The sequence below is a fragment of the Kitasatospora sp. NPDC088783 genome (genome assembly GCF_044750705.1).
In the GTDB taxonomy this organism is placed as follows: Bacteria; Actinomycetota; Actinomycetes; order Streptomycetales; family Streptomycetaceae; genus Kitasatospora; species Kitasatospora fiedleri.
In genome coordinates this window covers 230062-286190 of sequence record NZ_JBIVKJ010000001.1, presented here as the reverse complement: position 1 = coordinate 286190, position 56129 = coordinate 230062, and the positions used below count along the sequence as shown (strand labels likewise).

Below are 56129 nucleotides of genomic sequence, written 5' to 3'. Positions count from 1 at the left end.
AGTGACCCGTACCGGGTGCCGAAACTCCCTGCCGGGCGCGGGCGGAGTGTGGTGTCATTCCGCCGAACGCCCGTGTCAGGACCAAGACCAGGAGACGCCCATGTCCGCGCCCTCCCCGCAGACCCCGGCCGACGCCGACCCCGACTGTCCGACCCCGGGGGCACCCCCCTCCGACGCGCCCCCCGTCCCCGCCTCCGCCACCGGCCCCGCGACCGCGACCAAGGCCGCCGTCCGCCCGGGCGGGCTCGGGGCGGCGGTGTGGGCGGCGCTCGGCATCGTGTACGTGGTGTGGGGATCGACCTACCTGGCGATCCGGGTGGTGGTGGAGACCATGCCGCCGCTGCTGTCGGGCGCGCTGCGCTTCGGCGCGGCGGCGCTGCTGCTCGGGGCGGGCCTGGCGGTCCGTCAGGGGTGGCGGGCACTGCGGGTGACGTGGCCTCAGTTCGGCTCCGCGTTCCTGGTGGGCGCGCTGCTGCTGGTCGGCGGCAACGGGCTGGTGGTGCTGGCCGAGCGCACCGTGCCGTCGGGGCTGGCGGCGCTGATGGTGGCGAGCGTGCCGCTCTGGGTGGTGCTGCTGCGCCGGGTGTTCGGGGTCCGGACCTGCGGGGCCACCCTGGCGGGGGTGCTGCTCGGGCTGGTGGGCCTGGGGGTGCTGACCGCGCCGGGCCTGACCGGCGCGGTCGGGCTGTCGGGGCTGCTACTGGTGGTGGTCGCGGCGGTGGTGTGGGCGCTGGGCTCGGTGCTGGCGGGTCGGCTGCCGATGCCGGCCGACCCGTTCGTGGCGAGCGTGTACGAGATGCTGGCGGGCGCGCTGGGCGCGCTGGCGCTGTCGTTCGTCCGGGGCGAGCCGGGCCGGTTCGACCCGGGGGCGGTGTCCGCCGGATCGTGGGCGGGCCTGGTGTACCTGGTGCTGTTCGGATCCATTGTCGCGTTCACGTCTTACGCCTGGCTTTTGCAGCGCGCGCCGCTGACCCTGGTGGCCACCTATGCGTACGTCAATCCGGTGGTGGCGGTTTTCCTCGGCTGGCTCTTCCTCTCCGAGGCGCTGACCTGGCCGATCATGCTCGGCGGCGCGATCGTGGTCGGCGGCGTGTTCCTGGTGGCGCGTAACGAGCGGTGAACGCTCCGTAGGCAAATCTCCCGGATTGCATTCAAGAAGGTAACGAGTTGGCTGAATCACCCCCACCAATGATTTACTTCTTGACGACACATGATGGGTGGGCTTGACTCCCCTTCACCTCGCCGTAGGGACACGGCGCTGTCAGGGAGGCACCACCCACCATGAACTCGATGACGCGTCGACTCGTCATCGGCACGGCCGCCGTGTCGATGGCGCTGTCGCTCGCCGCCTGCGGGGACGACAAGCCCTCGTCCTCGGGCAACCAGTCCATCGGACTGCTGCTGCCCGAGCGATCCTCGTCCACCCGCTACGAAGCGTTCGACAAGCCGCTGATCCAGGCGTCCGTCGAGGGGCTGTGCACCAAGTGCGCCCTCGACTACGCCAACGCCGACGGCGACGAGAAGGTGCAGAAGGAGCAGTTCGACGCACTGCTCTCGCGCGGGGTCAAGGTGATCCTGCTCGACCCGGTGAACGCCGCCGTCACCGCGCCGTGGGTCGAGGAGGCGAAGAAGAAGGGCACCAAGGTCATCGCGTACGACCGGCTGGCCGCCGGCGACGTGGTCGCCTACATCTCCTTCGACAACCAGCGCACCGGCGAACTCCAGGGCCAGGCCCTGCTGGACGCGATGGGCAAGGCCGGCAAGAAGCCCGCCGACTCCGACATCCTGATGATCAACGGCGCGGAGACCGACCCCAACGCCGCCTCCTTCAAGACCGGCGCGCACCTGGCGCTGGACGGCAAGGTCAAGCGGATCGCCTACGAGCAGTCCGGCGAGTGGAAGCCCGAGGTCGCCTCGGCGAAGATCGACGAAGCGGTCTCCAAGCTCGGCAAGAACGGCTTCCAGGCCGTGTACTCCGCCAACGACGGCATGGCCGGCGCGATCATCGACGCCCTGCACAAGGCCGGGCGCACCGACGTGCCGGTCGGCGGGCAGGACGCCTCGCTGGACGCGATCCGCCGGATCCTCACCGGCGATCAGGCGTACACCATCTACAAGCCGTACCAGCCGGAGGCCGAGGCGGCCGCCAACATGGCGGTCTACCTGGTCAAGGGCATCGACATCACCTCGGTGGCCGCCGCCGTCACCCAGTCCGGCGACAAGCAGATCCCCTCGATGCTGCTCACCCCGGTCGTCGTCACCAAGGACAAGATCACCGAGACGGTGATCGACGGCGGCCTCTACAAGGCCGAGGACATCTGCACCCCGCAGTTCGCCAAGGCCTGCAAGGACGCCGGCATCCCCGGCTCCTACTGACCGGAGCGGGCGGCGCGGCACCTTGTGCGGGGGTGCCGCCCCGCCCGCTCCACCTCGACGGAACCGCCCGTCCCGGCCGGTTCACCCGTCTCGGCCGGTCCGACCGGTTCGTCCGTCCCGGTCGGCGAGCAGCCCGGCGGGGATCCCGAACAGCAGCCACGGCACCGCGCTCACCGCCATCACCAGCGACGAGGCGTTCACGGAGCCGGTCAGGTGCGCCACCACCAGCAGCAGGCCGGTGCGCAGCACGCCGTCGCCGGTGTTGGCCAGCACGGACGCGCCCAGCAGCACCCGCAGCGGACGGTTCGGCTCGGCGCTCACAGGCGGAAGCTAGTGCCGCGTCAGGCCACCTTCGCCCCGTCGCGGCGCCCGGCACGCCCTCTCGCCGCACCGGCCGAAAACCCGAGTACACCCAGTACGAGGGCTTCCGGCCGGCACGCCGAGAGCACGCACCGGACACCGCTCCTTGACGGGCAAAGGTGGCCTGACGCGGCACTAGTACGCGAACCGCCGTGGCGGAACGTCCTCCCGGCGACTGGGAGCGAGATCACAGGACGGCGACGCGGTACCCGCGGCGGTCCGGGCTGTGATGCACTGGGCGCCTTGCCGAACGATGGGGAGCGTCGCGCCATGGACTTGCAGACCGACTACTTCCGGGCCGCCGACGAGGCCGCCGTGCGGAAGGTGATGACGAGCGGGGAGCGCCCGGCCGCCGAGGTGTTCGAGTCGGTGCGGGCCCGGGGGATCGACCCGACCGTGGTCCTGCCCCGCCTGGTGTCCGCGCTGCGCGAGGAGGACGCCCCGGCCCCCGCCGAGGACGGCCCGGACCGCTCGGTGTGGCCGACCGGCCTGCAGCCCTGGCACGAGGAGGCCCCGGCCACCGCCGTCGACTTCGAGGACCCGTGGATGACCGGCCCCTGGGTGGTCGAACTCTCCGACGAGACCCGGGACGCCCTGGCCGGCGTGCAGCGCAAGCGGCTGCCCCAGCTCACCAGCCAGTGGGCTCGCACCGAAGAGGTGAAGAGCGTCGAGCGGATCGAACTCATGAAGCTGATCCACCAGTTGGGCGTCCTGGCCCGTCGCGCGAAGCAGGACGGGCAGCACCTCTACTGCGTCCTGACCGCCTGACCGTCCGCCGCCCGCACCCGCTCCGCCACCTTCTCCTCCGCCCTCTCCTCCGCTTTCCCCTTCCACCAGGCCCGCTTCCGCCCGGTCCACTTCCGTCCGGCCCGCTGGGTGGCCGCGATGCAGGCGACGACGGCGAGGGCGGTCGGGACGGCAGTGGCCGGCAGTGTCTCGGCGAGCAGCAGGACGGCCCAGCAGAGCGTCAACAGCGGCTGGGCGAGCTGGAGTTGGCTGGCGCGGGGGACGCCGATGGCGGCCATGCCGCGGTACCAGACGACGAAGCCGCCGAACTGGGAGACCGCCGCCAGGTAGGCCAGTCCGGTGACGCCGTGCCAGTTCCAGTGCACGGGTTCGACGGTCAGCGCGAGCGCGCCGGTGAGCGCGGTGACGGGCAGCGCGGCGACCACGCCCCAGCCGATCACCTGCCAGCCGGGCATCCGCCGGGCCAGCCGCCCGCCCTCCGCGTAGCCGAACGCGCAGACCAGCAGCGCCCCGAACAGGTACAGGTCGGCGGTGGTCAGGCCCGCACCGCCGCTCTGCTGGACGGTGAAGGCGAGGACGACGGCGGCCCCGGCCAGCGCGGCGGCCCAGAACGCGCGCGGGGGCCGCGCCCCGGCCCGCAGGGCGCCGACGGCGGCGGTGGCCAGCGGCAGCAGGCCGATCACCACGGCGGAGTGCGCGGTGGAGGAGAGCCGCAGGGCGAGCGTGGACAGCAGCGGGAAGCCGACCGCGCAGCCCACCGCGACGGCCGCCAAACCCGGCCAGGCGGACCGGGGCGGGACGCGGGCGCCGGTGGCCAGCAGGCAGGCCCCGGCGAGCAGTCCGGCGAGGATCCCGCGCAGGCCGGTGACCGTCCACGGGCCGAAGCCCTCCAGGGCCCAGGCGGTGGCGGGGAAGCTGAACGAGAAGGCGAACACCCCGAGGGCGGCCTGGGCGGTGCCGCCGACCGCTATCGGGCGAAGTGCGGTAGCGCTATCGTTGTCTGACATACAGGACGGTAGCAGTTGCCGCCCGCCGCTCGGAAGGGCTGTCCCGCCCCCGGAGGAGAAGAGCAGATGACCGTCCAGGAGCTGACCGACGCGCTGCGCGGCACGGTGTTGCGCTACTCCCCGGGGGAGCGGATTCCCAGTAGCAGGGAGCTGGTGGAGCGCTACCGGGTCAGCCCGGTCTCGGTGTCGCGGGCGATCCGGGAGCTGGTCGCGGAGGGCGTAGTGGTGTCGCGTCCGGGCGCGGGGGTGTTCCGGGCCGGTCCGCGGCCGGCGCCCGCCGCGCGGGGCGACTTCTCCTGGCAGGAGGTGGCGCTGAGCGCGCAGGCGGGCGCGCCGCCCGCCCGGGTGGTGGACGCCTCGGGGGTGCTGGCGGCGCTCGCGCTGGCCCCGCCGGAGGTGATCGACCTGAACAGCGGCTACCCGCACGCCTCGCTGCTGCCGGAGCGGGCGCTGGCCGGTGCGCTGGCCCGGGCCGCCCGGCGTCCCGGGGCGTGGGGGCGTCCGCCGCTGGAGGGGCTGCCGGAGCTGCGCGGCTGGTTCGCCCGGGAGGTGGGCGGCGGGGTCACGGCGGCGGAGGTGCTGGTCACCGCGGGCGGGCAGAGCGCGCTGACCTGCGCGCTGCGCTCGCTGGCCCCGCCCGGCGCGCCGGTGCTGGTCGAATCCCCCACCTACCCGGGCCTGTTGGCGATCGCCCGGGCGGCGGGGCTGCGCCCGGTGCCGGTGCCGGTGGACGCGGACGGGGTGCTCCCGGAGCTGCTGGAGGAGGCGTTCGCGGCGTCGGGGGCGCGGCTGTTCGTCTGCCAGCCGCTGTTCCAGAACCCGACCGGCTCCGTTCTGCCCGCGGGGCGGCGGCGGGCCGTGCTGGCGGCGGCGAAGCGGGCGGGGGCGTTCGTGGTGGAGGACGACTTCGCCCGGCTGCTGGCCCACACCGACGCGGGCGAGCTGCCCGCGCCGCTGGCCGCCGACGATCCGGACGGCGTGGTGGTGCACGTCCGCTCGCTGACCAAGGCGGCCTCGCCGAGCCTGCGGGTGGGGGCGCTGGTGGCCCGGGGCCCGGCGCTGGCCCGGTTGCGCTCCGTCCAGGCGGTGGACTCCTTCTTCGTGCCCCGTCCGCTCCAGGAGGCCGCCCTGGAGCTGGTCACCGCCGCCGAGTGGCCGCGCCACCTGCGTTCGCTGGCAAGGGAGTTGACCGAGCGGCGGCAGCTCTTCGCGGCCGCGCTGGCCGCCCGGGTGCCCGCCCTGCTGCCGCCGGGCCTACCGCGCGGGGGCTTCCACCTCTGGCTGCCGCTGCCCGACCGGGTCGAGCCGGCGGCCTTCACCGCCGCCGCCCTGCGCCACGGCGTCGCCCTCTCCCCCGGCCAGAACTACTTCACCGCCGAGCCCGGCCCCCGCGCCCGGGTCAGCCTGGCCGCCGCCGAGCATCCCGCCCAACTCGCCACCGCAGCGGACCGGTTGGCCGCCGCCCTGGAGTCCTTCGACTGACGGCCCGTCAACTCGTCCTCCCACTCCCCTCAGTGGGCGAGTTCCAGCAGCGCGATGCCCGCCAGCACGGTCGCGCTGGCGGCCAGTCGCAGGGTGCCGAGGCGTTCGCGCAGGACCAGGGTGCCGATCAGGGCGGCGATGACGATGGAGGTCTCGCGCAGCGCGGCGATGGTGGGCAGGTCGCCGACGGTCTGCGCCCAGACCACCAGCCCGTACGCGGTGAGCGACATCAGCCCGCCGGCCAGTCCGACGGCGCGGCCCTCGCGCAGCGCGGGCCGCAGGGTGCCGCGGCGGACGGCGGCCACCGCGGCGAGGACGGCCAGGCCCTGGAGGAGGAACATCCAGGCGATGTACCCGGCGGCCGAGTGCGCGGCGCGGACCCCGCCCGCGTCCACCACGGTGTACCCGGCGATCAGCACGCCGTTGCCCAACGCGGCTCCGATCGCCGGGAGTTGGCCCCGGCCGGGGACGCCGCCGACCAGCGCGAGCCCGGCCAGGCCGAGCGAGATCACCACGACGGCGGCGAACTGCCCGGCGGGCAGCGGGCGGTGCAGGACGGTGGCGGAGAGCAGCGCGACCACCGCCGGGGAGGTGCCGCGGGCGATCGGGTACAGCTGGCCGAAGTCGCCGAGCCCGTAGGCGCGGACCAGCAGCAGCTGGTACCCGGTCTGGAGCGCGGCGGAGGCCAGCAGGTACGGCAGGGTGCCCGCGCCGGGCGGCGGGACGAACAGCGCGAGCGCCCCGCCGAAGGCCACGAACACCAGGTTCATCTGCGCGATCCCGGCCATCCGGTCGCGCACCCCGTGCACCAGCGCGTTCCACACGGCGTGCAGCAGCGCGGCGGCGAGCACCACGAACGGGACGGCGCCCTGGCTCACGGGTTCTCCCTCCACAACGGTCCGACCCCAAAAGATGTACAGCCAACTTAGCGCCCCTCGCCGTCCCGCCCACCACCGCCCCCGCTCCGGCCGCACCCCGGCCGCCCCCCACCCGCGGGCCGGACGGCCGAGAATCCCACTTCCCTGCTCGAATCTGCTCGAAAACCGATATGATCACGCAGATTCAGTCATGCACACCACCCGTGCACCTGCCCGACGAACAACCGACCACCACCCTGGGGGCGTCCGCCGTGATCCTCACCGTCACGCCGAATCCGGCGCTGGACGTCACCTACACCGTCCCCGGGTTCCGCCCGCACACCAGCCACCGGGTCACCGAGGTGGCCGCCCAGGCGGGCGGCAAGGGCGTCAACGTGGCCCGGGTGCTCGCCGCGCTGGGCCGCCCCGTCCGCTGCGTGCTGCCGCTCGGCGGCCCCACCGGGGAGGCGGTGCGCGCCGACCTGGCCGCCGCCGGGCTGGACCACGCCGCGGTGCCGATCGGCGGCGACACCCGGCGCACCGTCACCGTCGCGGACGGCGCCGACGCCACCGTGCTCAACGAACCCGGCCCGGCGCTGACCGCCGCCGAGTGGGACGCCCTGCTCGACGAGACCGCCCGGCAGCTGCCGCAGGCCGCCGTCCTGGTGCTCTCCGGCAGCCTGCCGCCCGGTGCCCCCGCCGACGGCTACGGCCAACTCGTCGTGCTGGGGCGGCGTTTCGACCTGCCCGTGGTGCTCGACGCGGACGGCCCGGCGCTGCTCGCCGCGCTCCCGGCCGGCCCCACCGTGATCAAGCCGAACGCCGCCGAACTCACCGCCGCCACCGGCCTGCCCGACCCCCGCGACGCCGCCCGGGTGCTGATCCGGCGCGGCGCCGAGTCCGTCCTCGCCTCGCTCGGCCCGGACGGCCTGCTCGCCGTCGACCGCCAGGGCACCTGGCGCTGCGCCCCGCCCGCCGCCGTCACCGGCAACCCCACCGGCGCGGGCGACTCCGTGGTCGCCGCCCTCGCCGCCGGCCTCTCCGGCAACGCGGGCTGGCCCGCCGTCCTCCCCGACGCCGTCGCCCTCTCCGCCGCCACCGTCCTGCACCCCCGCGCCGGCCACTTCGACACCCCCGCCTACCACCACCTGCGCGCCACCCTCACCGCCACCCGGGTCGACGCCACCGCCTCCCTCACCCCCTGACCGCACCCGGGCGGCGCCGCGCACCGGTGCGTTCCGCCAGCCCGGCCACTCCGACGGGTCGCCCGGAACCGGACGCGTCCGGAGGTGCAGCGGGGCTGCCCGACGGCACCCGGGCTGTCGGGGTTCCTGGCGTCAGAAGCCGCCAGTGGCACGGGCTTTCCGACGGCTCCGGCGTGCAGCGGCCTCGACCCGCTGTTCCCCGGCCGTTCGGCTCCCTAGGCTGGAGGGGTGCAGCCCGTCGAGCCGCTCGCCCTGTGGGAGATCGCGACGCCGTCGCGGGCCTGGCGGCTGCCCGGGGTGGCGATGGCCGGGTTCCGGGCGCGGGGGGCGGCGGATCTGGGGGTGGTGCCGTTCCCGGCGGTGACGCTGGCGATCGACCTGGGGGCGGAGCCGCTGGTGGTCGCGGACGGGGGGCGGCGGGTGGGCGGCAGCGCGGTGGTGGGGCTGGCCCCGGAGGGGTTGCGCGGGGGCGGGCGGGAGGTGGAGTGCCTACAGGTGCGCCTGTCGCCGTTGGTCGCGCACGCGGTGCTGGCGGGTTTCGCGGCGGAGGGCGGCCCGCTGGTCGGGCTGGACGAGGTGTGGGGCCGGGACGCCGTCCGGCTGGAGGAGCGGCTGCGGGCGGCCCCGTCCTGGGAGTCGCGGTTCGCGCTGGTGGCCGGGGCGTTGACCGCCCGGTTCCCGGAGGGCCGCCGGGTGGACCCGGAAGTCGCTTACGCGTGGCGCGAGTTGGCGCGCTCGCACGGGACGGCGCGGGTGGACGGGCTGGCCGCGGCGGCGGGGTGGAGCCGCAAGCGGCTGTGGTCGCGATTCCGGGCGCAGGTGGGGCTGTCGCCGAAGCAGGCGGCCCGGCTGGTGCGGTTCGACCACGCGGCGCACCGGTTGGCGGCGGGCCACCGCCCGGCGGCGGTCGCCGCGGAGGCGGGGTACGCGGACCAGTCGCACCTGCACCGGGAGGTCGCCGACTTCGCCCGGGTGACGCCGTCCGCGGTGGCGCGCGAGCCGTGGCTGTCGGTGGACGAGGTGGCCTGGTCCGCCCCGGGCTACCTGAACGGGTAGCGCCGGAAGGCCGAAACACCGGGACACCGGAACATTCGTCCAAGACCCGTCCCGGTCCGGGCCGCGAGACTGCGGGCATGACCGAGAACCTGTTCACCTCCCTGTCCCGGTACGGCGTCGACGCGCCCGGTTTCGTCTCCTCGACCACCGCCCTCGGCGCGGCCTGCGCGCTCACGGCCGCCGCCCGCCCGTTCCGGGGCCGGGCGGCGGTGGCGGGCCTGGGGGCCGGGCTGCTGGCGCAGGCGGGGGTGTACCTGCACACCACGCTGCGCGGCAAGTTGCGGGTGTGGGAGCGCGAGTGGGACGCGCTGGGGCTGCGCGGCGACGAGCAGCTGCTGGACCTGGGCTGCGGCCGGGGCGCGGTGCTGATCGGCGCGGCCCGGCGGCTGCCGCGCGGGCGGGCGGTGGGGGTGGACCTGTGGGCGTCGAAGGACCAGAGCGGCAACACCCCGGCCGCGACGCTCGCCAACGCCGCCGCGGCCGGGGTCCGGGACCGGGTCGAGGTGCACACCGGCGACGTCACCGCGCTGCCGTTCCCGGACGCGGCCTTCGACCTGGTCACCTCCGCCCTGGTCCTGCACAACGTCCCCGACCCGGCCGCCCGCCTGCGCGCCCTGGACGAGGCGCTGCGGGTGCTGCGCCCGGGCGGCCGGCTGCTGCTCGCCGACTTCTCCCCGATGGTCCGCCGCTACGCCGCCCACCTGGGCGCGGGCACCGTCCGCGGCCTCGGCCCGGCGTACTGGTACGGCGGGCCGTGGCTGCCGGTGTCGATGCTGGAACTGCGCAAGGACGGCTGACGGTTCAGACGCTCAGCGACTCCAGCACCAGCAGCGCGGCCACCGCGAGGTTGGCCCACCGGTAGGTGACCAGCACGGCGACGAACTCGCGGATGGTCGCGCTGGGCCAGAAGTACGCGGCGGTGGGCGAGCCGACCACGTGGCCGTTGACGCCCTCGCGGCGGGCGAACACGGCGGCGCGGAAGGCGTGGAAGTTGTTGGTGACGACGACGCAGCGGTAGTCGGGGTCGGCGGCGGCCATGATCGCGTGGCTGAAGCGGAGGTTCTCCTCGGTGGTGCGGGAGCGGTCCTCGCGGATGATCCGGTCGGCGGGGAAGCCGTGTTCGACCAGGTGGTCGGCCATGGCGTGGGACTCGGGGAGCTGTTCGTCGGAGCCCTTGCCGCCGGAGACGATCATGAACGGGGAGCGCCCGCGCTCGACCTGCCGCTCGTACAGGCGGCGGCCGCGCTCCAGGCGGCTGGCGAGCAGCGGCGGGACGCGGCTGCCGTCGCGCAGGCCGGTGCCGAGGACGACCACGTAGTCGACGTCCTCGCGGGGGGTCAGGCGGCCGTACAGGTAGGCGTAGCCGACGAAGCAGACGAACAGGAAGGAGAGGTAGCAGGCGAGCACGAAGACGGTGCGGGCGATCACGACCAGCACCTCGGAGTCGGCCCCGGTCGCGGCCAGCAGCAGGGCGAACACCGCCAGGATGGCGAGGCCGGCCAGCAGGGCGAGCAGGCTGCCGAGGCTGCGGCCCTCCTTGCGGACCATCTTGAGCCCGTTGGCGATCAGCAGCCCGGCGAGCACCAGGCTGCCCAGCGCGGGGGCCAGCACCACCACGATCAGGACGGCCTCGGCGGCGACCGAGTCGGCCCGGTGGAGGGTGGCGAGCAGGGCGAGGGTGAGCAGGGTGACGGAGAGCCCGAGGCAGACGGCGTTGCCGAAGCGGCGCCGGTCGCGCAGCACGCCGACGCCGAACAGCAACAGGAAGACGAGCGCGAGGGCGTACAGGAGCATGGGGGCAGCCTAGGGCCTGTCCTCGCACCGCCCGACGGCCCCGTCCGCGGGACGGGGCGGGACGGGGCGGGACGGGGCCGGGCGCGGCGCGGCGGGCCGGGGTCGGTGGCGGGGCGTCAGCGGCGGCCGGCGAGGGTGCTGCCGACCACCGGGATGCCCTCGGCGAGGTCCTCGGCGATCATCCGCTTGGCGATGGTGTCGGCGGCGGCGCGCAGTTCGGCGCTGCGCGGGCGGCCGCGGTCCTCCTCCAGGCGGCGGTTGAGCCAGTCGGCCCAGGTGCGGGTGATGGTCGCGGCCTCCTGCGCGCCGGCCGGGGTGTGCTGGTAGAAGCCGCTGTCGCCCTCCAGGTAGCCCTCGGCGACCATCCGGTCGAAGACCGGCTGGAGCACCTCCGGGGGGATGCGGCGGCGGGCGGCGATCAGGTTGAGGCTGGCGTGGCCGACGGTGCGGGTGAACAGTTCGACCTGCATGACGGCCCAGGCGCCGGCCACGTCGAGGCGGGTGCCGGAGACGTGGACGACCTCCCGGGCGGTGTCCAGCCCGGCGCTGCCGAGGAGTTTGGCGACGGCGAGTTCGAGCAGCCGGGAGGAGTCGCCGGAGGAGGGCTGGGCGAAGCCCTCGCCCATGTCGGAGGAGCTGGCCCGGGCGGAGTCGCGGAGCTTGACCTGCTTGAGGAAGAGCGCGACCACGAAGCCGACCAGGGCGACCGGGATGGTCCACAGGAAGACGGTGTGCAGCGAGTCGGCGTACGCCTGGATGATCGGCGCGGCCTGGTCGGGGGGCAGGTCGTGGACGCCGTGCGGGCTCTGCGCGGCGGCGCCGAGCAGCCGCGGGTCGGCGCCGGTGGCCCGGGCGGACCCGGCGACGCCGTCGGCGAGGTTGGTCTTGAGCGTGTTGGCGTAGATGGTGCCGAAGACGGCGGTGCCGAACGAGGAGCCCAGGGTGCGGAAGAAGGTGACGCCCGAGGTGGCGGTGCCCAGGTCCGCGTAGTCGACGGTGTTCTGCACGGCGATGGTGAGCACCTGCATGCACAGGCCGATGCCGGTGCCGAGCACGAACATGTAGAGGCTGGCGAGCCAGGCGCTGGTGCCGACGTCCAGCAGCGAGAGCAGGTACAGGCCGGCGGCCATCACCAGCGAGCCGACGATCGGGAAGAAGCGGTACTGGCCGGTCTTGGAGACCACGTTGCCGGAGAAGATCGAGGCGATCAGCAGGCCGAGCACCATCGGCAGGGTGCGCACGCCGGAGACGGTCGCCGAGTCGCCGTCGACGTACTGCAGGAAGGTCGGCAGGAAGGTCAGCGCCCCGAGCATGGCGAAGCCGACGATGAAGCTGAGGATCGAGCAGACCGTGAACACCTGGTTGCGGAACAGCCGCATCGGCAGGGTCGGTTGGGCGGCCCTGGTCTCGACCCGGCAGAACAGGGCGAGCGCGACCACCCCGGCCACGAACAGGCCGATGATCACGGCCGAGCCCCAGGCGTACTCGTTGCCGCCCCAACTGGTGGCCAGGATCAGGGCGCTGGCGCCGATCGCGACCAGCGTGATGCCCAGGTAGTCGATGACCGGGCGGACGGCGGACTTGACCACGGGGATGTTCCGGGCGGCGGCGATCACCACCACGATCGCGATCGGCACGTTCACGTAGAACGCCCAGCGCCAGGACAGGTGGTCGGTGAACAGGCCGCCGAGCAGCGGGCCGATCACCGTGGCCACGCCGAACACCGCGCCGATCGCGCCCTGGTACTTGCCGCGCTCGCGCAGCGGGATGACGTCGGCGATGAGCGCCATCGAGGTGACCATCAGACCGCCGGCGCCGACGCCCTGGACCGCCCGCCAGACGATCAGCAGCAGCATGTTCGTGGACAGACCGCACAGGAACGAGCCGATGATGAAGACGATCGTGGAGACCTGGAAGACGATCTTGCGGCCGAACAGGTCGCCCATCTTGCCGACCAGCGCCGTGGTGACGGTCTCCGCGAGCAGGTAGGAGGTCACCACCCAGGACATGTGGGCGGCGCCGCCGAGGTCGGCCACGATGGTGGGCAGCGCGGTGCCGACGATGGTCTGGTCGAGGGCGGCCAGCAGCATGCCGAGCACGATGGTGCCGAACACGACGTTCCGCTGCCGCCGGTCGAGGACGGGCGGGGCTGCCTGGCTGACTTGGCTGGAGGTGGTCACCCTCGCATCGTCACACTTCGTCCCGTTCTGTCCGGTCCGACACCCCGCCACTGCGCCGCACGATCGGCCGGTGGTGCGACAAGGACCGGGGGCCGCCGCGCGAGAGGGCCACGGACAGCCCGACGACGACCGGCACCGCCGGCGGCCCCGACCCGACGAGTTCGACCTCACCGTGCTGCCCACCCTGCCGAACGGCCGCCGGGCGCAGGTCCGGGAACGCGCCGGGGACGGCTCCGCCCGGGAAGTCCCGCCGGACGCCGCCGCGTTGACCCGGACCGCGACCGCCGCGCCGCGGCAGCGGGCGTTCGACGGCCTGGACGCCGCCCCCCTCCTGGCGCCGGACCGGCCCGGCTCCGCGGGCGACCGGATGCTCGCCGCCCTGACCCCGCTGCTCGGCGGCGCCCGCCCGGATCCGGCCGGACCGCGACCGACCTGCCCGGCCGGATCCGGGCCGACGTGTCGGGGGACGGCCGCACCAGCGTCCCGCTGCTCACCGCCACCCCCGGCCCGGCGGCGCAGCTACCCGACCGACCCGACCGCCGCCTTCCCCTCCCTGCACCCCCGGCAGCGCCCCGGCCGCGTCCGCCGGCGGCCACCCGGCCGACGCCCTGCTCCCCGACGGCACCCGGGTCGGCCTGCGGCTGTGGAACTCCACCACCGGCCACCCCCGAGAGACGCCCGGCACCGCCGTCCGGGCGGCCACCTGAGCCGCACGGCGGGGCCGGGCGCGGTGGCGGTCAGCGGGCCGCCGTCTCGGTGAGGGCGGTGTCCAGGGGGGTGGCGGGCGGGAGGCCGAGGGCGGTCTCGGTGGCGGTGGAGTCGATCAGGGCCGGGCGGTCGTACAGGTAGAGCATCTCCGGGACCTCGGCCATCACCACGTCCGCGCGGGCGGCCCCGGCGAGCGCCTCGGTGCTCATCCGGTTCAGCTCCGGGGCGGGCGCGCCCGCCAACCGGGCCAGCCGGACGGCGAGTTCGCGGGCCGGGGCGTGCGAGGCGGACGGCACGTGCCAGGCCCGGCCCCAGGAGCGCTCGTCGCGGGCGGCGGCGACCAGCGTGCGGGCGGCGTCCCCGGTGTACGTCCAGCTGTGCGGGGCGTCGGGGTCGCCGGGGTAGGCGACCGGCCGGCCCGCCAGCACCGGCGCGGCCACCAGCAGGGTGAACGGCGAGACGGCGCCCGCGCCGAGGAAGTCCCCGGCCCGCACCTCCGTCGCCCGGACCCGGCCCGCCCGGTGGGCGGCCAGCGCGTCCGCCCAGATCCGGGCCCGCACCTCGCCCTTGACGCTGCTCGGCCGCAGCGGCAGGTCCTCGGTGACCGGGCCGTCCACCGGCCCGTAGCCGTAGACGTTGCCCAGCATCACGTACCCGGCGCCGGTCCGCTCCGCCGCGCCCAGCAGCCCGGCGGCCAGCGCCGGGAACTCCTCCGGCCAGCGGTGGTACGGGGGCATCGCGCAGTTCACCAGCGCGGCGGCGCCGGAGGCGAGTCCGGCCAGCCGGACCGGGTCGGTGGCGTCCGCGGCGATCCGCTCGATCAGCGGGTGGACCGGGCCCGCGCCCCGGCGGGTCACCAGCCGGACCCGCTCACCGGCCCGGGCCAGCAGCAGCGCGGTGGCGGCTCCGGTCGCTCCGGCGCCCACGACGACGTACAGGGAGGACATGCGTGCTCTTCTCTCGCTCCGGGAACGCCGGGGCCTTGCGCGCCCCGGCCCCGCCAGCCTGCTCCCCGGGCCGGGCGCCGGGCAGTGGCCCGGATGCCGTTCCTGCGGAAGTTCGGGCCACCCGCCGCTCCCCCGCCCGGGGCCGCTCCCGACGGCCCGTAGCCTGGCGGCCCGCACACCAGCGCCTCCGGAGGTCCGGGTCATGCACCGCGTCGCCGTCATCGCCGTCCCGCCCGTCACCGCCTTCGACCTGTCGATCCCCGACCTGGTCCTCGGCGAGGCCCGGGTCGACGGCCGGCGCGCCTACCGGGTGCGGGTCTGCGGCAGCGCGCCGGGGCCGGTCGCCTCCGGCGGCAGCCTGCAGGTGGCCGTCCCGCACGGGCTGGAGGCCGTCGACGACGCCGACACCGTGCTGGTCACCGGCACGGGCGCCCGCGACGACGTCGACCCCGCGGTGCTGGCCGCACTGCGCCGGGCGCACGCGAACGGCGCGCGGATCGCCTCGATCTGCACCGGCGCGTTCGTCCTCGCCGAGGCCGGGCTGCTGGACGGCCGCACCGCCACCACGTTCTGGGCCCGGTCGGCGGAGTTCGCCCGCCGCTACCCGGCGGTGACGCTCCGCCCGGACGTGCTGTTCGTCGAGGACGGCACCGTGCTGACCTCGGCCGGGCTGTCCGCCGGCATCGACCTGTGCCTGCACCTGATCCGGCTGGACCACGGCGCCGCCGCCGCGAACGCCGCCGCCCGGCTGATCGTCGCCGCACCCGTCCGGCCGGGCGGGCAGGCCCAGTTCATCCGGTCGCCGCTGCCGCCGGACCGGGCCGGCGCCTCGCTCGCCCCGACCCGCGCCTGGGCGCTGGAACGCCTGCACGAACCGCTCGGCCGCCCCGCCCTCGCGGCGCACGCGAAGGTCAGCGTCCGGACCCTGACCCGCCGCTTCGAGGCCGAGACCGGCCTGACGCCGCTCCAGTGGCTCCTGCACCAGCGGGTCGACCGCGCCCGGGAGCTGCTGGAGACCACCGACCTGCCCGTCCCGCGGGTCGCCGAGCTCAGCGGCCTGGCCACCGCCGACTCGCTGCGCCACCACCTGGCCCGCCGCACCGGCCTCACCCCGACCGCCTACCGGGCCGCGTTCACCCGGCGCGGGTGACCTCGACACCACGGCGCGCCGGTGTCAGGAGTGGCGCGCCAGGTCCCCGGTGAAGCCCTGCTGGACGAAGTGCAGCGAGCCGTCCTTGTTCGGGGTGAGGACGCCGTCGCCGGAGAGCGGGGTGCAGCCGGCGCTGACCGTCTCGGGCAGCGAGCGGGCCACCAGGCGGGTCTTGGTCGCGGAGACCAGGGCCGCCTCGTTGGTGCACACGACCTGGTTGGTGCCCAGGCCGCCGTCGCTCTCCACGAAGGCGATCGTGTCACCGACCGCGCCCTGGTGGACGGTGATCCGGATGACGAGCCGCGGCCCGTTCCCGGACGCGCTGATCGGCCCCTCGAAGATGCCCAGGAACGCGTCCGCGACGGCGTCCCCGTCGTCCGGGGGCGAGGGCGAGGGGGACGCCGACGGGGAGGGCGAGGACGACGGCGAGGGCGCGGGCTCGGCCTTCTTGCTGTCGTGCCCGGCCGGGGTGACCGTCCCGGTCGGCCGGGCGCTCCCGCTGCTGGTGACCGCCGGGCTGCCGGACGGCCCGTCCGCGACGTCGTCCGTCCCGCCCGTCCCGCCCGTCGCGGCCCACACGCCCAGGCCCGCCAGCACCGCCGCGACGACACCGGTGGCGACCAGCGGCGCCACCCGGCGCTTGGCCGGCGGCTGCGGGGCGGGGTGGGGCGCGGGCGTGTGCGGGTGGGGGTACGGGTACTGGCCGGGCGGGGTGGGCGCGGCGGCCGGGTAGCCCGGCGGGGGCGGGCCGAAGCCCGGGGACGGCGGGTACGGGGCGGTGGCCGCCTGGTACGGGGCGGTCGGCGGCGCGGCGGGCGTCGGCGGCGCGGCCAGGACGGTGGCCGGGGGCAGCGGCCGCGACTCCAGGTCGAGCAGGGCGACGGCCATCCGCGCCACCTCCTCGGAGACCGCGCCGGGCAGCCAGCTCCGGTCACCGAGCCCGGTCTGGCCGGCGGCGCTGCGGACCAGCCGCTCCCGGATGGCGGCCGGGGTCGGCCGGCGCTCCGGGTCCTTGTCCAGGCAGTTGCGCACCAGTTCGAGCAACTCGCCGTCCAGGCCGTCGAGTTCCGGTTCCTCGTGGACGATCCGGTAGAGCAGTCCGGCGGCGCTGTCCTGCTCGCCGAACGGGGCCCGCCCGGTGGCGGCGAAGGCGAGCACCGCGCCGAGCCCGAACACGTCGCCGGCCGGTCCGGACGGTCGGCCCCGGGCCTGCTCGGGCGACATGAACCCGGGCGAGCCGACCACGTAGCCGGACCTGGTCAGGGCGGAGGTCGCGTCCAGCGCCCGGGAGATGCCGAAGTCGATCAGCCGCGGCCCGTCCAGCGCCAGCAGCACGTTCGACGGCTTGACGTCCCGGTGGAGCAGCCCCAGCTCGTGCACGGCCGCCAGGGCGTCGGCCAGGCCGGTGCCCAGCGCCCGCACGGTGACCGGCGGCAGCGGCCCGAACTGCCGCACCGCGTCCGACAGCGAGGGCCCGGCGACGTAGCCGGTGGCCACCCACGGCTGCGGCCCCTCGGTGTCGGCGTCCAGCACCGGCGCGGTCCACCGGCCGCCGACCCGCCGGGCCGCGGCCACCTCCTGCCGGAAGCGCTGCCGGAACTCCCGGTCCCCGGCGAACTCCTGGCGGACCGTCTTCACCGCCACCGTCCGGCCGCCCGCCGTCCGCCCGAGGAACACCTCGCCCATGCCGCCGGCCCCCAGCCGCCCCAGCAGCCGGTACGGGCCGACCGTGTGCGGATCGCCCGCCCCGAGAGTCTCCAACGTTCCGTGCTCCTAGGCTGGTTCCGCGCCGCTGTCAGGAGAAGCCCCCGCGACCGATCACAGGACCTTCACGGGGCACCCTAGGGGTCCACCCCCTCCCGACGACACCGCCGGGCCCTTTTCCAGACCGGATCGGAACCTGACGGTGACGCACTGCGGACACTGGCGCCGGTCAGTGCCCCTCCGCACCGGTCAGCGCCGGTCAGTGCCGGTCAGTGCCGGTCGACGCCGCCGCGGACGGCCGCGCGGAAGGCGGTGGGGGTGGTGCCGGTGCGCTGGTGGAAGAACTTGGCGAAGTTGGCGGCGTCGGCGAAGCCCAGGTGGTCGGCGATCCGGGCGGCGGAGCTGTCGCTGTGGGCGAGCAGGCGCTTGGCCTCCAGGACGGCCCGGCGGTCGACGAACTCCTTGGCGCCGACGCCCGCGGCGGCCAGGGTGGCCCGGGAGAGGGTGCGCGGGGAGTAGCCGAGCAGCCGCGCGTAGTCCTCGACCCGGCGGGTGCGGGTGAAGTGGTGCTCGACGGCCTGCCGGAAGCGCCGGTAGGTCTCGCCGGGTTCGCCCGCGGCGCTGCCGCACGGCACCGCGGGGTGGGCCAGCCGCAGCAGCAGCGCGGCCAGCAGGTGGCGCAGCAGGGCGTGGCGGACCTCGGCGGGCAGGTCCGCGCCGGAGGCGTACTCGCGGTGCAGGTGGCGCACCGCGTGGAGCAGGGCCTCCCGGTCGGTGCCGTCGGTGTGCAGGACGGCGGCGGCGAAGGGGTCGTCGAGCCGGGCGGCGGCGACGGTCGCCGGGTCGGGGAAGCCGGGTTCGAAGAGCACCAGGGTGCCGTCCGCGTCGCCGAGTTCGCCCCACTGCTGGACCTGGCCGGGCCGGACCCAGAGCCAACTGCCCGGTTCGACGGTGTGCGCGGTGAAGTCGACGGTGTGGCGCAGCCGGCCGCGTTCCAGGGTGAGCAGGTGGTGGAAGGCGGGGCGCTGCGGGCGGTGGAAGTCCCCGTCGGTGGCGGCGGCCCGGCGGGCGCGCAGGTCGGCGAGCGTCATGACCTCGACGCCGGCCGGTCCGCCGGGTGGCGCGGTGAACGGGACCTCGGGGATCGCCGTCCCGGACGCCTGGGGTTGGTTCGCTCGCATGGTCACCACATCCGCTGCCAGGCTACCTCCGGTCGATCTTCCACCGGGAGGGCGGGAGCGCGGGGGCGCGGGAGGCCGACGGCCCGGCGGCCCGGCGGCCCCGGGGCCCGGTGGCGCGGCCCTTGACCACCGCCCGGCGGCCGGTGGAACGTGGGGCCTCCCCCACCCACCCCCGAGGAGCGCGGATGGCCCCCCAGTTCGGCGACTACCAGAACGAGATCTACTTCGAGGCGCTGTTCGGCGTCGCCCCGAAGTACCCGATGACGTACGCGGGCCTGGCCGAGCGGGCCCGGGCGGCGCTCGCGCCGGAGCTGTGGTCGTACGTCGCGGGCGGGGCGGGCGACGAGCACACCCAGCGGGCGAACGCCGCGGCGTTCGAGCGGTGGGGGCTGGTGCCGCGGATGCTGGTGGGCGCGAAGGAGCGGGACCTGCGGGTGGACCTGTTCGGGCTGGAGCTGGCCTCGCCGCTGTTCCTGGCGCCGGTGGGGGTGGTGGGGCTGTGCGCGCCGGACGGGCACGGGGACGTGGCGACGGCCCGGGCGGCGGCCCGCACGGGGGTGCCGATGGTGGCCTCGACGCTCTCGGTGGACCCGATGGAGGCGGTGGCGGCGGAGCTGGGCGACACCCCGGGCTTCTTCCAGCTGTACACGCCGACCGACCGGGCGCTGGCCGAGTCGCTGGTGCACCGGGCGGAGGCGGCCGGGTTCAAGGCGCTGGTGGTCACCCTGGACACCTGGGTGACCGGCTGGCGGCCGCGCGACCTGGGCAGCGGCAGCTTCCCGCAGCTGCGCGGGCACTGCCTGGCGAAATACACCTCGGACCCGGTGTTCCGGGCCCGGCTCCAGGACCCGGACGGGGACCCGCGCGGCGCGGTGATGGACTGGGTGCAGGTCTTCGGCAACCCGCTGACCTGGGACGACCTGCCGTGGCTGCGTTCGCTGACCGGGCTGCCGATCGTGCTGAAGGGCCTGTGCCACCCGGAGGACGTGCGCCGGGCCGTGGACGCGGGCGTGGACGGGGTCTACTGCTCGAACCACGGCGGTCGGCAGGCGAACGGCGGGCTGCCCGCGCTGGAGTCGCTGGCCGAGGTGGTCGAGGCGGCGGACGGCCGGCCGGTGCTGTTCGACTCGGGCGTGCGCAGCGGCGCGGACGTGGTCAAGGCGCTGGCGCTGGGCGCGACGGCGGTGGGCGTGGGGCGGCCGTACGTGTACGGGCTGGCGCTGGGCGGCGAGGCGGGCGCGGTGCACGTGCTGCGCTCGCTGCTGGCGGAGGCGGACCTGCTGATGGCGGTGGACGGGTACCCGTCGCTGGAGAGCCTGCGCGCGCCGGGCGCGCTGCGGCGCTGCTGAGCGCCGGGTCCGGCGCTCCGGCTTATTGCGACTTACTTGCAATAACAGTTGGCATGCAGCAGAGTGGAGCCGCGGGGTCGTCCGACGATCGTCTTCCCAACCGGCGTCCGCCGGGACGCGGCGCCGGCCCCGCGCCAGACCTCTCCCCCGCGCCCGCCCGGCCCAGCACCCGCCCGCACCCCGCGCGTTCAGCGCCCACCCGCCCCGGCGCGCTCAGCGCCCGACCGGCAGGCGCACCACCATGGTCTTGCCGCCGCCGTCCGGATCGGCGACGGTCTCCGTCACCCCGCCGGCCAGTGCGGCCAGCTCGTGCACCAGGCCCAGGCCCCAGCCGCCGCTGCCGTCCTGGTGCGGGACCTCGGGGCGCTGCGGGCAGTGCGGGTGCCGGTCGTGCACCCGGATCGCCAGTTCGCCCGCGCCGAAGTCGAGTTGGAGCACGGTGCGGGGCGAGCGCGGGGCGGCGTGGCGGACCGCGTTGGTGACCAGTTCGCTGACCACCAGCAGCACGGTGTCGGTCAGCGGATCGTCCGGGCCGATCCCGCGGGCGGCCAGTTCGGCGCGCGCCCCCCGGCGCGCCTCGGGTACGGACGCGGGCACGGTCGCCAGGCTCAGGCAGTAGCGCACGGTCTGGGGTGGGTCCGCGACAGCCATGGTCGGTCCCTTCGCAACGGGGGCGACCGGGGTGGGAGCGGAAGGGCGCCGTCGTCCGGCCGCGTCGGGGCTCGGCAGCCCTGCCCCGTCCGAGCGAACCGGACAGATCACCGATACTCAGTACGGTAAGGCCGAACGGGCCCGACTGCGGCGGCGGATGCTGGACAGTGGCCACAACTCGCCACCATCCCGCGCCTCCTGGGGATCATGTCCGCCGACCTGCCGGAACCCCTCGGCCCCGGTCCGCCGGAGAGCGCCACCGCACCTGCGGGTGCCGAGCCGCGCCGCGCTCCGCCTCCGCCCGTCCCGCGGAGCCGGTGGACGCCCCGCCCTCCGCCGCCGCCGGCCGCCGCCGCCGGCCGCCCCGATGGCCGCCGGACGAGGCCGGCCGCAGGCGGGGCCGACGGGGCGTCAGATCGGTGATCCGGCCCCGGGGATGCGCTCGAAGACCAGGTTGGTGCGGGTCTGCGCGACCGCCGGGTGGGTGGTCAGGTGGTCGACCACGAAGCAGCGCAGCGCCTCCGGGTCGGCCACCGCCACGTGCAGCAGGTAGTCGTCGCTGCCCGCCATGTGGAACACCGCCAGCACGCCCGGCAGCCCGGGCGCGGCGGCCCGGAAGCTGCCGTTCTGCTCCCGGGTGTGCGCCCGCAGCCGCACCGAGATCATCGCCTGCAGCGGCAGCCCGACCGCCGGCAGGTCCACCTCCGCGTGGTACCCGGCGATCACCCCGCGCCCGCGCAGCGCCCGCACCCGTGCCAGGCAGGTGGACGGGGCCACCCCGACCTGCTCGGCCAGCGCGTTGTTGGGCGTGCGGGCGTCGGCCAGCAGCGCCCGCACGATCGCGCGGTCGACCTCGTCGAGCTCCGCCGCGCGGGCCCGTGGAATGTTCGGCACGCCACCAGCGTGGCGGTCCGCGCCGAACATCCGCAAGGGTGCCGCCGCCCCCGCCGAATCATCTGCCGTCACTCTGGCCATTCGACGCCCACCCGTTCACCATCGAGCGCCATGAGCCGACTCGACACCCGAGCCGTGCACGCCGGCCGCGACGACCTCGCCGGACTCGGCACGCACGTCCCCCCGCTCGACCTGTCCACCACCTACCCCGTACCGGACCTCACCACCGGCGGCGACGCCTACCAGGCGCTGGCGACCGGCGGACGCCCGCCCGCCGAGGGCGGCCTGGTCTACCAGCGGCTGTGGAACCCCACCGTCGCCCGCTTCGAACAGGCGCTGGCCGAACTGGAGGGCTGCGCCGAGGCGGTGGCCTTCTCCTCCGGCATGGCCGCGCTCTCCGCCTGCCTGCTCGCCGCCGCCGCGGAGGGCCGCCGGCACGTGGTGGCGCTGCGCCCGCTGTACGGCGGCTCCGACCACCTGCTGGACTCCGGCCTGCTCGGCACCGAGGTGACCTGGGCCGCCCCCGGCACGCTGGCCGCCGCGCTGCGCCCCGACACCGGGCTCGTCCTGGTCGAGACCCCCGGCAACCCCACCCTGGACCTGCTCGACCTGGCCGCGACCGCCGAACGCTGCGGCGGCGTCCCGCTGCTGGTCGACAACACCTTCGCCACCCCGGTCCTGCAGAACCCCGCCGCGTTCGGCGCCACCCTGGTGCTGCACTCGGCGACCAAGTCGATCGGCGGCCACGGCGACGTGCTGGCCGGGGCGGTGGCCTGCACCGCCGCCTGGGCGGAGCGGCTGCGCCGGGTCCGGGCCGTCACCGGCGCCGTCCTGCACCCGCTGGCCGGCTACCTGCTGCACCGCGGCCTGCAGACCCTGCCGCTGCGGGTGCGCGCCGCCTCCGCCTCCGCCGCCCGGATCGCCGACTGGCTGGCCGAACAGCCCGAGGTCGCCGCCGTGCACTACCCGGGCCGCTCCGGCTCGCCGCTGCTCGGACGCCAACTCCGGGGCGGCGGAAGCACCCTGGCCTTCGAGGCGGCCGGCGGTCACCCGCACGCCGCGGCGATCGCCGAGCACTGCGAACTGATCACCCACGCGGTCTCGCTCGGCGGCGTCGACACCCTGATCCAGCACCCCGCCTCGCTCACCCACCGCCCGGTGGCCGCCGCGCACAAGCCCGCCGGGGCCGTCCTGCGGCTCTCCGTCGGCCTGGAGGACCCGGACGACCTGATCGCCGACCTGGCCAAGGCACTGCTGCGCTGAGCGGGCCGTCACCGCACCCCGGAGGCCGCCCGCAGGTGGTCGAGCACCAGCGGGTCTATCCGGCCCTCGGCGAGGCGGCCCTCCAGGTTCTCCACCCCGGCCCAGCGGTCCAGCGAGTCGTACCCGAGCCCGCCCAGCAACCGCCGCACCTCCTCGGCCAGTTCACCCTCCAGCGGGAGCAGCTCGGCCAGGTCGGACACCCCGTGCAGCACCTCGTGGACGGCCAGCAGCCGCCCCAACTCGCCCACCGGGTCCGGGTGGTCGTCCACCCGCAGGTCGTACGCGAGGTCGCCCCACCCGCCGACGCCCTGGCCCGGGTCCACCACGTACAGCGCGGCGCCCTGCCGCCCGCGGGCGTCCCCGCCCGCCGCGTCCCCGGCCGCGAGGGCGGCCACCAGCCGTTCGGCGAACGGCAGTTCGGCGGAGGCCAGCCATGCCGCGGCCATCTCCCGCACCACCTCGGGCCCGGTCAGGATGTTCCCCTGCACCGCGTACCCGTCCCCAGCCAGACCCCCCGCCCAGGGCAGGCACTCCTCCCCCGTGTACGTCTCCGCCCGCCCGTCCGCCCCGACCACGCCCAACTGCCGGTGCGCCCGCCGCTCGTCGGCCGCCAGCAGCGCCGCCACCGCCTCCGCCGGCGAGGCCCCGCTGCGCAGCATCGCCATCCCCTGCGGCCGGTACGCCAGATTGGCCCACGCCTGCGTCGCCAACGCCCCGACCCCCGCCTCGGCCGCGGGCACCAACGCCCCCACCGAGAGGAACTTGCTCGCCACTGCCACACCGAGCGCACTGCCCTGCCGGGCCACGATGGAAAAGGTCACGACCGGCGACGATAGCCCTCCCCGAGCGGTTCGTCCACGCCCCGCAGCCCCCCGGCAAGGCCCGGCACGACGCGTGACAGGGGCGCGGGGACCTGCGCGCCGCGGCAGGAGCACACCGGCCAGGTCGCGCGACCGTGCAGGACACCGTCCTGCGTCGCGATCCGGCTGTGCGTGCCCGCCCTGGCGCGCAGGTCCCCGCGCCCCTGGTTCCGCCGTCAGGCGTGTGCGCTCAGAGGTCGAACGCGGCGCGCTTCTCCTCCGGCACCAGCGTCACGTACTCCGGGTGCTTGGCGATCCAGCCGCGGATGAACGGGCAGTACGGCAGGACGTTCGCGCCGCGGTCGCGGACGGTGTCCAGCGCGGCGCGGGCCAGCTTGCCGCCCAGGCCCTGGCCCTCGAAGGCGGGGTCGATGACGGTGTGGACGAAGGCGAACGTCCGTCCCTCGTCGCGGAGTTGGTACTCGGCGAAACCGGCGGGGCCGGCGTCGGTGCTGATCTCGAAGCGGGACTGCTCGGTGTTGTCGTGGATTCGGGGTTCCATCGGTGTCTGCTCCTCGGGTCAGTGGGCGCGCAGCGCCGCGAGTTGCCGGGCGAAGGGGACGACCTGCTCGGTCGGCCGGGTGCGGGGGGTGGCGGGCCGGCCGGCGAGGCTCTCGGCGAGTTCGCCGGCCGCCCGGGCGATCCGTCCGGCGAGCGAGCCGTCGCCGCCGCCGTCGGCGCCCCAGTCCTCGGAGGCGGCGAAGACGGCGGTGGGGACGACGGCGGCGCGCAGGTAGGAGAACAGCGGGCGCAGGGCGTGTTCGAGGGCGAGGCTGTGCCGGGCGGTGCCGCCGGTGGCGGCGATCAGCACGGGCTTGCCGGTCAGCGCGTCCCTGTCGAGCACGTCCACGAAGGACTTGAACAGCCCGCTGTAGGAGGCGGAGAAGATCGGCGTGACGGCGATCAGCCCGTCCGCCTCCTCGACCGCCCGCACGGCGTCGCGCAGCGCGGGCGGCGGGAAGCCGGTGACCAGGTTGTCGGCGATGTCCCGGGCGAGTCCGCGCAGTTCGACCACCCGGACGTCGACCTCCCGGCCGGCCGCGCGCAGGTCGCGGGCGGTGGCCTCGGCGAGGCGGTCGGCGAGCAGCCGGGTGGAGGACGGGACGCTCAGGCCGGCCGTCACCACGACGAGGTTGAGGGTGTTCACGGGGTGGTCACCTCCTCGCGGGCGGCGACCCGCGCGGCGTGGGTGGGGCCGTCGGGCACCTGCGCCGGGCGGCCGGCGGCGAACTCCTTGCGCAGCACCGGGACGACCTCCTCGCCGAGCAGGTCGAGCTGTTCCAGGACCGTCTTGAGCGGGAGCCCGGCGTGGTCCATCAGGAAGAGCTGGCGCTGGTAGTCGCCGAAGGTCTCGCGGAAGGCGAGCGTCTTCTCGATGACCTCCTGCGGGCTGCCGACGGTGAGCGGGGTCTGCTCGGTGAACTCCTCCAGCGAGGGGCCGTGGCCGTAGACCGGGGCGTTGTCGAAGTAGGGGCGGAACTCGCGGACCGCGTCCTGGGAGTTGGCGCGCATGAAGACCTGCCCGCCGAGGCCGACGATCGCCTGCTCGGGGGTGCCGTGGCCGTAGTGGGCGTAGCGCTCCCGGTAGAGCTCGATCAGGCGCTGGAAGTGCTCCTTGGGCCAGAAGATGTTGTTGGCGAAGAAGCCGTCGCCGTAGTAGGCGGCCTGTTCGGCGATCTCGGGGCTGCGGATGGAGCCGTGCCAGACGAACGGCGGGGTGTCGTCGAGCGGGCGCGGGGTGGAGGTGAAGGACTGCAGCGGGGTGCGGAAGCGGCCCTGCCAGTCGACGTTCTCCTCGCGCCAGAGCTGGTGCAGCAGCGCGTAGTTCTCGATCGCGAGCGGGATGCCCTGGCGGATGTCCTTGCCGAACCACGGGTAGACCGGGCCGGTGTTGCCGCGGCCCATCATCACGTCGACCCGGCCCTCGGCGAGGTGCTGGAGCATCGCGAAGTCCTCGGCGATCTTCACCGGGTCGTTGGTGGTGATCAGCGTGGTGGAGGTGGAGAGGATCAGCTTCTCGGTCCGGGCCGCGACGTAGCCGAGCATGGTGGTCGGCGAGGACGGGACGAACGGCGGGTTGTGGTGCTCGCCGGTGGCGAACACGTCGAGCCCGACCTCCTCGGCCTTGAGCGCGATGGCCACCATGGCCTTGATCCGCTCGTGCTCGGTGGGGGTCCGCCCGGTGGTGGGGTCGGTGGTCACGTCGCCGACGCTGAAGATGCCGAACTGCACCGTTCTCAACTCCTTCGAGGTTGATTCAACATTCAACCACTCGCGACAACGGGACGCCACTCCGACCTATTCCCGCCACCGCGCTCCCGGGGTTGACCGAATCGCCGACACTCTCAGCAGTCGTCCGGACACGCAGAGTTGACCGATCGTCCGCTCGTCCGCTTACCTGATGTGCGGCACCGGACGCGGACGGTCACCCCGCCGCGCCGGAGCCCTCCCGCGTCCCGCCCGACCGTCCCGGAGTGTCCGTGCGCCTGCGCCAGTTCCTCGCCCCGCTCGTCGCCGCCGTCGCCCTGTTCGCCACCGCCGCGCCCGGCGCGTCCGCCGCCCCCGTCGAGGTGCGGATCGGCCTCGGCCTCGGCACCGAGTGCTCCGCCGCCTTCCGGCACGACGACGCCCGCCTCGGCCCCGACCGGCTGCCCGACGCCGGGCCGGTCGGCCGCCAGCTGTTCGGCTACCTGCGCACCGGGCTGCTCGGCGAGCAGCAGTTCCTGAGCACCTACTACGACAGCGCGGCCGGCAGCTGGAAGTACCCGCCCTCCGACGGCTACCTGCTGCTGCCCGACGGCACCCCGATCGAGGGCGAGACCACCCTGCGGCCCGGCCAGGCCGTCGACCGCTACGGCAGCGAGTACGGCGCGTTCCTCGCCCCCGAGGGCCTGCCGTACGCCAACCGCTCGATCCCGCCGTCCAGCCTGGACGGCAGCCCGGCGGCCGGGTGCAACTACCACGACTACCGGGTGCTCAAGCCGTTCGAGGTGCACTCCGGCCCGATCGCGCCCTGGTTCGGCCAGCCCGGCCTGGGCCTCCAGTACCAGCTGGACGGCGCCCTGGTGCCGGGCGCGCCGAGCCGGCTGAACATGGCCTGGCTGGTCGCCAACGGCTACCTCGACCGGATCATCTGACGCCGCCCCCGGCCGGGCCGGCACCGCCCGGGCCCACACCGCCGCCCCCGGCCAGGCCCGCACCGCTCCCGCCCGGACCGACGCCCTCCCCGGACAGGCCCGCACCGCCCCCGCCCGGACCGACGCCCTCCCCGGACAGGCCCGCACCGCCCCCGGCCCGGCCGGCCAGCGCCTCGTCCAGCCAGGCCAGCCAGAACGACTCCAGCTGGATGCCCGCCCGCAGCACCAGGTGCTGCGGGCGGTTCTCCGTCCCGGCCCGCTCCGGCGGGAAGTCCCGCCGCTCGATCTCCAGGTACTCCGCCAACTGCGCCCGGTGCAGCTCGCGGTGCCGGGCCAGCTCCGCCTCAAGCCCGCCCGCCCCGAGCACGGCGGCCGCCCGCAGCCGCAGCAGCAGCGGGTCGCGGACCGGCTTCGGGTCCTGCGCCAGGGCGGTCCACCGGGCCAGTTCCGCCCGTCCCTCCGGCAGCACCTCGTACTCCTTGCGCTGCCCCCGCCCGGCCCCCGGCCCGGACGCCCGCACCAGCCCCTCGCGCTCCAGCCGCCCCAGTTCGCGGTAGATCTGCTGGTGGGTGGCCGACCAGAAGAACCCGATCGACCGGTCGAACCGCCGGGTCAGCTCCAGCCCCGAGGACGGCTTCTCCAGCAGGGCGGTGAGGATCGCGTGCGGCAGTGACATGCGGCGATCGTACGGGTGGGGCCGGTCCGGACCGCGGCGCGGGCCGGGCGGCGCGCGGTGACGGGACGCCAAGTGCGGCCCGTCGCAGTGGCGTTGACGCCGGGCCGCCGGGCGGGAAAACTCTTGCGGGGTCTTGCGCAGCCCCGCCGGCGGTCCGCATACTCCCGGATAGCGCCTGTCAGGAGCACATCAAAAACCGGCCCATGAGGCCGGTCCCGATCGCTCCTGCCCGCGCCTCACGGCCCCTACCCCAGGGCCTCTCCCACTCCCCCAGGAGGAGATCTGTGAGGACCACGCGCACCACCTCCCGCCCGCGCCGCACCGGCGGCCGCCTGCTCGCCGTCGCCGCCGCCCTCGCGGCGGCGACCGCCCTCGCGGTGCCCGCCGCCGGGGCCGCCACCCCGGCGCCGGACGCCGCGACCCTGGCCCGGGTCAGCGACTCGGTCGAGCTCAGCGGCGTCAACGGCATCGCCTGGCACACCGACACCGCCACCGGACGGATCGTGGTGACCGCCGACAGCACCGTCACCCCGGCCGCGCTGGCCCGGCTCACCGCGGCCGCCGGGGCGGACGCCGCCCGCCTCAAGGTCGAGCGCACCTCCGGCACCTTCAGCCCCAAACTGTCCGCGGGCGCCGCGATCTACGGCGGCGGCTACCGCTGCTCGCTGGGCTTCAACGTGGTCAAGGGCAGCACGTACTACTTCCTCACCGCCGGGCACTGCGGCAACATCGCCAGCACCTGGTACACCAACTCCGGCCAGAGCACGGTGGCCGGCACCACCGCCGGCTCCAGCTTCCCGGGCAACGACTACGCCCTGGTCCGCTACACCAACACCTCGCTCAGCCACCCGGGCGGCTTCACCGCCGCCAACGCCGTCGTCGGGGAGTCCGTCAAGCGCACCGGCTCGACCACCGGCACCCACAGCGGCAAGGTCACCGCCCTGAACGCCACCGTCCGCTACTCCGACGGCGGCACCGTCAGCGGCCTGATCCAGACCACCGTGTGCGCCGAGGGCGGCGACTCCGGCGGCCCGCTGTACGACGGCACCAAGGCGCTGGGCCTGACCTCCGGCGGCAGCGGCGACTGCACCTCCGGCGGCACCACGTTCTTCCAGCCCGTCACCGAGGCGCTGTCGGCGTACGGGGTCTCGCTCTACTGACCCCGGCGCGGGCCCGCCCCACCGGGCCCGCCGCACGCCCGGCCCGACGCCCGCCCGACGCCCACCGGAGCCCCGGCCCCGGTGGGCGTCGGCGCGCGCTCAGAGCGCGGCGGCCAGCCGGGTGCCCTGGTCGATGGCGCGCTTGGCGTCGAGTTCGGCGGCCACGTCGGCGCCGCCGATCAGGTGCGGTTCGACGCCGCGCCCGCGCAGCGCGTCGAGCAGCTCGCGGCGGGGCTCCTGGCCCGCGCACAGCACCACGGTGTCGACCGGCAGGACCTGCTCCTCGCCGCCCACGGTGACGTGCAGGCCCGCGTCGTCGATCCGGCGGTACTCGACGCCGGGGACCATCACCACGCCGCGGTGGCGCAGTTCGGTGCGGTGGATCCAGCCGGTGGTCTTGCCCAGGCCCGCGCCGACCTTGCCGTCCTTGCGCTGGAGCAGGAAGACGCTGCGCGGGCTCGCGGCCCGGACGGGGGCGGCCAGGCCGCCGGGGGCGGTGTGCTCGCGGTCGACGCCCCACCGGGCGAGGAAGTCGGCGCCGCTGCCCGGGTCGGTGAGGTACTCGGCGACGTCGAAGCCGATGCCGCCCGCGCCGATCACCGCGACCCGGTCGCCGACCTCGGCGCCGTCGCGCAGCACGTCCAGGTAGCCGAGCACGCTGGGGTGGTCGACGCCGTCGATCTCCGGGACGCGCGGGGTGACGCCGGTGGCCAGCACCACCTCGTCCCAGCCGGTCAGGGTGTCCGCGTCGGCGACCGTCCCGAGCCGCAACTCGACGCCGGTGCGGGCGAGTTCGTGCCGGTAGTAGCGCAGCGTCTCGTCGAACTCCTGCTTGCCGGGCACCCGCCGGGCGACGTTCAGCTGCCCGCCGATCGCGTCGGCGGCGTCGAACAGGGTGACGTGGTGGCCGCGGTCGGCGGCGGAGGTGGCGAAGGCGAGGCCGGCCGGTCCGGCGCCGACCACGGCGATCCGCTTGGCCCGGCGGGTGGGGGCGAGGACGAGTTCGGTCTCGTGGCAGGCGCGCGGGTTGACCAGGCAGGAGGTGATCTTCGCGCTGAAGGTGTGGTCCAGACAGGCCTGGTTGCAGCCGATGCAGGTGTTGATCGCCTCGGGGGCGCCGGCGGCGGCCTTGTTGACGAAGGCGGGGTCGGCGAGCATCGGCCGGGCCAGCGAGACCAGGTCGGCGTGGCCGGTGGCGAGCAGGTGCTCGGCGACCTCGGGGGTGTTGATCCGGTTGGTGGTGACCAGCGGGATGCCGACCTTCCCCATCAGCTTCTTCGTCACCCAGGCGTAGGCGCCGCGCGGCACCGAGGTGGCGATGGTGGGGATGCGGGCCTCGTGCCAGCCGATGCCGGTGTTGATGAGGGTGGCCCCGGCCGCCTCGACCTCCCGGGCCAGGCGGACCACCTCGTCGAAGGTGGAGCCGCCGGGGACGAGGTCGAGCATGGAGAGCCGGTAGATCAGGATGAAGTCCGGCCCGACCCGCTCGCGCACCCGGCGGACGATCTCGACCGGGAAGCGCATCCGGTTCTCGTAGGAGCCGCCCCAGTCGTCGGTGCGGTGGTTGGTCTGGGCGGCGACGAACTCGTTGATCAGGTAGCCCTCGGAGCCCATCACCTCCACGCCGTCGTACCCGGCGGAGCGGGCGAGTTCGGCGCAGCGCGCGAAGTCCTCGACGGTCCGCTCGATCTGCTCCGCGGTCAGCTCGTGCGGGACGTACGGGCTGATCGGGGCCTGGAGGGCGGACGGCGCGACCAGGTCCTCGTGGTAGGCGTACCGGCCGAAGTGCAGGATCTGCAGCGCGATCTTCCCGCCCGCGGCGTGCACGGCGTCGGTGATCGCCCGGTGCTCGGCGGCCTCGGCGGCGGTGGTGAGCTTGGCGCCGCCCGACCAGGGCCGGCCGGCCTCGTTGGGGGCGATGCCGCCGGTGACGATCAGGCCGACGCCGCCGCGGGCGCGCTCCGCGTAGAAGGCCGCCATCCGCGCGAAGCCGTCCTCGGCCTCCTCCAGCCCGACGTGCATGGAGCCCATCACCACCCGGTTCGGCAGGGTGGTGAAGCCCAGGTCGAGCGGGGCCAGCAGGTGGGGGTACGCAGCAGTCATCGACGCCTCCGGTCGGGATTTGTTACCCAACGGTAGGGCGCGGTGGACCAGCTATGCAACTAGTTGCACAAACGCGGGCGGACCGGCGGCTCCCCCCGTCACCGCCGCCGCCCCCGCCGGGTGCCCTCCGCCCACCGGACGGCGGGGACGGCCAGCGCCAGGAAACCCGCCGCGGCCACCGCCACGGCCGCCCAGGCGATCCAGGCCCGCCCGGGGCCGAGCCCCGCGAGCCAGAAGTGGTGGGCCGCGGCGAACGCGGCGCAGAACGCCGACATGCCGGCCGTCACGGCCGTGAGCCGGACCTGGTACGAGGCCATCACCCCTCCTCGGGTTCGACGTGCGGCACGGGTCCGCGGGGCGGCGGCCCGGCGGCCGCGCCCCGCGGACGGTGTCGGTGTCGGTGTCACGCGGCTGCCCGGGCGGGTCACCCGTGCCGGGGGTGGCCCGCGTCGCCCCCCACCACGACCCGGTCGGCGCCGGGTTCCTCGGACCGCTCCACTATGGTCACGTCGACCTCCCCGTCCCCGGTGGTGTCGAACTGGTAGAGGTCGGCCTTGCCGTCGCCGGTGGTGTCGGTCAGCCAGACGTCGGGCCTGCCGTCACCGTTGGTGTCGGCGCTGAGCAGGAGGTGGTCCTCGCCGCCCTGGGTCTCGATCGGCTCTTCGGTGCGCTCAGTGGTGTCCATGGCCCCCGGCTGCCCCCGGGCCACCGGGCGAAACGGCCTGACCCGGCATCAGCCCGCCCCCGCCCCCGTCCCCGCGTCCGGACCGCCCGGGCCGGGCCCGGCGTTAGAGTCGTGGCATGAGTGCGGACGAGACGAGCGCGCGGATCGACAGCTGGATCTGGGCGGTCCGGCTGATCAAGACCCGCTCGGCGGCGGGCGCGGCCTGCCGGGCCGGGCACGTCAAGCTGAACGGGGCCACCGCGAAGCCCGCGCAGCACGTCAAGGCGGGTGACGACGTCCGGGTCCGGATCGAGGGCCGGGAGCGGATCGTCCAGGTGGTGCGCCCGATCGCCAAGCGGGTCGGCGCGCCCGTCGCCGAGACCTGCTACGTCGACCACAGCCCCCCGCCGCCGCCGCGCACCGAGCGCCCGGCCGCCGTCGCCCAGCGCGACCGGGGCGCCGGGCGGCCGACCAAGCGCGAGCGGCGCGACCTCGACAGGCTCAAGGACGGCTACCGGCCGTACTTCTGAGCCCCGCCCGCGCCCCGCCCCCCGGCAGCGGCCCGCTCCACGCGGCTCACTCCCCGTCGGCCGGCTCCCGGTCGGCCCGCTCCTTGGCGACCCGGACCTGCTCGGCGAACTGCTCGGCGGAGATCCGCTCCACCGCGGCCCCGTACTTCGCGGCCAGCGCGTCGGCGGGCCCGGTCTCGTCCTCGACCAGGTCGACCACCAGCAGGGCGCGGCCGTTCTCGACCCGCGAGGAGAGCACGATCAGGCCCGCGCCGCCGTCGGTGATCTCGGCCTGCTCGGCGGCGTTGCCGATCGCCGCGCCCGCGGCGAAGCCCAGCAGCACGCCGATCGGGCCGCCGAGCAGCCCGACCAGGCCGCCGACCAGGCCGGAGCCGACGGTGGGGACGCCCGCGCCGCGGATGTGGCTCTCCGGGACGTCGAGGATGCCCTCCGCGTCGCGCTCCAGCACCGCGACCTGCCGGGCCCCGGGCAGGTGCATCGCGTCCTCGTAGGCCAGGCGGCACCGCGCCCGGTCCTCGAAGCCGAGCAGCAGCACGTTGTGGTGGTGGTCGTGGTGGTCGCTCATCGCGGTTCCCTTCGCCTTGCCGACAGTCGTCCCGCCCCGGCGCGCCGCGCCGGACACAGCACGGGCCCATCCTGCCCGCGCCGCCCGGACCCATGCCCGCGCCGCGCCGCCGGGAGCGGGCCCACGGCGGCGGCCGCACCGCCGGGCCCCCGGGCGGAGCGGCGATAATGGACCCCATGGCCCGCCGACGCACCCCCGCCCCCGCCGCTCCCGCCGCCCCCGCCGACTGCCCGTGCGGCCTGCCCGCCCGGTACGCCGACTGCTGCGGCCGGCTGCACCGCGGCGAGGCCGCCGCGGGCAGCGCCGAGCAGCTGATGCGCTCCCGGTTCAGCGCCTTCGCGGTCCACGACGAGCCGTACCTGCTGCGCTCCTGGCACCCGGACACCCGGCCCGCCGCGGTGGACTTCGACCCCGCGCTGCGCTGGGAGCGGCTGGAGATCCTCGGCTCCGGCGAGGGCGGCCCGTTCCACACCGAGGGCACCGTCGAGTTCCGCGCCCACTACCTGGAGGGCGGCCGGCCCGGCGCGCTGCACGAGCGCAGCCGCTTCGTCCGCCACCGGGGCGAGTGGGTCTACCTGGACGGCGACACCACGCCCTGACGGCCCGTCAACCGCCTTTCACCAGACGGTGCTTGAGGCCGAGCAGCGCCCCGCCCGGGCCGCGCGGGCGCAGCCAGCCGGTGTCCGTGCGGTCAACGGCGCCGAAGCGGTACTTGTACGGTTCGGCGCCGCGCAGGAAGTCGAAGGTGCGCACGCCCTCGGCCGCGCAGGCGCGGATCGCCGCGTCGACCAGCGCGGTGCCCAGCGAGTCGGCGGCGAAGCGCGGGTCCCAGCCGGTCTGGTAGTAGGCGAACCGGTCGGCCCAGCGGAAGCCGTACAGCACGCCCACCACCTCGTCCCCGCGCCGGGCGAGCTGGAAGGCCGGTCCGCGCCCGGGGGCGGAGCCCTGCACCAGCAGCCGGTGCAGCGGCAGCCGGTCGGCCCCGAAGCTGCTGGCCCCGCCCGCGGCGGCCTCCCGGCGCAGCCGGTGCAGGCGCAGCAGTTCGTCCAGCAGCTCGGGCCGGGCGGCGGCGGGCGGCAGCCAGTGGAAGTCGATCCCGGCCGCGGCGAGCCGCCGGTGGGCGCGCCGGTTGGCGGCCCGGAAGTCCCGCGAGCCGAGCCGGTCGGGCCCGGCGGTGAGGTCGGCGCGCGGGCAGGCGGTCCGGGCCACCGGGCGGGCGCCGACGGGCGGCAGGCCGGCGTGCGCGGGGTCCAGGTTGGGCAGCCAGAGCGTCTCGCGCCGGGCCCGGTCGGCCAGCCAGGCGGCCACCTCGGCCCGCCGGTGCGGGCGGGCGGCGGGCCCGCAGTGGTCGGCGGCGCCGGGCCCGGCGCCGAGCAGGGTGAGCACCGGCACCTCGACCGGCGCCCGCCGGTGCACCCGCAGCCGGGCGGCGCCGAGCGGCAGCACCGCCTCGGCCCGCCCGTCCGGGCCCCGCCACACCGCGACCTCCCCGGGCTGCCCGGCCCCCAGCGTGCGCCACCAGGCGAGCACCCAGTCCGGCCCGGCGAACCACGAGCCGTCCGGGTCTGCGGCGACCAACTCCCGCCAGTCGTGCACGAGTTCCCCGCCCAGTTCGGGCGTCCGGTGGATCTCCGGCACCGCCCCGCCCCCTCTCCCGCCCGTCACGTCCCGCCCCTTCCGCCCCGCACCGTCCGCCCCGGCCCCGACTGCTGTCAACCCTCGCTGCCCAAAGGGGAGTTCACCTCCCGCCGCGCAGCCGGTGCACGGCCGGGTGCAGTCCGGACAGGATGGTGTCGAAGCGGTCCCGGCCGGTGTGCGAGTTGACCCGCAGGCGGCTGATCCGCAGCCGGTGGGCCGGGGCGAGTTCGGCGTGCCGGTGGTCGAAGAGGAATCCGGTGCGGTAGCCGAGGGTGCGCAGGACCCGGTCGGCGCGCGGGTCGTAGTTGCCGTTCGGGTAGGCGAAGGTGGTCGGCGGGCGGCCCATCCACCGGGTCAGCCGCTCGTGTGCGCCCCGGAGTTGGGCGTCGACGTCGGCGTCGGCGCAGCGGTCCAGGCAGGGGTGGGAGGCGGTGTGGCTGCCGATCGCCACCCCGGCGTCGGCCAGGGTGTGCAGGTCGGCGCGGCTCAACTGCCGCTGCCGGGGCGCCTGCCGGGTCGCGGTGGCGCGCAACTCGGCGAGGGCGCGCCGCCGTTCGGGGTCGGCCAGGTCCTTGAGGCGGCGGACGGCCGCGGTCGGGCCGAGGCCGTGCAGCGGTTCGGCGCGGGCGCCGTGCCGGACCAGGTGGGCGGCCTCGGTCCACCAGTACGGCTGGTCGGTGCCGATCAGGTCGGTGATCACGTAGGCGGCGGCCGGGATGCCGAGCCGGGCCAGCACCGGCAGCGCCTCGGTGAGCACGGTGCGGTCGCCGTCGTCGAAGGTGACCAGCACGCTGCGGGCGGGCAGCGGGCGGCGGTGCTCGGCGGCCCGGGCGACCTCGTCCGGGCCGACCGGGCGGGCGGTGCGGGCCAGGCGTTCCATCTGGGCGCGGAACGCCGCCGGGTCGTCGACGCCGTGGTAGGCGAGCACGGCGAGGCGGCGGGCGGCGCGGGCCCGGAAGACCGGTTGCAGCGGGGAGCGCCGCAGCAGGGCGTCGATGTTCCGCCGTCCCCCGGTGGCACGGTCCGTCGTCGGCATGGCCGTCTCCCCTCACGGTGGTCACGGTGGCGCGTACGGGTGCCGCGGGCGGTCGGCCCGTCGGTCCGCCGGAGTCGAAGGTCATCAGAGTCCCATGAACGGGTAATGCCTGTCCCAAATTCACCGAAGCCCGCCGGGCGGGCCGGTCGCCACCTGTCCGGATCATCCGCTGAGCGGGACATACCACGCGTTGGCATAGTTCGGGGGGACCGCTGCCCGCCCGCCCAGGGGAGTGCCCGCACGATGACCATGCCCGGCTTCGGCTCCTTCGGTTCCGACGACGCCTTCTCGGAACTGCTCAACCGCTTCTTCGGCCTCAACCCGGCCGCGTCCCCGCCCGCCGTCCAGCGCGTCCCGATCGGGCGGCTGCTGACCGAGTCGTCCCGCGACCTGATCGCCCGCGCCGAGCTGCGCGCCCAGGAGGACGGCAGCACCGACCTGGACACCCCGCACCTGCTCTGGGCCGCCACCCGGGTCGAGCCGTCCCGCGGCCTGCTCGCCCAGTCCGGCGCCGACCCGGACCGGCTGGCCGCCGCGATCGAGCGCGGCCTGCCCGCGGGCGCGGCCGACCCCTCGGTCGACCCCGGCCTCACCCCGGCCGCCAAGCGGGTGCTGATCGGCGCGCACGCCCGCTCGCAGGCCGCCGGCGTCTCCTACATCGGCCCCGAGCACATCCTGGCCGCCCTGCTGGACGACCCCGACTCGGCGGCCGGCCGCCTGCTCGGCGCGCAGGGCGCCGACCCCTCCCGGCTCCAGCGCGGCGCCGAGGCCGCCGCCCGGGGCGAGCGCTCCCCCGCCAAGCCCGAGAGCAGGACGCCGACCCTGGACGAGTACGGCCGCGACCTCACCGAGGACGCCCGGATGGGCCGGCTCGACCCGGTGGTCGGCCGGGCCGAGGAGATCGAGCAGACCGTCGAGATCCTCTCCCGCCGGTCCAAGAACAACCCGGTGCTGATCGGCGAGCCCGGCGTCGGCAAGACCGCCATCGTCGAGGGCCTGGCCCAGCGGATCGTCTCCGGCGACGTCCCCTCCACCCTCAAGGACCGGCGGGTGGTCTCGCTCGACCTGTCCGGACTGGTCGCGGGCTCCAAGTACCGCGGCGAGTTCGAGGAGCGGCTGAAGAACGTCATCGACGAGGTCCGCGAGGCCGCCGACTCCACCGTGCTGTTCATCGACGAGCTGCACACCGTGGTCGGCGCGGGCGCCGGCGGCGAGGGCGCGATGGACGCGGGCAACATGCTCAAGCCCGCGCTGGCCCGCGGCGAGCTGCACGTCATCGGCGCCACCACCATCGACGAGTACCGCAAGCACATCGAGAAGGACCCGGCGCTGGAGCGCCGCTTCCAGCCGGTGCTGATCCCCGAGCCCTCGGTCGAGGAGACCGTGCAGATCCTGGAGGGCCTGCGCGACTCCTACGAGGCGCACCACCAGGTCCGCTTCACCGACGAGGCGCTGCGCGCCGCCGCCGACCTCTCCGACCGGTACGTCTCGGACCGCTTCCTGCCCGACAAGGCGATCGACCTGATCGACCAGGCCGGCGCCCGGGTCCGGCTGCGCGGCCTGGGCCGCTCCACCGAGGTGATCGGCCGCGAGGACGAACTGGCCAAGCTCCGCCGCGAGAAGGACGAGGCGGTCGCCGCCGAGGACTTCTCCCGGGCCTCCGAGCTGAAGGGCCGGATCGCCGACCTGGAGGCGCAGACCGCCGAGGTCGAGGAGCGCCGCGAGGGCGTGGTCTCGGTGACCGTCGACGACGTCGCCGACGTGCTCTCCCGGCAGACCGGCATCCCGGTCTCGCAGCTCACCGAGGACGAGAAGACCCGGCTGCTCAAGCTGGAGGACGAACTGCACGACCGGGTGATCGGCCAGGACCGGGCCGTGGTCGCGGTCTCCGAGGCGGTGCGCCGCAGCCGGGCCGGCATGGCCGACCCGGACCGCCCGGTCGGCTCGTTCCTGTTCCTCGGCCCGACCGGCGTCGGCAAGACCGAACTCGCCAAGGCCCTGGCCGAGTTGATCTTCGGCGACGAGGACCGGCTGGTCCGCTTCGACATGAGCGAGTTCCAGGAGAAGCACACCGTCTCCCGCCTGGTCGGCGCCCCGCCCGGGTACGTCGGCTACGAGGAGGCCGGGCAGCTCACCGAGGCCGTCCGCCGCCGTCCGTACAGCGTGCTGCTGTTCGACGAGGTCGAGAAGGCCCACCCGGACGTCTTCAACGCGCTGCTCCAGGTCCTCGACGACGGGCGCCTCACCGACGCCCAGGGCCGCACCGTCGACTTCCGCAACACCGTGGTCATCATGACCTCCAACATCGGCTCGCAGCTGATCCTCTCCCACCGGGGCGAGACCGAGGAGATCCGCGACCGGCTGATGGAGGAGCTGCGCGGGCGCTTCCTGCCCGAGTTCCTCAACCGGATCGACGACATCATCGTCTTCGACGCGCTGGGCGCCGACGACCTGATGCGGATCGTCGACCTGATGCTGGCCAACTCCGAACGCCGGGTGAGGGCCCAGGGGTTGGAGCTGGAGGTCACCGAGGCCGCCAAGGAGTGGCTGGTCGACAAGGGCCACCAGCCCGAGTTCGGCGCCCGCCCGCTGCGCCGCACCATCCAGACCCAGCTCGACAACCGGCTCGCCACCATGCTGCTCGGCGGCGACCTGCGGCCCGGCGACACCATCGTCGCCGACGCGCGGGACGGCGAACTGGTCTGCTCGATCGGCCGCCCCGAGCCCTCCTGACCCGCGCCGCCCCCCTTCCCGCCGCTCCCGGCTCCCCGGCTCCCCGGCTCCCCCGCTCCTCCGCTCCCCCGCTCCTCCGCGCCCCTGGGCTCGTAGCGGCACGCACCGGCTCGCACGGCGCGCGTGCGCGCGGCCGCACCGGCCGGGACGCCGCACGCCGGTGTGCGAAGGGCCCCCGGACCGGGACAGTGGCCGGGACGTCCGTCGCGTCGTCCCGGTGTGGCCGGGGCGAGCGGAGGGGCGGCACGAAAGGGGTGCGGGATGAGGGGTTACGGACCGAGGGGTGACGTGCCGGGGGCGGCCCGCGGACGGTGGCGGGGCCGGGCGGCGACGGCCCTGCTGGGCGTCGCCGCGCTGGCCGCCGGGACGCTGGCCGGGATCGGGCCGGCCGCGGCGAACGCGCCGGGGAACCCCGGCACGCCGAGCGCGCCGGTCACCGTGTTCACCGAGGACTTCGAGAACGGCCAGGGCCCGGCGGTCACGCTGCTGACCGACTACACCGGCGCCGCACCGGCCGCCGAGCAGTACACCGCCGACCCGGCCTGGCTGACCGCCTGCAACGGGCTGATCGTCTCCGCGCAGGGCCCGGCAGCCCCGCCGCCCGGCGTCTACTGCGGCAGCTACTGGGCCGCCAACAAGCAGATGGCCGCCGCGCTGGGCAGCTGGGCGGGCGGCGACGCCGCCACCAACCACTCGCTGACCGCCTACACCTCGGCCGACCCGGGCGCCGGGCGCACCGAGCTGGAGACCGTCCGGCCGGTCCCGCTGAGCGCGCAGAACCGCTTCCTGACCTTCTCGGTGGACGCGGCGGCCCAGAACTGCTTCGCCAGCCACCCGCTGCTCGCCTTCTACCTGCTCGACGGCGGCACCGCGCGGGCCGCGTTCAGCTCCCCCATCGACCCCTGCCAGGACCCCGGCCAGGTGATCGGCGGCACCTCGGTGGGCACGTACGCCAGCAACGGATCGGTCCTGTTCAGCGGCGACTCGGCCGGCATCCGGCTGGTCAACGAGCAGCCCAGCGGCGGCGGCAACGACGGCGCGATCGACAACATCCGGCTGCTGGACGCCACCCCGCAGCTCGACCAGTCCTTCGCCCCGGCCCAGCTGCCCGTGGGCGCGCCCGCCACGCTGACCTTCACCGTCACCAACACCGCCGAACTGGCCGCCAAGGAGGGCTGGTCGTTCACCGGGCAACTGCCCGCCGGGCTGGTCCTCGACCCCGGCAGCGCCACCACCGACTGCGGCTCCGGCACGGCCGTCGCGGACCCCGGGCCGGGCACCGTGACCGTGCACGGCGACCTGGCCGCCGGACAGCCGTCCTGCACGGCCACCGTCCGGCTCACCTCGCTCACCGGCGGCACCTACCGGGTGTGCGCGGCGGACGTCACCGCCCGGATCGGCCTCGACCCGCCCGGCTGCACCTCGGTGACCTTCACCGCGCCGGTCTTCGACGCCCGGGCGCACGGCGTGCGGCTCACCACCCCGCTGGGCGGCCTCGGCCCGCTGCCCGCCTCCGCCCACTCCTGCACCCCGCTGCCCGGCCAGGACGCGCACGCGGTGCTCAGCGCCGGGCTCGGCACCGTCGGCACCCTCGGCGTGCTCACCACCGACGCCTCCGGCACCGTCGACCCGGACGGCACCCGCACCGCGGCCGCCCACGCCCAGGTCACCGGGGTCAGCCTGCTCGGCGGGCTGGTCACCGCCGACCTGGTCGGCACCTCGGCCCGGGCCCGGCAGCCGCTCACCGCCACCGGCCCGGGAGCGGTCGAACCGAGCGGTACCACCACCCTGGTCAACCTCCGGGTCGCCGGGCTCCCCGTCGCCGCCGACGCCGCGCCGAACACCACCATCGGCCTCCCGCTGGTCGGCTCCCTGGTCGTCAACCAGCGGACCCCGCTCGCCGGGGGCCGGGGCGTCACCGTCACCGCGCTCTCGCTGACCCTGCTCACCGGGACCCGCCTGACCGTCGCCCAGAGCACCGCGGCCCTGCTCACCACGGCCGACACCTGCCCCGCCTCCTGACACCCCGCACGCGGAGCGGCCCCCGGCGCGTGCCGGGGGCCGCTCACGTGCGGGGGGCCTAGCGGGGCGCGGAGCTCCTGCGGCCCATCCGGACGCCCGCCACCAGCAGGGCGCCGACGAACAGCACCGCGCCGATCACCAGCAGCCACAGCAGGCCCTTCACCAGCGCGCCGACGAAGCCGCACACCACGGCGATCAGCACGATCAGCAGCAACCACACCATCTCGGCCTCCTTCGCTCGTCCCGCACCCGGCGCGTCCGGCGGGGCTCAGCCCGAGGGCCGGGCCCCGCCGGAGGGCGTCACCGGCGGCGTCCCCGACCCGGGTCGTCCTTGCCGGTGTTCGGCGGCAACTTCCCTTCGGCATCCGGCAGTTCGGCCTCGATGCGCTCCTTGCGCACCTCGCCCGTGACGGTCTGCTCCTCGACGTGCTCCTCGGTCACCAGCCGCACCCGCTCCACCGGGACGGCCTCGGTGCGCACGACCGGGCGCTCCCCGTGCAGGGTCACGTCGTACTCGGCCTCCGAGATGACCTCGCCGGACAGCGCCTCGCCGCGGTTCGCCTCGGTGATCGGCTCGCGCTCGAGCCGGACCTCCTCGTGCCGCACCGGCACGGTCTGCTGCTCCTCCTCGGTGACGACGTACTTGCGCAGCCGGGCGTGCCCGGTCTCGTACCGCTCGATGCCGACGCGCATCCGCTCCTCGGAGCGGGTCATCGCGTCGTCGTCGCGCTCGGTGCGGCCGGTCCCCCGGACGGCGGGGCCGGGCGCGGCGGCAGCGGCGGAGCGGGCGTCCAGGTCGGAACGGGCGTCCATCCGGCCGCCCGCCGTCGCACCGGCGGCAGTGGTCCCGGCCGCACCGGCGGTTCCGGCGGCCTTGCCGGTTCCGGTGGTTCCGGTGGTTCCGGCGGCGCTGGTGGTCCCGGCGATCCGGGTGTCGGCGGAGCGGCCCGTCTTCGACTTGGCCGCCGCCGCGCCCGCCGCACCGGCCGCGCCCGCGGCGCCCGCCGTACCGGCGGCGGTGCCGGTGGTCGTGCCGGTGCCGCCCTCCCGGTTGGCCCAGCCGCCCTCGCCGGGCTGGTTGGCGGCCTTCCACGCGTCGTCCCAGGCGATGCCGTAGTGCTGGTACAGCCGGCGCTCCTCCTGCTCGGAGAGGTGGCCGCCGTTGTCCACGTCGACGTTCGGCGCGTCCTTGACCTTGTCCTTGGCGTAGGGGACCTGGAGGTGGCCGTCGACCACGTCGGCGTCCCGGATCGGGACGAACGACTCGCTCGAACCGAACCACCCGGTCTTCACGCTGACCCACTCGGGCTTGCCGGTGGCGTCGTCGAGGAAGAGGTGGTCGGCCTTACCGATCTTGTTGCCCTGAGCGTCGTGCACGGGGTGGTTCAGCATGGAACGGATCTGCTGTTCGGTGATCATGTGCTCACGCCTCCTTCACATTCCAGCACTGGGCGCGTGGCCCGCTCCGCCGGACTGAAACCCGCTTCCGGGACACATTCACGCAAAGTGACCGAAATCGGGCGAATTCGCCGTCTCCACTCACGCTGCGTCCCCGGTGCGGACCGTGCCGCACCGGGGACGCCCGGCGGAGTGCGCCCGGCGGGCCGGGCTACACCCCGTCCCCGTCGCCGTCGCCCTCCCCGTCGTCGACGCCGTCCCCGTCGCCGGGGTCCAGGCCGACCTCCTCGCGGTCCTCCTCGGTGCGCTCCTCCAGCTCGGCCTCGTCGGGCCGCCGCGGCAGGCCGCCGCCGTGGCCGGTGTCGGGGTCGCCCTCGACCGCCTTGTTCGACTTGTGGTGGGACACGGTTGCCTCCGGCAGTGGTGCGGACGTTGCTTCCCTCCATCACCCCCCGCCGCCGGACGGTCCGCAAACCGGGGGGCCGGGCCGCGCGGGCCCGGGCGGCCCGGCCCGGCCCCGGTGCGCTCGGCGACCGTCCGGCAGGGGGCGGGGGCGTCCATCGGCGGGCTCCTCACGGCGTCGGGACCGGAGACGCACCGCCCCGGCGCGCCGCCGTACCGTCGGCGGGCACCGGGGCGGCGGTCGCGCACCCGGAGGGCCGCACTACATGTTGATCATGTGCCCGGCCAGGCCGTGGATCGCCTCCTTGACGGCCTCGCCCAGCGTCGGGTGGGCGTGCACGTTGCGGCCGACCTCGTGCACCGTCAGGTCCCACTGCTGGGCCAGCGTCAGTTCGGGCAGCAGCTCGGTGACCTCGGGGCCGATCAGGTGGGCGCCGAGCAGTTCGCCGTGGGTCTCGTCGGCGATGACCTTGACGAAGCCGACCGGCTGGCCGAGGCCGTGCGCCTTGCCGTTGGCGGTGAACGGGAACTTCTGCACCTTGACGGCGTAGCCCTGCTCGCGGGCCTGCGCCTCGGTGTAGCCGAAACTGGCGACCTGCGGCTGGCAGTAGGTGGCGCGCGGGACCATCACGAAGTCGATCTCCATGGTCTCGGCCCCGGCGATGGTCTCGGCGGCGATCACCGCCATCGCCTCGGCGGCGTGCGCGAGCATCAGCTTCGCGGTGACGTCGCCGATCGCGAAGATGTGCTCGACGCTGGTGCGGCCCCGGCCGTCGACGGCGATCGCGCCGCGCTCGGTGAGCTGCACGCCGGTGGCCTCCAGGCCGTAGCCCCGGACGCGCGGCACGAAGCCGATCGCCTGGAGCACCTTGTCGGCCTCCAGCACCTCCTGCTTGCCGTCCCGGGTGACGGTGACCTTCACCGGGCCCGCCGGGTCGGAGTCGTCGATCGCGTCGACCCGGGTGGAGGTGAGCACCTTGATGCCCAACTTGCGGTACTGCTTGGCGAGTTCGGCGGATACGTCGGCGTCCTCCAGCGGCACCATCCGGTCCAGGAACTCGACGACGGTGACCTGGACGCCGTAGTTGTGCAGCACGTACGCGAACTCGACGCCGATCGCGCCGGCGCCCGCGATGACGATCGACTCCGGCAGCCGCTCGGTGAGGATCTGCTCCTCGTAGGTGACGACCCGCTCGCTGAGCGAGGTGCCGGGCAGCAGCCGGGTGGTGGCGCCGGTCGCGATGACGCAGTGGTCGAAGGTGACCATCTCGAAGCCGCCGGCGGCGAGCTTGACCTGGAGGGTGTGGTCGTCGACGAAGGTGCCCCAGCCGTCGTACTCGGTGATGCCGTTCTTCTTCATCAGGTAGTGGACGCCCTTGACCCGGCCGTCGGCGACCTGCCGGGAGCGGCTGAACGCCTTGCCGTAGTCGAAGGAGACCTTGCCGTCGACCTGGATGCCGTACAGCTCGGCCTCGTTCAGCACGGTGTGCGCGAGCTCGGCGTTGCGCAGCAGGGCCTTCGAGGGGATGCAGCCGACGTTGAGGCAGACGCCGCCCCAGTACTTGGCCTCGATCACGGCGGTGCGCAGGCCGAGCTGGGCGGAGCGGACGGCGGCGGTGTAGCCGCCGGGGCCGGCGCCCAGGACGACCACGTCGTAGTGCGTGCTCATGTTCCTCGATCCTTCAGGAAGCGACGGACGGCCTCACGGCCCGTGCCTCCCAGTACACCAGGCCGGGGGGCCGGGGACGGCTCCGGCTCCGGGACGGGCAGGTCGGGCAGCGCGCCCCGGTGCAGCCAGGCGTCCAGCAGCGGGCCGAGCGGGCGGTCGGTGTAGCGGGCGGCGTGCGCGGCGAAGTCGGCGGTGGCGGCCACGGCGTGCCGGTAGGCGGTGGCCCAGTCGCGCAGCAGCCGGAAGAAGGCGGGGTCGCCGAGGGCGCAGCGCAGCGCGTGCACGGTCAGGCCGCCGCGCTCGTAGACCCGGTCGTCGAACATGTGCCGCTTGCCGGGGTCGCCGATCGCCAGGTCCTGCGGCAGGCCGCGCAGTTGGAGGTGGGCGTCGGCGGCCAGGCGCTGGGCGGTGGGGCCGCCGGTGCGCTCGGACCAGAGCCACTCGGCGTACTTGGCCAGGCCCTCGTTGAGCCAGATGTGCCGCCAGTCGGCGACGGTGACGCTGTTGCCGAACCACTGGTGGGCGAGCTCGTGGGCGACCAGCCGCTCCCAGCCGCGCCGCCCGTCGAGGTGGTTGCGGCCGAAGGTGGCCATGCCCTGCGCCTCGACCGGCACGTCGAGGTCCTCGTCGACCACGGCGACGGTGTACCCGTCGAACGGGTACGGGCCGAACAGCTCCTCGAACAGGCGCATCATCTGCGGCTGCCGGGCGAAGTCGTGCTCGAACCGGGCCGCCAGCGGCTGCGGCACCCAGCCGCTCTGCGGGACGGTGCCGGGGGCCCGCTCGGTCAGCGGGACCTGCCGCAGCGGGGCGATCGCCAGCCCGACCAGGTAGGGGGCGGTGGGCGCGGGCTGCTCGTAGACCCAGGTGGTGGCGGAGGAGCGGGTGGTGCGGCTGAGCAGGCGCCCGCCGGTGACCACGGCGTACGGGGTCGCGGTGGTCACCGTCAGCTGGTAGGCGGCCTTGTCGGCGGGGCGGTCGTTGCAGGGGAACCAGGACGGGGCGCCGACCGGCTGGGAGGCGACCAGCGCGCCGTCGGTGATCTCCTCGAAGCCGATCCCGCCCCAGGGGCTGCGCACCGGGCGCGGGTTGCCGGACCAGTGCACCTCGCAGGTGAACACCGCCCCGGCGGCGGGGGCCTTGGCGGGCCTGATCCGGAGCTTGCCGTCCCGGTGCGCGTAGTGCGCGGCCTTCCCGTCGACCAGCACCCGGCCGATCCGGAAGTCGGCCAGGTCGAGGGTGAACTCGCGCAGCGGCTCGGGCCCGGCGATGGCGGCGATCCGGGCGGAGGCGGCCAGCCGGTTGGGGCCGGGCCGGTAGTCGAGGGCGAGTTCGTAGCGGTGGGCGCGGTAGCGCGGGTCCCCGTGCCGGGGGAAGTACGGGTCGGCGGCGGGGGCCGGCTTGGAGCTCAACGCGGGGGGTCCTCCTGGCGCGGGGGCGGTCACTGCTTTACTGCCAGGCTTCGATCGGGTTGCCGAGCCAGCGGGTGTCGGCGGGCACCGTCTCGGCCCGCATCACCAGCGAGGCCGGGCCGAGGGTGGAGCGCTCGCCGACGGTGCTGCCGGGCAGCACGATCCCGCCCGGGCCCAGGGTGGCGCCCGCGCGGAGCTCCACAGTATCCAGCCGCATGATCCGGTCGTGGAAGAGGTGGGTCTGCAGCACGCAGCCGCGGTTGACGCTGACGCCGTCGCCGAGGGTGACCAGGTCGGCCTCGGGCAGCCAGTAGCTCTCGCACCACACGCCGCGGCCGATCCGCGCGCCGAGCGCGCGCAGCCACAGGTTCATCAGCGGGGTGCCGGCGGTGCGGCCGACCAGCCAGGGCACCGCGAGCACCTCGGTGAAGGTGTCGGCCAGCTCGTTGCGCCAGACGAAGCCGGACCACAGCGGGTGCTCGACCGCCCGGAACCGGCCGACCAGCAGCCACTTGGCGGCGGCGGAGACCAGGCAGGCGGCCAGGCCCGCGGCCAGCAGCACCAGGCCCGACAGCAGCGGCGCGTCCAGGGCGCAGAGCGCGGCGGCGGTGAGCACGGCCAGCGCGGCGGAGGCGAGCACCGGGACGATCCGGGCCAGTTCGGTCAGGCCGCGGGCCCAGCGCAGCCGGGCGGGCGGCTCGTAGGTGAGGGCGAGGTCGGCGGTGTCGGCGGCCCGGGGCAGCTTGACCGGCGGCATGCCCAGGTAGGAGCTGCCGCGCTTGGCCTTCTTGGGCGTCGCGGACAGCACCCCGACCAGGCCGCGGTCGGGGACGGCCCGGCCGGGCGCGGTCATCCCGGAGTTGCCGAGGAAGGCCCGCTCGCCGATCTCGGCCCGCCCGATCCGCAGCCAGCCGCCGCCCAGCTCGTACGGGGCGATCAGGGTGTCGTCGGCGAGGAAGGCGCCGTCGCCGACCTTGGTCAGGCTGGGCAGCGCCAGCACGGTGGAGACCTCCGCGCCCTTGCCGACCCGCATGCCCAGCAGCCGCAGCCAGACCGGGGTGATCAGCCCGGCGTACAGCGGGAACAGCGTCTCGCGGGCCAGGTCCATCAGCTGGCTGACCGTCCACGCCTGCCAGCCGACCCGGCCGTGCAGCGGGTGGTAGCCGGTGCGCAGTCCGAGCGAGAGCAGCCGGACGCCCGCCAGGACGAGCGCGGCGTAGGCCAGCCCGTAGGCGAGGGTGGCGGGGACGAGGGCGGTCAGGGCGCCGCGGACGGCCGCCTCCGGGCCGTCGCCGGGGTGGACGAACCGGCCGGCGATCAGCAGCGCGGGCAGCGCGGCGAGCAGCGGCAGCAGGGAGAGCGCGAAGCCGGTGGCGCCGTAGGCGGCGGCCCAGCGGCGGGTGCGCGGGGGGCGCTGCTCGGGCCAGCCGCGCTGGGCCTTGCCGGTCTTGGCGGCGGGCGCGCCGGCCCAGCGCTGGCCGGTGGGGACGGCGCCGGTGACGCCGGAGCCGGGGGCGATCTCGGCGCGCTTGCCGATCTTGGCGCCGGGCAGCAGGGTCGAGCGGGTGCCGACCACGGCGCCCGCGCCGATCCGCAGCGCGCCGATCTCCAGCCGGTCGCCGTCCAGCCAGTGGCCGGACAGGTCGACCTCGTTCTCGACCGCGCAGCCCTTGCCCAGGCGCAGCAGGCCGGTGACCGGCGGCAGGGCGTGCAGGTCGACGTCGGGGGCGACCCGGCAGCCGAGCGCCCGGGCGTAGCGGATCAGCCAGGAGCCGGAGAGGCCGACGGCGCCGGAGGCTTCGGCGAGCCGTTCGGCGGCCCACAGCCGCAGGTGGACGGAGCCGCCGCGCGGGTAGCTGCCGGGGCCGACGCCGCGCAGCAGCAGCCGGGCGCCGCCGGCGGCGATCGCCAGCCGGCCGGGCGCGGAGTACAGCAGCAGGGCGCCGGCGGCCAGCAGCCACCAGGGCGCGCGGGGGGCCCACGGGTAGTCGCCGAGCAGGTGCAGGACGGTGCCGAGCGCGCCGAGGGCGAGCGACCAGCGCAGGCCGGTGAGGGTGGCCAGCGGCAGCGTCAGCAGCAGTTGCAGCGCCTGGGCGCGGCGGGGCACGGGGGCGACGGTGCGGGCCGCTCCCCCGGACTGGGCGGACTTCTCCAGCAGCCGGGCGAGCTTGCGCAGGGTGGGCTGCTGGTAGACGTCGAGGACGGAGGCGGCCGGGTAGCGGGCGCGCAGCAGGGTGGTGAGCTGGGCGGCGGCCAGCGAGCCGCCGCCGATCGCGAAGAAGTCGTCGTCGGCGCCGCGCACCGGGGTGCCGAGGATCTGCGTCCACTGCTCGGCGAGCCACGCCTCGGTGCCGTAGAGCTGCTCGGCGGGCCCGGCGGTCTCCAGCTCGGGCAGCGGCCAGGGCAGCGCGTCCCGGTCGACCTTGCCGGAGGTGCGGGTGGGCAGGTGGTCGACGGGGGCGAGCAGCGGGACGAGGGCGGCGGGCAGTTCGGCGCGCAGCCGGGCGACGGCGGCGTCCCGGTCGAAGCCGTCCTGGGTGACCAGGTAGCCGACCAGCAGCTGGTTGCCGCCGCGGGCGGTGCGCACGGCGGCGGCGGCGCCGGAGACGGCGGGCAGCGCCTGGAGGGCCGCGTCGACCTCGCCGAGCTCGATCCGCCGGCCGCCGAGCTTGATCTGCTCGTCGGCGCGGCCGAGGAAGACCAGGCCCTCGGGTTCGGCGCGCACCAGGTCGCCGGAGCGGTAGGCGCGCTCCCAGCCGAGGGATTCCAGCGGGGCGTACTTCTCGGCGTCCTTGGCCGGGTCGAGGTAGCGGGCCAGGCCGACGCCGCCGATCACCAGCTGGCCGCTGCCGCCCATCGGGACGGGCTCGCCGGCCTCGTCGACGACGGCCAGCTCCCAGCCGTCCAGCGGCAGGCCGATCCGGACCGGGGGCCGGCCGGTCAGCAGGGCGCCGCAGGCGACCACGGTGGCCTCGGTGGGGCCGTAGGTGTTCCACACCTCGCGGCCCTCGGTGACCAGGCGCTCGGCGAGTTCGGGCGGGCACGCCTCGCCGCCGAAGATCAGCAGCCGGACCTCGTTGAGCGCCTCGGCGGGCCAGAGCGCGGCCAGGGTCGGGACGGTGGAGATCACGGTGATCTCCTGCTCGGCCAGCCACAGCCCGAGGTCGGCGCCGGAGCGGACCTGGGCGCGCGGGACGGGCACCAGGCAGGCGCCGTGCCGCCAGGCCAGCCACATCTCCTCGCAGGAGGCGTCGAAGGCCACCGACAGCCCGGCCATCACCCGGTCGCCGGGGCCGATCGGCTCCTCCCGGAGGAACATCGCGGCCTCGGCGTCGACGAACGCGGCGGCGCTGCGGTGGGTGACGGCGACGCCCTTGGGCTTGCCGGTGGAGCCGGAGGTGAAGATGATCCAGGCGTCGTGCTCCGGACCGGGCTCCCGGGCCTCGTGGCCGGAGGGCTTGACCTTCTCCAGCCGGTGGTCGGCACCGATCACCGCGTTCACGTCGGCCTCGCCGAAGACCAGCTCGGCCCGCTCGTCCGGGTCCTCGAAGTCCACCGGCACGTAGGCGGCGCCCGCGGCCAGCACCGCCAGGATCGCCACGTACAGCTGGTTGCCGCCGGAGGGCACCCGGACGCCGACCCGGTCGCCGAGGCCGACGCCCGCCCGGGCCAGGTGCCGGCGGACCCGCTCCACCTCGGTGAGCAGCGCCGCGTAGCTGAGCGTCTCGCGCCCGTCGTCCAGGGCCGGCTCCTGCGGGTGGGCGGCGGCGGTGGCGGCCAGCACGTCGACCAGGGTGCGCGGCGCGGGGGCGGCCTGGGCGCGGAACAGCGCGGTATCGGGAACGGTCATCACGGCCACACGGTCCTCGTCCTGGGTTCCCCGGCGGTCAACCGAAGGCGTCGAAAGCAAGACAACCTGGGCAAGTTTACCGGTCAGGCGGGGTGCGGGGCCGGAGGCGGCGGGCCGGCGGACCGGTGGGCGGGGGGCCGGGACGGCGGGCGGGGGCCGGGCGCGGGCGGGCGGGTGGTCGGCCCGCGCCGCTGCGCGGCTGGTTGCGGGGGGTGGGCGGGCGGCCGGGCTGACGGGGCGTCAACCGGCGGGCGCGGCGGAGTACTCCCGGTGTTCACCCAGTGTTCACGCTCCCGCCTTGTCGGTGTGGTCAGCGGCTCCGGGTGGGTTCGCCGCGGCGCACCGCGCCGGGGGCCCGGCCGGTGGGGCGGTCGGCGCGGTGCGCCGAAGTGAGCTGCCAGGGCACCGAGATGACCATCACACCGGGGGTGAACAGCAGCCGGCTCTTGAGCCACAGGGCGGTCTGGTTGTGCAGCAGGTTCTCCCACCAACGGCCGACCACGTACTCGGGGATCAGCACGGCCACCGCGTCGCCGGGGTGAGCGGCCGTCAGCTCCCGCACGTGGGCGACCACCGGCTTGGTGATCTCCCGGAACGGCGAGTCGAGCACCCGCAGCGGCACCTCGACCCCGCCGCCGTCCCACCGGGCGCGCAGGTCGGCGGTGGCCTCCGGCTCGACGTCCACGGTGAGCGCCTCCAGCGTGTCGGGGCGCATCGCCTGCGCGTAGCCGAGCGCCCGCAGGGTGGGCTTGTGCAGCTTGGAGACCAGCACCACGGCGTGCACCCGCCGGGGCCGGTCGGCGCCGGGCTCCTCGGCCGCGAGTTCGGCGGCGACGGCGTCGTAGTGGCGGCGGACGCCGCGCATGGCCAGCCAGAGCAGCAGGGCGGCGACCACGGCCAGCCAGGCGCCCTGGGTGAACTTGGTGATCAGCACGATCACCAGCACCAGCGCGGTGGTGCCGGCGCCCAGCCCGTTGATCACCCGGGAGCGGCGCGCGGCGGCCCGGGCGGCGGGCTCGGCCTCGGTGGCCAGCGCTCGGTTCCAGTGCCGGACCATGCCGATCTGGGAGAGCGTGAAGGAGGTGAACACGCCCAGGATGTACAGGTGGATCAGGCTGGTGACGTCCGCCCGGTAGAACCAGAGCAGCGCCCCGGCCACCACGGCGAGCGCGATGATGCCGTTGGAGAACGCCAGCCGGTCGCCGCGGGTGTGCAGTTGCCGGGGCAGGTAGCGGTGCTGGGCGAGGATCGAGGAGAGCAGCGGGAAGCCGTTGAACGCGGTGTTCGCGGCCAGGATCAGCACCAGTGCGGTCACCGCCTGCACGGCGTAGAACAGCACGCTGTCCGAGCCGCCGAAGACGGTGGCGGCGAGCTGGGCGATCACGGTCTGCTGGGTGTGGGTGCGGCAGTCCCCGGCCAGGCCGGTCAGCCGGCAGGCGTCCTCGACGTAGTGGACGTGCGAGGTCAGCGCGAGCAGCGTGACGCCGGCGAACATCACCACCGCGACGACGCCCATCACCGCCATGGTGGCCGCGGCGTTGCGGGACTTCGGGGCCCGGAACGCGGGCACCCCGTTGGAGATCGCCTCGACGCCGGTCAGCGCGGTGCAGCCGGAGGCGAAGGCGCGCAGGCCCAGCATCAGCAGCCCCAGGCCCTGTAGCGCGTCCTTGCCGTGCTCGGGCGCGACGCCCAGGTGCGCGGTCGGCGCCTGCGGGCTGTCGCCGAACGCGAGCCGGACCAGGCCGGTGGCCACCATCAGCAGGATGGCGCCGATGAACAGGTACGTCGGCGCGGCGAACGCCCGGCCGGACTCGCGCACGCCGCGCAGGTTCACCGCGGTCAGCAGCGCGGTGAAGCCGAGCGCCAGCGCCACCCGGTGGTCGGCCAGCGAGCCGAACGCGGAGATGATGTTGTCCACGCCGGAGGCCACCGAGACGGCCACCGTCATCACGTAGTCGACCAGCAGCGAGGCGGCCACCACCAGCCCCGCGTTCGCCCCGAGGTTGCGCGAGACCACCTCGTACGAGCCGCCGCCGCTCGGGTAGGCGTGCACCACCTGCCGGTAGGAGAGCACCACCACGGCCATCAGGGCGACCACGCCCAGCGCGATCCACGGCGTCAGGTACAGGAACGCGGTGCCGCCGACGGTGAGCACCAGCAGGATCTCGCCGGTCGCGTAGGCCACCGAGGAGAGCGGGTCGGAGGCGAAGATCGGCAGCGCCAGCCGCTTGGGCAGCAGCGTCTCGCCGAGTTCCTCGCTGCGCATGGCGCGGCCGATCACGAGGCGCTTGAGCGCCTGGGGGAGGTTGAGCACAGCACGGGAGCGTATGTGGCCCGTCCACCCGGCAAGCCGCCCGTCCAGCAGGCTCGTTTCCCGAGTTTCCGCAGGCCAGAGGCGGTTTCGGTGATCGAATCGAAGGCCGGGGGTGGCGGGGGCCACCCGTTAAGGATTCGTCAATATCGAGCGGAGGCGTGGGACGAAGCAGTCGGAAACGGTCGGAAAAGGTCAACCGGCCGGGGGCAGCCGGGCCTCGATCGCGGCCAGCGCGGCCCGGAGCGCCGCCACGTCGGACTTGTCCGCGACCTGGTCGCCCGGCTTGAGCTTCACCAGCAGCGTCCCGCCGGGCTCCAGCACGATCAGCGCGGTCTCCTCGACCGCGTCGCCGCCCTGGTGCCGGATCGCCACGTCCAGGTCGGCCACCCGGATGCCCTGCCGGGCGATCGTCCGCCGGTCGTACGCCCCGTCCCGGGCCAGCACCGTCGGCGTCCCGTCCAGCAGCCGGTTGAACCAGTCCCAGCGCACCGCCTGGCGCACCAGCAGCCAGTCGGTGGCCAGCAGCACCAACGCCCCGTACAGGCCGCCGGCCAGCGAGTCGTCGTTCCCGATCACGGCGTTCTGCACCACGTTGGAGAGCAGCAGCATGACCACCAGGTCGAAGGTGTTCAGCTGGGCCAGGCCGCGCTTGCCGATCACCCGCAGCAGCACCAGCAGGGCCAGGTAGACCAGCACCGTGCGGACGGTCTTCTCGCCGTACGGGATGCCCGCGTCGAACATGTCCTGCCACATGGCGGCCACCGTAGGCTCCGGCGCGAGCGGCGCCCCGGCCCCCACGCCAGCGGTCACCCGGGCGGCCCACGGGCCGCGGGCGGGCCGTGCGGGCGGTGGCGGTCTCGGGGCGGCCGCGGCCTCGGGGCGGCGGGGGCCTACGGGCGGCGGGTGGCCAGCAGCAGGCCGGAGGCGCAGTCCAGGGGCGTGGCGTGCAGGCGGGGGTCGCCGGTCAGCCGCTCGACCAGGGCGTCGACCGCCGCGGCGTGGTCGGCGGGCCAGGTGGGCTGCGGCAGCAGGTCGTCGACCAGGTACAGGCCGCCCGGGGCGAGCAGCTCCAGCGCCTGGTCGAGGTGGTGGAACTTGCCCGGCCAGGTGTCCGCGAACACCAGGTCGAAGCCGCCGGGCGGCAGCGCGTCGATCAGCTCCGCCCCGTCCCCCACCACCAGCTCCAGCCGCGGGTCCGCCGCCAGGTGCTCGGCCGCGACCGCCGCGACCGCCGCGTCCAGCTCCACGCTCAGCAGCGTCGCGCCCGGGTCCATCCCGCTCAGCAGCCAGCTCGTGCCCACCCCCGCGCCCGTCCCCAGCTCCAGCAGCCGGCCCCCGGGGCGGGCCGCCGCCAGCGTCCGCAGCAGTCGTCCCGTCACCGGGTCGCAGGACATCTCGAACCCGAGCGCCGCGCACCCGCGCGCGATCGCGGACAGCACGGCGGGGTGGGAGTCGGTCGTGAGCGCCATGGCGCGGCCTCCGGGGGTGACGGTCCGTCAGTGGTCGCGACACGCTAGCGGCGCCGGCGGGACCCGCACAGCGAATTCCGCCCCCGTGGACGCACCCTGGACGCACCCTGGACGCACCCTGGACGCACCGGTGGACGCCGGTGGGGGCGGGGCAGGTGTTCACCGGGTGGGCGATGAGCAATAAATGTGACGTATGTGACCTTCTTCCCTTCTGGGCGGTACGGGTGTTTGCAAGCCTGGTCCGCATCCGACCTGCCGAAGGAGACCCCCGTGACCGGCACCCCCCGGCGCGCTGTCCGTCTGCTGCTCATGGCCGCGGCCTCGCTGTCCGTACTGCTGCCGCTGCTGCGCGGCGCCACGACGGCGGGAGCGTTCGCCGAGTTCGGGGCGGGGCGCGGGACGGGGGTGGCCGCGCAGCTGGGGTCGGCGCTGGCGCTGCTGACGGCGCTGCTGGCGTCGGGGCGGGCGGTGGACGCCTGGGGGTGGCCGCGGGTGCTGCGGTGGGCGCTGGGGGTGATGGCGGCGGGGGGCGCGGTCGCGGTCACGGCCGGGCACTCCTGGACGTACCTGGCGGGGCGGGCCGTGGCGGACGCCGGGTCGGCCGGGGTGCTGATCGCCGCGCTGGCCTCCGTCCCGCTGCTGAACCTGCCCGGGCGGATCACCCGGGTGGTGGGCGGGGCGGTCGCGGGCGTCGCCGTGGTGCTGGTGCTCGGCGCGAACGTCGCGGTGCGGATCGACACGGCGGCCGGCTGGCGGCTCGGCGAGGCGGTGGTCCCGGCCGCCGCCGCGCTGCTGCTGCTCGTCGCGCTGCGGCTGCTGCCGCGCGACCGGCTGCCCCGTTCGACCGTCCGCTCGGCGCCCGTGGGCGGGCCGGGGGTGGCGGCGGCGGCGGTGCCGGCCGTCGCGGGCCTGGAGCTGGGGCCGCTGCGCGGCTGGTCGGACCCGGTGGTGGGCGGGCTGCTGGCCGCCGCGGCGGCGCTGTTCGCGGCCGGCCGGGTGCGGGCCGTCCGGCGCGCCCGGAGCCGTCCGGGCCCGGCGGTGCCCGGCGTCCCGGCCCGGGCCGCGGCCGGGGCGCTGGCCGCGGGCGCCACGCTGGGCTTCACCCAGCTCGGGCTGACCGCGGCCGTCCCCGTGCTGCTGCTCCAGCGCGGGGTGCCGCCGACCCACGTGACGCTGTCGATGTCCGGCTACGGGCTGGGCATGCTGGCGGCCGGGCTGACCGCCCGGCACTGGCGGCTGACCCCGCTGACCAGCTCCTCGCTGGGCCTGCCGCTGGCCGCCGTCGGCCTGGCCTCGCTGCACTTCCTGCCGGACGGGGCCGGGCGGGCCGCGCTGGTCGCGGGCGCGGTGGCGGTGCTGGTCGGATTCGGCCTGGTGATCACCCAGATCCCCTACCTGGCCGGGTTCCTGGCCGCGCTGCCCCGCCAGCGGCGGGCCGCCGCCTCGGCGCTGTACCCGGTGGCGATCCTGCTCGGCGGCGTGCTGGCCCAGACCGTGCCGGGCAGCTCGGCGCTGCTGACCGGCACCCACGACCCGGACGCGCTGAGCACCGTGCTCTGGGTGGCCTGCGGCGCGGTCGCGCTGGTGGCGATGGTGCTGGGCCGCCCGGTGGTGTCGCTGACCGTCGCCGCGGCGGCCGGGCTGCAGCACCTGCTGCTGGTCGCGCTGGCCGGCGAACGGGTCGCCGACCGCCCCGGGGCGGCGGTGGCCGCGCTGGCGGTGGGCGCGGCGGCCGGGCTGGTGGCCTGGAGCCGCCGCCAGCAGTCGGAGCGGCTGGCCCGCGTCCGGGCCAGCGAGATCGCCCTGCAACAGGCGGTGCTGCACCCCATCCCGGCCCGGCTGGGCGAGCTGCGCCTGACCGGCCACTACCAGCCCGCGACGGCGGGCACCGGCGTCGGCGGCGACTTCTTCGAGGCGGTGCGCACCCCGCACGGCACCCGGCTGCTGATCGGCGACGTCCGGGGCAAGGGGTTGCAGGCCGTCCAGACCGTCACCGAGCTGCTGGGCTGCTTCCGCTCCCAGGCGCACGAGACCGCCGACCTGGGCGAGCTGGCCGCCCGGCTGGACCGCCAGCTCGCCCGGCTGGCGGCGGCCCGCGGCGACGAGGAGCTGTTCGCCACGGCGCTGCTGCTCCAGCACCGGGACGGCGTCGACCAGGTCGAGGTGGTCAACTGCGGGCACCTCGCCCCGCTCCGGGTCGGGCCGGACGGGGCCGGCGCCGTCCCCGTCCCGGCGCTGCTGCCGCTCGGCCTGGGCGCGCTCGGGCACGGTCCGGCCCCCGCCCCGACCCCGCTGGCCCTGCCGGGCGGCTCGGCGCTGCTGCTGCACACGGACGGGCTGAGCGAGGCGCGCAACTCCTCCGGCGAGTTCTACCCCCTGGACGAGCGGCTGTCCGTGCTGGGCGCCGCCGACCCGGGCCGCCTGATCGCCGGCCTCGTCTCGGACGTCCGGGACTGGACGCACCAGCTGTCGGACGACATCGCGCTGATCGCCCTCACCCGGGCGCGGGCCGGCTGACGCGCCGGCCTGACGGCTCCGCCGGGCTGGCGGGCGCGTCAGCCGGGGCGGGGACGGCGCCGGCCGGGCGGGGGCGGCTCCCCCGGGTGCGGGGGCGGGGGCGGCTCCCCCGGGTGGGGCGACTCCCCCGGGTGGGGACGGTCGGCCGGGCTCCGGTGGCGGAACCGGGTCGGCGCCGGGAGGGTGGCTGGCGGGGGACGCACCGGATGTCCCGAACCGGAAAGAGCGAGAGATGCCCGAAGTCACCACCCCGTACGCGACCGGCACCCCGTGCTGGGTCGATCTGATGGCGAAGGACCAGCAGGCGGCGCTGGACTTCTACCGCGACCTGCTCGGCTGGCAGGGGCAGCCCGGCCCGGCCGAGTTCGGCGGGTACGCGGTCTGCGAACTGGACGGCAAGGCCGTGGCCGGGATCGGCCCGGCGATGGCGCCGGAGGGGATGCCGGAGCCGCCGACCGTCTGGACCGGCTACCTGGCCAGCACCGACGCCCAGGCCACCCAGGACGCGATCGTCGCGGCGGGCGGCACGCTGATCGTCCCGACCGTGGACGTCGGCGACCTGGGCCGGATGCTGGTCGCGGCGGACCCGCAGGGCGCGGTGTTCGGCGTCTGGCAGCCCGGCGAGTTCTTCGGCGCGCGGGTGGTCAACGAGGCCGGCGCGCTGACCTGGAACGAGCTGCACACCAGCGACGTGCCGGGCGCCACCGCGTTCTACGGCGAGGCGTTCGGCATCGAGATCGAGCCGCTGGACGGCGCGGACTCGTACTGGGAGCTGCGGGTCGGCGGCCGGGCGGTCGGCGGGGTCACCCTGCTGGCCAACGACCCGCCCGGCACCCCGGCGCACTGGCTGACCTACTTCGCCGTCGACGACGTGGACTCCACCGTGGACGCGCTGGTCCGGCGGGGCGGGACGGTGCTCGCGCCGCCGTTCGACATGATGGCCGGGCGGATGACGGTGGTCGCCGACCCGCAGGGGGCGCCGTTCGCGATGATCAAGCCGCAGCCGATGTCGTAGGGCGCGCCGCGCCGCCGTGGGCCGCGCCGCCGTGGGCCGCGCTGTTGT

General features: G+C 75.7%; 47 protein-coding genes and 1 pseudogene. 18 read left to right on the top strand and 30 right to left on the bottom strand.

The window, feature by feature from the left end:
• Window positions 1–100 precede the first annotated feature (100 nt).
• Both ACIP60_RS01130 and ACIP60_RS01125 read left to right on the top strand, forming a co-directional pair.
• Window positions 101–1120, top strand: coding sequence for an EamA family transporter (locus ACIP60_RS01130; protein WP_400678809.1), 1020 nt, complete (start codon window positions 101–103; stop codon window positions 1118–1120).
• A 161-nt stretch (window positions 1121–1281) separates the two neighbouring features.
• Window positions 1282–2376, top strand: coding sequence for a sugar ABC transporter substrate-binding protein (locus ACIP60_RS01125; RefSeq protein ID WP_400678807.1), 1095 nt, complete (start codon window positions 1282–1284; stop codon window positions 2374–2376).
• A gap of 81 nt (window positions 2377–2457) precedes the next feature.
• On the opposite strand, the gene ACIP60_RS01120 is transcribed toward ACIP60_RS01125, so the two are convergent.
• Window positions 2458–2697 (bottom strand): hypothetical protein, encoded by a 240-nt coding sequence (locus tag ACIP60_RS01120; protein WP_400678806.1) that lies wholly within the window; start codon window positions 2695–2697, stop codon window positions 2458–2460.
• Window positions 2698–3006: 309 nt separating this feature from the next.
• Here ACIP60_RS01120 and ACIP60_RS01115 point away from each other — a divergent pair, with 309 nt between their 5' ends.
• Entirely contained in the window at window positions 3007–3504 is a 498-nt protein-coding gene (locus ACIP60_RS01115; RefSeq protein WP_400678805.1) for a hypothetical protein, read from the top strand.
• Here ACIP60_RS01115 and ACIP60_RS01110 read toward each other — a convergent pair.
• Complete coding sequence (locus tag ACIP60_RS01110; RefSeq protein WP_400678804.1) at window positions 3483–4490, bottom strand: DMT family transporter; 1008 nt, start codon at window positions 4488–4490, stop codon at window positions 3483–3485. The two genes, ACIP60_RS01115 and ACIP60_RS01110, sit on opposite strands and share 22 nt — an antisense overlap.
• A 66-nt stretch (window positions 4491–4556) precedes the next feature.
• Here ACIP60_RS01110 and ACIP60_RS01105 point away from each other — a divergent pair, with 66 nt between their 5' ends.
• Entirely contained in the window at window positions 4557–5972 is a 1416-nt protein-coding gene (locus ACIP60_RS01105) for a PLP-dependent aminotransferase family protein (RefSeq protein WP_400678803.1), read from the top strand.
• Window positions 5973–6001: 29 nt separating this feature from the next.
• Here ACIP60_RS01105 and ACIP60_RS01100 read toward each other — a convergent pair whose 3' ends face one another.
• Entirely contained in the window at window positions 6002–6850 is an 849-nt protein-coding gene (locus ACIP60_RS01100) for an EamA family transporter (RefSeq protein WP_400678802.1), read from the bottom strand.
• A 251-nt stretch (window positions 6851–7101) separates the two neighbouring features.
• On the opposite strand from ACIP60_RS01100, the gene ACIP60_RS01095 reads away from it, so the two are divergent.
• The 3 genes from ACIP60_RS01095 to ACIP60_RS01085 all read left to right on the top strand — a co-directional run bounded on the left by ACIP60_RS01095 (window position 7102) and on the right by ACIP60_RS01085 (window position 9887).
• On the top strand, window positions 7102–8034 hold the full coding sequence (locus tag ACIP60_RS01095; protein WP_400679900.1) for a 1-phosphofructokinase family hexose kinase: 933 nt from the start codon (window positions 7102–7104) through the stop codon (window positions 8032–8034).
• Between the two features lie 228 nt (window positions 8035–8262).
• The gene (locus ACIP60_RS01090) at window positions 8263–9090 is read left to right on the top strand and encodes a helix-turn-helix domain-containing protein (RefSeq protein WP_400678801.1); all 828 of its coding nucleotides are present in this window, start codon (window positions 8263–8265) and stop codon (window positions 9088–9090) included.
• A 77-nt stretch (window positions 9091–9167) separates the two neighbouring features.
• The gene (locus tag ACIP60_RS01085) at window positions 9168–9887 is read left to right on the top strand and encodes a class I SAM-dependent methyltransferase (protein WP_400678800.1); all 720 of its coding nucleotides are present in this window, start codon (window positions 9168–9170) and stop codon (window positions 9885–9887) included.
• A 4-nt stretch (window positions 9888–9891) separates the two neighbouring features.
• Here the strand turns inward: ACIP60_RS01085 and ACIP60_RS01080 are convergent, their stop codons facing one another.
• From ACIP60_RS01080 to ACIP60_RS01070, 3 genes are all read right to left on the bottom strand, one after another.
• Entirely contained in the window at window positions 9892–10884 is a 993-nt protein-coding gene (locus tag ACIP60_RS01080; protein WP_400678799.1) for a YdcF family protein, read from the bottom strand.
• Window positions 10885–11000: 116 nt separating this feature from the next.
• Window positions 11001–13064, bottom strand: coding sequence for an MDR family MFS transporter (locus ACIP60_RS01075; protein ID WP_400678797.1), 2064 nt, complete (start codon window positions 13062–13064; stop codon window positions 11001–11003).
• 737 nt (window positions 13065–13801) lie between these two features.
• Window positions 13802–14719, bottom strand: coding sequence for an NAD-dependent epimerase/dehydratase family protein (locus ACIP60_RS01070; RefSeq protein WP_400678795.1), 918 nt, complete (start codon window positions 14717–14719; stop codon window positions 13802–13804).
• A gap of 202 nt (window positions 14720–14921) precedes the next feature.
• Here ACIP60_RS01070 and ACIP60_RS01065 point away from each other — a divergent pair, with 202 nt between their 5' ends.
• Window positions 14922–15869, top strand: coding sequence for a GlxA family transcriptional regulator (locus tag ACIP60_RS01065; RefSeq protein WP_400678793.1), 948 nt, complete (start codon window positions 14922–14924; stop codon window positions 15867–15869).
• A gap of 24 nt (window positions 15870–15893) precedes the next feature.
• On the opposite strand, the gene ACIP60_RS01060 is transcribed toward ACIP60_RS01065, so the two are convergent.
• Together ACIP60_RS01060 and ACIP60_RS01055 are read right to left on the bottom strand one after the other, a co-directional pair.
• Window positions 15894–17630 carry a serine/threonine-protein kinase gene (locus ACIP60_RS01060; protein ID WP_400678792.1) on the bottom strand — a complete coding sequence of 579 codons (1737 nt, stop codon included), beginning with the start codon at window positions 17628–17630 and terminating at the stop codon, window positions 15894–15896.
• Between the two features lie 212 nt (window positions 17631–17842).
• Window positions 17843–18754 (bottom strand): helix-turn-helix domain-containing protein, encoded by a 912-nt coding sequence (locus ACIP60_RS01055; RefSeq protein ID WP_400678791.1) that lies wholly within the window; start codon window positions 18752–18754, stop codon window positions 17843–17845.
• Between the two features lie 185 nt (window positions 18755–18939).
• Between ACIP60_RS01055 and ACIP60_RS01050 the strand changes: the two genes are divergently transcribed.
• Window positions 18940–20103 (top strand): alpha-hydroxy-acid oxidizing protein, encoded by a 1164-nt coding sequence (locus ACIP60_RS01050; RefSeq protein WP_400678790.1) that lies wholly within the window; start codon window positions 18940–18942, stop codon window positions 20101–20103.
• A 213-nt stretch (window positions 20104–20316) separates the two neighbouring features.
• Here ACIP60_RS01050 and ACIP60_RS01045 read toward each other — a convergent pair whose 3' ends face one another.
• Window positions 20317–20754, bottom strand: a complete 438-nt coding sequence (locus tag ACIP60_RS01045; RefSeq protein WP_400678788.1) for an ATP-binding protein — start codon at window positions 20752–20754, stop codon at window positions 20317–20319.
• A gap of 411 nt (window positions 20755–21165) precedes the next feature.
• The gene (locus tag ACIP60_RS01040) at window positions 21166–21648 is read right to left on the bottom strand and encodes an Lrp/AsnC family transcriptional regulator (protein ID WP_233533582.1); all 483 of its coding nucleotides are present in this window, start codon (window positions 21646–21648) and stop codon (window positions 21166–21168) included.
• 111 nt (window positions 21649–21759) lie between these two features.
• Here ACIP60_RS01040 and ACIP60_RS01035 point away from each other — a divergent pair, with 111 nt between their 5' ends.
• Window positions 21760–22911 (top strand): trans-sulfuration enzyme family protein, encoded by a 1152-nt coding sequence (locus ACIP60_RS01035; RefSeq protein WP_400678786.1) that lies wholly within the window; start codon window positions 21760–21762, stop codon window positions 22909–22911.
• Window positions 22912–22919: 8 nt separating this feature from the next.
• Here the strand turns inward: ACIP60_RS01035 and ACIP60_RS01030 are convergent, their stop codons facing one another.
• The 4 genes from ACIP60_RS01030 to ACIP60_RS01015 all read right to left on the bottom strand — a co-directional run bounded on the left by ACIP60_RS01030 (window position 22920) and on the right by ACIP60_RS01015 (window position 26003).
• Window positions 22920–23732 (bottom strand): DUF1028 domain-containing protein, encoded by an 813-nt coding sequence (locus ACIP60_RS01030; RefSeq protein WP_400678785.1) that lies wholly within the window; start codon window positions 23730–23732, stop codon window positions 22920–22922.
• A gap of 229 nt (window positions 23733–23961) precedes the next feature.
• Window positions 23962–24273 (bottom strand): GNAT family N-acetyltransferase, encoded by a 312-nt coding sequence (locus ACIP60_RS01025; RefSeq protein WP_400678784.1) that lies wholly within the window; start codon window positions 24271–24273, stop codon window positions 23962–23964.
• 18 nt (window positions 24274–24291) lie between these two features.
• Window positions 24292–24918, bottom strand: a complete 627-nt coding sequence (locus tag ACIP60_RS01020; RefSeq protein WP_400678783.1) for an FMN reductase — start codon at window positions 24916–24918, stop codon at window positions 24292–24294.
• Window positions 24915–26003: an LLM class flavin-dependent oxidoreductase gene (locus tag ACIP60_RS01015; protein WP_400678782.1), complete on the bottom strand. Its 1089-nt coding sequence runs from the start codon at window positions 26001–26003 to the stop codon at window positions 24915–24917. The genes ACIP60_RS01020 and ACIP60_RS01015 overlap by 4 nt, the downstream gene beginning before the upstream one ends.
• A 242-nt stretch (window positions 26004–26245) precedes the next feature.
• Between ACIP60_RS01015 and ACIP60_RS01010 the strand changes: the two genes are divergently transcribed.
• Window positions 26246–26908 carry a TNT domain-containing protein gene (locus ACIP60_RS01010; protein WP_400678780.1) on the top strand — a complete coding sequence of 221 codons (663 nt, stop codon included), beginning with the start codon at window positions 26246–26248 and terminating at the stop codon, window positions 26906–26908.
• Between the two features lie 154 nt (window positions 26909–27062).
• On the opposite strand, the pseudogene ACIP60_RS01005 reads toward ACIP60_RS01010, so the two are convergent.
• A pseudogene (locus tag ACIP60_RS01005) lies at window positions 27063–27584 on the bottom strand (PadR family transcriptional regulator); the annotation flags it as partial.
• Window positions 27585–27868: 284 nt separating this feature from the next.
• Here ACIP60_RS01005 and ACIP60_RS01000 point away from each other — a divergent pair.
• A complete protein-coding gene (locus ACIP60_RS01000) occupies window positions 27869–28744 on the top strand; it encodes a S1 family peptidase (protein WP_400678779.1) in 876 nt (291 codons plus the stop codon).
• 99 nt (window positions 28745–28843) lie between these two features.
• On the opposite strand, the gene ACIP60_RS00995 is transcribed toward ACIP60_RS01000, so the two are convergent.
• The 3 genes from ACIP60_RS00995 to ACIP60_RS00985 form a co-directional block, all read right to left on the bottom strand.
• Window positions 28844–30847 (bottom strand): FAD-dependent oxidoreductase, encoded by a 2004-nt coding sequence (locus ACIP60_RS00995; protein WP_400678777.1) that lies wholly within the window; start codon window positions 30845–30847, stop codon window positions 28844–28846.
• A gap of 98 nt (window positions 30848–30945) precedes the next feature.
• On the bottom strand, window positions 30946–31164 hold the full coding sequence (locus ACIP60_RS00990) for a hypothetical protein (RefSeq protein ID WP_400678776.1): 219 nt from the start codon (window positions 31162–31164) through the stop codon (window positions 30946–30948).
• A 107-nt stretch (window positions 31165–31271) separates the two neighbouring features.
• Window positions 31272–31532, bottom strand: a complete 261-nt coding sequence (locus ACIP60_RS00985; RefSeq protein ID WP_100839727.1) for a hypothetical protein — start codon at window positions 31530–31532, stop codon at window positions 31272–31274.
• Between the two features lie 116 nt (window positions 31533–31648).
• Between ACIP60_RS00985 and ACIP60_RS00980 the strand changes: the two genes are divergently transcribed.
• A complete protein-coding gene (locus ACIP60_RS00980; protein ID WP_400678774.1) occupies window positions 31649–32041 on the top strand; it encodes an RNA-binding S4 domain-containing protein in 393 nt (130 codons plus the stop codon).
• A 46-nt stretch (window positions 32042–32087) separates the two neighbouring features.
• On the opposite strand, the gene ACIP60_RS00975 is transcribed toward ACIP60_RS00980, so the two are convergent.
• Window positions 32088–32606 carry a histidine kinase gene (locus ACIP60_RS00975; protein ID WP_400678772.1) on the bottom strand — a complete coding sequence of 173 codons (519 nt, stop codon included), beginning with the start codon at window positions 32604–32606 and terminating at the stop codon, window positions 32088–32090.
• Window positions 32607–32782: 176 nt separating this feature from the next.
• Here ACIP60_RS00975 and ACIP60_RS00970 point away from each other — a divergent pair, with 176 nt between their 5' ends.
• On the top strand, window positions 32783–33205 hold the full coding sequence (locus ACIP60_RS00970) for a YchJ family protein (RefSeq protein WP_400678770.1): 423 nt from the start codon (window positions 32783–32785) through the stop codon (window positions 33203–33205).
• Between the two features lie 7 nt (window positions 33206–33212).
• On the opposite strand, the gene ACIP60_RS00965 is transcribed toward ACIP60_RS00970, so the two are convergent.
• Entirely contained in the window at window positions 33213–34244 is a 1032-nt protein-coding gene (locus ACIP60_RS00965; protein ID WP_400678769.1) for a GNAT family N-acetyltransferase, read from the bottom strand.
• Between the two features lie 100 nt (window positions 34245–34344).
• On the bottom strand, window positions 34345–35280 hold the full coding sequence (locus ACIP60_RS00960; RefSeq protein ID WP_400678768.1) for a polysaccharide deacetylase family protein: 936 nt from the start codon (window positions 35278–35280) through the stop codon (window positions 34345–34347).
• A gap of 243 nt (window positions 35281–35523) precedes the next feature.
• Between ACIP60_RS00960 and ACIP60_RS00955 the strand changes: the two genes are divergently transcribed.
• Together ACIP60_RS00955 and ACIP60_RS00950 are read left to right on the top strand one after the other, a co-directional pair.
• The gene (locus ACIP60_RS00955) at window positions 35524–38013 is read left to right on the top strand and encodes an ATP-dependent Clp protease ATP-binding subunit (RefSeq protein WP_400678767.1); all 2490 of its coding nucleotides are present in this window, start codon (window positions 35524–35526) and stop codon (window positions 38011–38013) included.
• A gap of 261 nt (window positions 38014–38274) precedes the next feature.
• Window positions 38275–40035 carry a choice-of-anchor P family protein gene (locus tag ACIP60_RS00950; protein WP_400678766.1) on the top strand — a complete coding sequence of 587 codons (1761 nt, stop codon included), beginning with the start codon at window positions 38275–38277 and terminating at the stop codon, window positions 40033–40035.
• A 58-nt stretch (window positions 40036–40093) separates the two neighbouring features.
• On the opposite strand, the gene ACIP60_RS00945 is transcribed toward ACIP60_RS00950, so the two are convergent.
• From ACIP60_RS00945 to ACIP60_RS00905, 9 genes are all read right to left on the bottom strand, one after another.
• Complete coding sequence (locus ACIP60_RS00945; protein ID WP_146616465.1) at window positions 40094–40258, bottom strand: DUF4175 domain-containing protein; 165 nt, start codon at window positions 40256–40258, stop codon at window positions 40094–40096.
• Window positions 40259–40335: 77 nt separating this feature from the next.
• A complete protein-coding gene (locus ACIP60_RS00940) occupies window positions 40336–41454 on the bottom strand; it encodes a PRC and DUF2382 domain-containing protein (protein WP_400678765.1) in 1119 nt (372 codons plus the stop codon).
• Window positions 41455–41644: 190 nt separating this feature from the next.
• Window positions 41645–41839, bottom strand: coding sequence for a hypothetical protein (locus ACIP60_RS00935; RefSeq protein ID WP_400678763.1), 195 nt, complete (start codon window positions 41837–41839; stop codon window positions 41645–41647).
• Window positions 41840–42097: 258 nt separating this feature from the next.
• Entirely contained in the window at window positions 42098–43504 is a 1407-nt protein-coding gene (lpdA, locus tag ACIP60_RS00930) for a dihydrolipoyl dehydrogenase (RefSeq protein WP_400678762.1), read from the bottom strand.
• On the bottom strand, window positions 43501–44916 hold the full coding sequence (locus tag ACIP60_RS00925) for a M1 family metallopeptidase (RefSeq protein ID WP_400678760.1): 1416 nt from the start codon (window positions 44914–44916) through the stop codon (window positions 43501–43503). Before ACIP60_RS00925 ends, lpdA begins: the two co-directional genes overlap by 4 nt.
• Window positions 44917–44953: 37 nt before the next feature.
• Window positions 44954–48766 (bottom strand): Pls/PosA family non-ribosomal peptide synthetase, encoded by a 3813-nt coding sequence (locus ACIP60_RS00920; RefSeq protein WP_400678759.1) that lies wholly within the window; start codon window positions 48764–48766, stop codon window positions 44954–44956.
• A 310-nt stretch (window positions 48767–49076) separates the two neighbouring features.
• Window positions 49077–51032 carry an APC family permease gene (locus tag ACIP60_RS00915; RefSeq protein ID WP_400679898.1) on the bottom strand — a complete coding sequence of 652 codons (1956 nt, stop codon included), beginning with the start codon at window positions 51030–51032 and terminating at the stop codon, window positions 49077–49079.
• 240 nt (window positions 51033–51272) lie between these two features.
• On the bottom strand, window positions 51273–51833 hold the full coding sequence (locus tag ACIP60_RS00910) for a DUF421 domain-containing protein (protein ID WP_400678757.1): 561 nt from the start codon (window positions 51831–51833) through the stop codon (window positions 51273–51275).
• Window positions 51834–51970: 137 nt separating this feature from the next.
• Window positions 51971–52549: an O-methyltransferase gene (locus ACIP60_RS00905; protein WP_400678755.1), complete on the bottom strand. Its 579-nt coding sequence runs from the start codon at window positions 52547–52549 to the stop codon at window positions 51971–51973.
• Between the two features lie 270 nt (window positions 52550–52819).
• Between ACIP60_RS00905 and ACIP60_RS00900 the strand changes: the two genes are divergently transcribed.
• The gene (locus ACIP60_RS00900; RefSeq protein WP_400678753.1) at window positions 52820–55066 is read left to right on the top strand and encodes a PP2C family protein-serine/threonine phosphatase; all 2247 of its coding nucleotides are present in this window, start codon (window positions 52820–52822) and stop codon (window positions 55064–55066) included.
• A gap of 232 nt (window positions 55067–55298) precedes the next feature.
• Complete coding sequence (locus ACIP60_RS00895; RefSeq protein WP_400678751.1) at window positions 55299–56081, top strand: VOC family protein; 783 nt, start codon at window positions 55299–55301, stop codon at window positions 56079–56081.
• The last annotated feature ends 48 nt before the right edge of the window (window positions 56082–56129 follow it).

What these genes read in the sequence shown, in the direction of transcription:
- ACIP60_RS01105 (WP_400678803.1), top strand. Translation starts at nt 4,557, where the DNA reads ATGACCGTCCAGGAGCTGACCGACGCGCTGCGCGGCACGGTGTTGCGC.
- ACIP60_RS00990 (WP_400678776.1), bottom strand. Translation starts at nt 31,164, where the DNA reads ATGGCCTCGTACCAGGTCCGGCTCACGGCCGTGACGGCCGGCATGTCG.
- ACIP60_RS00955 (WP_400678767.1), top strand. Translation starts at nt 35,524, where the DNA reads ATGACCATGCCCGGCTTCGGCTCCTTCGGTTCCGACGACGCCTTCTCG.
- ACIP60_RS01025 (WP_400678784.1), bottom strand. Translation starts at nt 24,273, where the DNA reads ATGGAACCCCGAATCCACGACAACACCGAGCAGTCCCGCTTCGAGATC.
- ACIP60_RS00985 (WP_100839727.1), bottom strand. Translation starts at nt 31,532, where the DNA reads ATGGACACCACTGAGCGCACCGAAGAGCCGATCGAGACCCAGGGCGGC.
- ACIP60_RS00905 (WP_400678755.1), bottom strand. Translation starts at nt 52,549, where the DNA reads ATGGCGCTCACGACCGACTCCCACCCCGCCGTGCTGTCCGCGATCGCG.
- ACIP60_RS01130 (WP_400678809.1), top strand. Translation starts at nt 101, where the DNA reads ATGTCCGCGCCCTCCCCGCAGACCCCGGCCGACGCCGACCCCGACTGT.
- ACIP60_RS00960 (WP_400678768.1), bottom strand. Translation starts at nt 35,280, where the DNA reads ATGCCGACGACGGACCGTGCCACCGGGGGACGGCGGAACATCGACGCC.
- ACIP60_RS01085 (WP_400678800.1), top strand. Translation starts at nt 9,168, where the DNA reads ATGACCGAGAACCTGTTCACCTCCCTGTCCCGGTACGGCGTCGACGCG.
- ACIP60_RS00915 (WP_400679898.1), bottom strand. Translation starts at nt 51,032, where the DNA reads ATGCGCAGCGAGGAACTCGGCGAGACGCTGCTGCCCAAGCGGCTGGCG.
- ACIP60_RS00950 (WP_400678766.1), top strand. Translation starts at nt 38,275, where the DNA reads ATGAGGGGTTACGGACCGAGGGGTGACGTGCCGGGGGCGGCCCGCGGA.
- ACIP60_RS00920 (WP_400678759.1), bottom strand. Translation starts at nt 48,766, where the DNA reads ATGACCGTTCCCGATACCGCGCTGTTCCGCGCCCAGGCCGCCCCCGCG.
- ACIP60_RS01050 (WP_400678790.1), top strand. Translation starts at nt 18,940, where the DNA reads ATGGCCCCCCAGTTCGGCGACTACCAGAACGAGATCTACTTCGAGGCG.
- ACIP60_RS01110 (WP_400678804.1), bottom strand. Translation starts at nt 4,490, where the DNA reads ATGTCAGACAACGATAGCGCTACCGCACTTCGCCCGATAGCGGTCGGC.
- ACIP60_RS01065 (WP_400678793.1), top strand. Translation starts at nt 14,922, where the DNA reads ATGCACCGCGTCGCCGTCATCGCCGTCCCGCCCGTCACCGCCTTCGAC.
- ACIP60_RS00945 (WP_146616465.1), bottom strand. Translation starts at nt 40,258, where the DNA reads ATGGTGTGGTTGCTGCTGATCGTGCTGATCGCCGTGGTGTGCGGCTTC.
- ACIP60_RS01115 (WP_400678805.1), top strand. Translation starts at nt 3,007, where the DNA reads ATGGACTTGCAGACCGACTACTTCCGGGCCGCCGACGAGGCCGCCGTG.
- ACIP60_RS00895 (WP_400678751.1), top strand. Translation starts at nt 55,299, where the DNA reads ATGCCCGAAGTCACCACCCCGTACGCGACCGGCACCCCGTGCTGGGTC.
- lpdA (WP_400678762.1), bottom strand. Translation starts at nt 43,504, where the DNA reads ATGAGCACGCACTACGACGTGGTCGTCCTGGGCGCCGGCCCCGGCGGC.
- ACIP60_RS01070 (WP_400678795.1), bottom strand. Translation starts at nt 14,719, where the DNA reads ATGTCCTCCCTGTACGTCGTCGTGGGCGCCGGAGCGACCGGAGCCGCC.
- ACIP60_RS01055 (WP_400678791.1), bottom strand. Translation starts at nt 18,754, where the DNA reads ATGCGAGCGAACCAACCCCAGGCGTCCGGGACGGCGATCCCCGAGGTC.
- ACIP60_RS00970 (WP_400678770.1), top strand. Translation starts at nt 32,783, where the DNA reads ATGGCCCGCCGACGCACCCCCGCCCCCGCCGCTCCCGCCGCCCCCGCC.
- ACIP60_RS01080 (WP_400678799.1), bottom strand. Translation starts at nt 10,884, where the DNA reads ATGCTCCTGTACGCCCTCGCGCTCGTCTTCCTGTTGCTGTTCGGCGTC.
- ACIP60_RS00995 (WP_400678777.1), bottom strand. Translation starts at nt 30,847, where the DNA reads ATGACTGCTGCGTACCCCCACCTGCTGGCCCCGCTCGACCTGGGCTTC.
- ACIP60_RS00910 (WP_400678757.1), bottom strand. Translation starts at nt 51,833, where the DNA reads ATGTGGCAGGACATGTTCGACGCGGGCATCCCGTACGGCGAGAAGACC.
- ACIP60_RS00975 (WP_400678772.1), bottom strand. Translation starts at nt 32,606, where the DNA reads ATGAGCGACCACCACGACCACCACCACAACGTGCTGCTGCTCGGCTTC.
- ACIP60_RS00980 (WP_400678774.1), top strand. Translation starts at nt 31,649, where the DNA reads ATGAGTGCGGACGAGACGAGCGCGCGGATCGACAGCTGGATCTGGGCG.
- ACIP60_RS01035 (WP_400678786.1), top strand. Translation starts at nt 21,760, where the DNA reads ATGAGCCGACTCGACACCCGAGCCGTGCACGCCGGCCGCGACGACCTC.
- ACIP60_RS01125 (WP_400678807.1), top strand. Translation starts at nt 1,282, where the DNA reads ATGAACTCGATGACGCGTCGACTCGTCATCGGCACGGCCGCCGTGTCG.
- ACIP60_RS00940 (WP_400678765.1), bottom strand. Translation starts at nt 41,454, where the DNA reads ATGATCACCGAACAGCAGATCCGTTCCATGCTGAACCACCCCGTGCAC.
- ACIP60_RS01045 (WP_400678788.1), bottom strand. Translation starts at nt 20,754, where the DNA reads ATGGCTGTCGCGGACCCACCCCAGACCGTGCGCTACTGCCTGAGCCTG.